Genomic DNA, 57,491 nt, shown 5'->3' on the forward strand with positions numbered 1-57,491 from the left:
AGTGCGGATTGCCCGTGTGAAAGTAGGTAATCGTCAGGCTCCCCCCCAGTCAGAAACCCCACCCGCCGCGGTGGGGTTTTTGCGTTTACGCGGCCCAAATCAACAGCAACATGCTCGACCGGGCACGAACAATAAGCGTGGTCGGACGCCGTTGCCAGCCATTGCCAAAAGTAGCCTGTTGATCGACGCGTTTTTGCACATACTGAAGTTGATCCAGAAAAACGGACATCTATCCTTTGGAGAAGGAGGTGCCGATTATGGGCAAGCATCGTACCCCGTACCCGGCGGAATTTCGGGCGCAAATGGTCGAGCTGGTGAAGGCCGGACGCAGGCCGGAGGAACTGGAAAAGGAGTTCGAGCCGACTGCACAGACCATCTACAACTGGGTGGCGCAGGCTGATCGCGATACAGATGTTCCGGTGCGACGATGGCACGCCGTTGCGCGTAACGTTCGCACTCGACTGCTGCGATCGGAGAGGCGATTGGCCGGGCGGCGGGGACCGGCGGGTATAGCGGTGATGTAGTGCGCGACGCGATGCTGGCCGCCGTCGCGCAGCAATTCGGCACCGGGCAGGTCGCGCCGTCCATCGAATGGTTGACGGACAACGGCTCGGCTTATGTCGACCACCGCACTCGCAGCTTCGCTCGCGAATTGGCCCTGGAGTCATTGACAACGCCGGCACGTTCTCCGCAGAGCAATGGCATGGTCGAATCGTTCGTGAAGATCATGAAGCGACAATTACGTCGCCTGTATGGACGAGCCTGACGCGCCAGCGGCGCTCTCGTGTCTGGCTGTTGCATTTGAACACTACAATGAGCGCCATCCGCACAAAGCCCTGGAATACCGCTCGCCGCGTGAGTTCAGGCGTGCTGCCGCGATTTCATCGACCTAACGGTGTCCGCGTGTCCTGAGTTACAGGGGCAACTCCAACCAGCTGCACTGGGTCATCTCCGCCCCCTAGTTGCCCGACCTCAGCAAGCAATGCTTCGTCGCGCGCAATCACCTTCGGCAGATGCGAGCGCAAGAATTCGACCCACGTGCGCGTCTTTGCATCGATGAATTTGCGCGACGGATAGAGCGCATAAACAGTCGTCTTTTGCAGCGTATATTCCGGCAACACGCGCACCAACGTGCCATCGCGCAACCCGGAAATGGCCGCGTAGAGCGGCACCATGCCGATGCCCATGCCTTCGCGGATCGCCACGATCAATGATTCGGCGATGTTCACATGCACGGGGCCGTCGACTTCCATCAACTCACTGCCGTTCGGGCCGTCGAGCGTCCATTCATGTGGCGGGAACGCCGGCGTATGCAGGATCAGACATTCGTGATGCGCAAGGTCAACCGGTTCTTGCGGCGCGCCGTGCGCCCGCACGTAGGCCGGCGATGCGCACAGGATGCTGAACGTCGTCCCCAGCGGAAACGATACGAGGTCCGAATTCGGCAGCGTCGATGCGCCGATCACGGCCACGTCGGCGCTGCCCTCGAACAGATCGGGCATGCGCTGCGATAGCGTCAACTCGACGGTCACATCAGGATAGAGCTCGCGGTAACGCGAAATGGCCGGCAGGACGTAGTGCTGGCCGATGCTCGCAAAGCTATGCATGCGCAGTGCGCCGGTTGGTCGCTCGTGTGCGCAACTGGCTTCTTCTTCCGCAACATCGACATCCGCGAGGATCTGCTGCGATCGTTTCAGATAGCGCTCGCCGGCGGTGGTCAGCGCAAGCCGACGCGTCGAGCGATTCAGCAGGCGCGTGCGCAGATGTGCTTCAAGCTCCGAGACCGCGCGAGACATCGCGCCGGTCGTTGAATTGAGCGATTGCGCGGCCGCGGTGAAGCTACCGGCTTCAACCACGCGCACAAACACTCGCATATTTTGTAGCGTGTCCATCAAACCTTCTGTTTCATGATCAAGATCATATTTTCCGTCAGTCTCAGAACACTATTGTTGTCCGTTCTGGAACAGATGTTCTGCACCCATCGGCTTAATGTACACATCGCGGACTCCTACAATCGGCGCCTCGCCTGCCGGTGTCGGCCATTCTGTCCGGAGGCTCTCTCAGCGACCACGCAGGGTGCACTGTTTTCAGATGAAACCCGATCATGCGATCGAACCGTCGGCGGATTTCTTCGGTCCGCGCGGCGTCATGCGGCGACGCCTCAGCCGAGCCAAACTCAATCGCGCCCTGCGCGACTGGGCCAGCAGCGACGGTCTGACCTGGCTGCATCTGCTGAAGACGGTCACCGCTGGTCTGCTGGCGTTGGGCATCGCGATGCTGCTCGATCTGCCGCAGCCGCGCATTGCGATGACCACTGTCTTTGTGTTGATGCAACCGTTCAGCGACATGGTGCTCGCGAAGAGCTTCTACCGGATTCTCGGAACGGCAGTAGGGACCGTGGCCGCGCTCGTGCTCGGCGGGCTGTTCGTTCAGCAGCCCGAACTGTACACGCTCGGCATGATCGTGTGGGTGAGCGCCTGTATTGCTGCGGCGGTCCGGTATCGGCATTTCAGATGGTACGGTTTTGTGCTCGCGGGTTACACTGCTGCGCTGATCGGCATTCCAAACGTGACGACGCCTCAGGGACTGTTCCTCGCCGCACTCACGCGTGCGGCGGAAGTGGCGGTCGGCATCGTGTGTTCGAGCGCGGTCAGCGCGTTGCTGCTGCCCCAGCGCTCGATCCTTGCGCTGCGACGTAACCTTCAGATCAGGTACGCGAATTTTACTGCGTTTGCTGTCGACATGCTCGCACGCGGGCTCGAGCGCAATCAGTTCGAACGGCGTTTCGCGGATTTTGTCGACGAAATCGCTGGCTTCGAAGCAACCCGCACGTTCGTCGCATTCGAAGATCCGGCGATGCGCTCGCGCAGTGCGCATCTGGCGCGTCTGAATAGCGAATTCATGGATGCGTGTGCGCGTCTGCATGCGCTGAATCAGTTGCTCAAACGGTTGCGCGCCAGCCGCGCTGTGTCGATACTCGCGGCCATCGGTCCGTACCTCGACGAACTGGGAGCCTTGTTCGAAGCACAAGCTGAAGCCGGCGTCGAAGCATCGCACGCAGCAGCCGATCTGCGCCCCTTTCGAGCGAGCTTGCCACGCCGGGTACGCGAAACCAGGCGGCCACTCGAAGCCGCGTCCGCGGAATCGCTTGCGGACTTCGACACGGCAGCCGAATTGCTGTATCGATTCGTGGGCGAATGGATAAACTATTCGCAAACCTATGCATGCTTGTGGCGCAAAACAGCAAGCCGGCAGTACTGCCTACGATGCAGCTCAAGCCCAACTAAGAGCCACCGCACAAGCAGACCTATAAGCCGCACAAACCACTTCGCCGTATTGTTCACATTCGTGCGCTCGGCTGTCGTCATCGGAATCGCCGGTGCGTTCTGGATCGCGACCAACTGGCCGAGCGGCGGTCTCGCCGTGATTGGCGCAACACTGGTCTGCGCGTTGACGTCCACCGCGCCAGGCGCCACCAGAATGGCCATCCAGATGGCGATCGGCGCGGTGCTCGCGACGCTGGCCGGCTATGTGTTCATGTGCTACGTGTATCCGAACATCGATGGGTTCCCGCTGCTTTGCGCGGTACTCGCGCCGGTGCTCGCGCTCGGCGCATTCATCGCGACGCGTCGCGGCGCGGCAGGGCTTGGCATCGGCTTTTCGGTGTTCTTCTGTCTGCTGGCCGGGCCGGACAACGTCGTCAGCTACGTGCCCGATCTGCTGATCAACAACGGCATCGCGCTCACCGCGTCGATGCTGCTCGCAGCGGTTGTTTTCGCGGTGGTCTTTCCCGCCGATATGCGCTGGCTCATCGACCGGATCATGGGCGACCTGCGAGCGCAAACGGTGTCGGCATGCAAGGACGCGCTGCCGGGTCTGAACCAACGTTTCCAGTCGGGCACGCATGATCTGACTTCGCAACTGCGCGTGCTGTTGACGCACCGTTCACGACGACGGCGCGACGCACTTCGCTGGATGCTCGCAACGATCGAAGTAGGTCACGCCGTCATCGATCTGCGCAACGAAGCCGCACGCGCCGATTATGCCGACATCCTTCAGCCGCGTTGGCGCAGCGTGATCGAACACACGTGCGACGATCTTGCCCGGCTCTTCGAACGCCCAGGTCCACGTTCGCTCGAACGCGCACTCGTCGCCGTGCGCTCGGCCACCTGGCTCGCGCAAGACATGCTGCAGGCAGTGCACGCCGAGCGCGCCCGGCATCACGATCTGCAACGTATCTTGAGCTGTCTGCACTTCATTCGCAGCGCGTTGCTCGACAAGGACGCGCCCTTCAATCGTCGCTGAGCAATGCTGCGTGGATCTTTCTGCCAGATGGAAAGATCCCTTCCGGGCGGCCCCGTTTATTCGCGTAGGTGGCGGTCATATAGTTTCGTCACTGCCTCGCAGTATTCGTCGCAGTAGTCGTAAGTCCTGGAGAACGAGATGAAAGTGTTGAAGATGGTCCTGATTGCCTGTTCTTTGTCCACCGCTGCCGCCGCCTATGCACAGACGGCGCCGGCCGCGCCGGAGCAGCAGGTTGCGCAAGCGGATGGCCAGCGCACCGATAAGGTTGCCCCGCGCAAGCATGTGGAAGCGCCGAAAGCGAAGGCTGATGAATGTGTCGGCCCGATGAGCTTCTGCAACATCTACTTCGGCAGCTAAGTCCGGCTGCCTCACGCGCAACACCTGTCGCGGATCCTATCGCGCGACCCAACACCTGCTCGCGACGCCGTCCGATCGAGACGCCGCGGCGGGTGCGGCAACCGCCTATTGAGCGAAGCACACCGCAGACGTGCGCACCAGTAGACGGAGCTGGCGACTATGGAGAGACTCCCTTTCATGTACGAAGACCGAATTCGCTGCGCCGCGCTGCGCGGAAAAATCACCACGGCCGCCGACGCGGCGCTTCTGATTCACGACGGCATGCGGGTTGGCGCAAGCGGTTTCACGCGCGCGGGCGACGCGAAGGCCGTGCCGGTCGCGCTCGCCGAGCGTGCGCGCCGGCTGGGCGAGCCGCTGCGCATCACGTTGATGACGGGCGCCTCGCTCGGTCATGACGTTGACCGCATGCTGACCGAAGCGCATGTGCTCGCGCGCCGTCTGCCGTTTCAGGTAGACAAGACGCTGCGCGACGCCATCAATCGCGGCGAAGTGATGTTCGTCGATCAGCATCTGTCCGAGACCGTCGAGATGCTGCGCGCGAACCAGCTCGGCAAGCTCGATGTCGCGATCATCGAAGCCGCCGCGATCACGGAGAGCGGCGGTATCGTGCCGACGACGTCGGTCGGCAATTCGGCGAGCTTCGCGATTCTCGCGGACAAGGTCATCGTCGAGATCAATCTTGCGCAGCCGCTCGGGCTCGAAGGCTTGCACGACATCTGGATTCCGGGGCGCCGGCCGCATCGCGAGCCGCTGCCGATCGTGCGCGCGCAGGATCGCGTCGGCACACCCGCTATCGAGATTGCGCCCGAGAAAATCGCGGCGATCGTGATGACGGACATGGCCGACAGCCCGTCCACGGTCTTGCCCGCGGATCGGGAAACCGCGTTGATCGCCGCTCATTTGATCGAATTTTTCCAGCACGAAGTCACGCGTGGCCGCATGCCGAAGCAGTTGCCGCCGCTGCAGGCGGGCATCGGTACGATCGCCAACGCGGTGCTGGCAGGATTCGTCGATTCGCCTTTCGAGGTGTTCGAAATTTATTCGGAAGTCCTTCAGGATTCGACGTTCGATCTGATGGACGCTGGTAAGGTCACGTTCGCGTCCGGCGCGTCGATCACGTTGTCGGCCGCGCGGCAGGCGCAGGTATTTGGCGATATCGAGCGCTATCGCGACCGGCTCGTGCTGCGTCCGCAGGAAGTCAGCAACCATCCCGAGGTGATTCGGCGGCTCGGTCTGATCGCGCTCAATACCGCGCTCGAATTCGATATCTACGGCAACGTCAATTCGACGCATGTCGGCGGCACGCATATGATGAACGGCATCGGCGGCTCGGGCGACTTTGCGCGCAATGCGTCGTGCGCGGTGTTCGCGAGCAAGTCGACCGCGAAGGACGGCCGCATTTCGAGCATCGTGCCGATGGTGCCGCATTGCGATCACAACGAACACGACGTCGACGTCGTCGTCACCGAGCAGGGTCTCGCCGATCTGCGCGGCCTCGCGCCGCGCGAACGTGCGACGCTGATCATCGAGCATTGCGTACATCCGCGGTATCGCGAGCTGTTGCGCGACTACTACCGCGATGCGTTGCTCTGGGGAGGGCAGACGCCGCATTGCCTCGATCAGGCGTTTGCATGGCATACACGGCTGCGCGATACGGGGTCGATGCTGCCGGCCTGATTCTGCGGCGGCGACAACCGCGGCGATAAAAGCAGAAGCAACAGGCCATAAAAAAGCGCCAGCGATTCGAACCCGCTGGCGCTTGATGACGTCGGATGCCGTGCTCAGGACCCTCGTCGCACGAGCCGGATAATAAACAGCAGAATGACCGCGCCGATCAACGCGGTGATGATCGAGCCGATCCAGCCGCCGCCAAGCGAGATATGCAGCACGCCGGCGAGCCACCCGCCGATGAACGCGCCGATGATCCCGACGATGATGTCGACGATCAGGCCGAAGCCGCCGCCCCTGACCAGCACACCCGCGAGCCAGCCCGCGATTGCGCCGATGATGATCCATGCGATGATGCTGTGTTCCATATTCGAGACTCCCTGGTTGAGTGTGAACAAATCACAGTGACAGAGCTTAGTCGAAGGTTATGGGACCGTCCACGTTCACGACGCGGAATTAACATTATCTGAATCTGCTGCCCGCTAAGTGTAGACGATGCGCGCGAACAAAGGAGACTTACGCGCCGCGCTTCACTCGGGCGTCGGCTCCGCTTCCCGCGCGGTCCAACTGACGCTGGACACGCTCTTTTCCATGCTCAGGCGGCTCGCCATCTGTTCGAGCTTCGATTGATCCTTCGGATGCATCGTCAGCGTCGCCGTCACGCGAATGCGCGCCGGTTCGTCCTCGACATCCTCGCTCGTGAGGCTCTGGAACGACAGCGGCGCCGAGTACATCGAGTTGGAAATCGCGGCGCGAATGTTGATCTCGTCGGCTTCGCGGCAGACGATCGTCAGCACGTACTCGCGCACGAGGTCGGCGTTTGAAACCGGCGTCGAGTTGATCATCCGGCTCACTTCACGCAGCGCGGTGTTGGCCAGTAGCACGACCGCGGTGCCCGCGAGCGCCGGTCCGTAATGTCCCGCGCCGCTCAACACGCCGACGGCCGCCGAGCACCACAGCGTCGCCGCGGTGTTGATCCCCTGGATCGAGCCTTTGTCGCGCATGATGACGCCGCCGCCAAGAAAGCCGACGCCGGACACCACATAGGCGGCAATCTGCGTGACGCCGCTGACGCCGTTGCCGGTCAGCACGCCGAGCGTGACGAACAGGCACGCGCCGCTCGCCACGAGCGTGATCGTGCGCAGGCCGGCAGTGCGCTGGCGCATCTGTCGTTCGAGGCCAATCGCGACGCCGCAAGCAAAAGCGGTCAGAAGCCGCAGGAAGAATTCGAGTGTCATCGTTCAGAAAGGTTGGCGTGCGCGCTGCCGCAGGGTGAAGCCTACGCGTGGGAACGTCGGGTCGTCTACCTCGTGCACGCTAAGCGCATGAGGGTGGAACGAAATACGCGCGCACACGCGTGCAGCGGCCGCAAGCGTGCGGCATCGGCATGGCATCGAGCCACGCTGCGCTTCACCGACAGTACGCGAATGACAATGAAATGAGAGCGACGTGCGCCATCGAGCCCGAGGGCAGGACGGCGACAGAGACACCTGACGCGGAAATCCTGCCGCTCAGGCGAGCGGGCAAATCGATACTCGGCTGGTACAGCTGCTACTGTCCAAGATCGTGATTCCGGTTAAAAGAATTGCGCGAATTTTAGAGGGCGGCGCAAAGTTCATTCAAGCCGCGATCGGCGGAGAGTGCGCATGTGGGTTTGCTACAGCCGTATCGTAGACAGGCCGTGATTAATTGCTCCGGACTGCGAATGTTGAGTTCAATCCGGTTCGCCCGGCACGAGTCTCAAGCGCGTGATTTCCGAAGGCGCACCGAGTCGTTTCGGCGGACCCCAATAGCCCGTACCGCGACTCGTATAAACCCAGAGTCCGTTCAGGCGCGCGAGGCCTGCCGTGAACGGCTGTTGCAGGCGCACAAAGAAATTCCACGGAAAGAACTGACCGCCGTGCGTATGACCCGACAACTGCAGCGTAAAGCCGGCCGCCGCGGCCGCTTCGGCCGAACGCGGCTGATGCGCGAGCAGCACCCTGATCAGCACGTCGCCCGGCGCGCCGGCGAGCGCCGCGACCGGGTCGCTGCGATGCGCGGGGTCGTGATGACCCGCCGAGTAATCGGTGACGCCGGCGATGACGGCGCGCGCGCCGTCATGGTCGACGATCACGTGTTCGTTCAGCAGCACCCGCAAGCCGAGCCGGCGGAATTCGGCGATCCACGAGTTCGCTCCGGAGTAGTACTCGTGATTGCCGGTCACGAGAAACGCACCGTGCCGCGCGGCGAGCCGCGACAGCGGCTGCGTATGCCGGCTCAGCTGCGGCACGCTGCCGTCGACGACGTCGCCCGTCACCGCGATCAGATCCGGCTTGAGCCGGTTCACCGCGTCGACGATCGCATCGACATAGCGGCCCTTGATCGTCGGGCCGACGTGGATGTCACTGATCTGCACGATCGTGAAGCCGTCGAGCGCGGCAGGCAGATCGTCGATCGGCACGTCGATCGTGACGACGCGCGCGCGACGGCGCGCGTTGAACAGGCCAATCAGCGTCGACAGCAGCGCGAGCAGCGGCACCGCCGCCGCCGAGCCGGTGCGCCAATGCGCGATCGTGAGCGTGTTCGGCCAGATCGCGTCGATCGTCAGCAGCGACGCCAGCACGAGGTCGCGCGCGAACGTCAGTACCAGCAGCGACGAGAAGAAGCCCATCGCGAGCAGGCCCACCCACGCGAGACGGTCGCCGAGCGGCTGGCGTTTGAAGCCGCGCGCCATCATGCCGACCGGGATCAGGTAGATCGACAGCACGAGCCACAGCACGCACAGCCCGCGGCCGGCCGCGTCGATCGGCATGTCGGGAATCAGGCGCAAGCCGACGTAGATATGCAGCAGGATGCCAATCAGGATGATGCGGACAAGAAACGATGAACGTCGCATAAAGAGGATCAGAGCGGGAAGGGGCCGAAGGGCAGCGATAGCGCGGCGGCGATCGGTTGACGGAACGCGGCGAATCATTCTACCGACATGTTCGGTCCCTTGCCGTAGCCGCAAAATTCGTGCTCCCGCACCGCACGACACGCCGGCCCCGAAGCCGCCGGGACGCGCCACGAAAGGTGTTCGCCGGGGCAGGCGCATTCCGTGCTCAGCACATACTTACAGGGCCGCGCGCCACGCATTCAATGCCTATGCAAGCGAATTAAATGGGCTTTGAATTGTATTCATGCGTGGAGTATGCTTGAAACAAGCCAGCTTGTTGCCGGGGCAGCGTAGGGCGCCTCGGCCATGACTGGTTCTGTCGCCGGGAAAGATCGGGCGGGGGGAGGCACACCATGAAGCTGCTCAAATCGGGCCACCTGTGGCATCACGCGCACGACGTGCATCATGTTCATCATGAGCATCATGTCGGGCACGAGGGCAGCCACGTGATGCTGCCGCTCGTCGGCATCTCGCTGATGGCGATTGCGCTTTACGTCGGCGTACGCAACATCGATTTCTCCGAACTCGGCAAAAGCGCGCTGTTCGACGTCGTGATGGTGTGCGTCGCGCTCGGCATCGCCGGCCTGTTCGGTGCGGTCGGCGCGTGGCTGCGCTCGAATGGCGACGAAGCCGAAGAGGGCTTCTGCTTCATCGGCGCGCTGATCGGCACGGTGGTCTTTTATATCGCGGTGCTGACCTGACGCGATCCGATCCAGCGCGTGGCGCGCACCCGCAGCGCCATCCATCGTCAACGCCCCGTCACACTATGCGCGCCGCTTCGTCGAACGAAAAACGCGGGCTGCGCGCAAACAGCTTTGACGGATCGCCGTGGCCAAGATTGATCAGGAAGTTCGACTTCAGCGTCGTGCCCGCAAAAAACGCTTCGTCGACCTTGGCCTGATCGAAGCCCGACATCGGCCCAGTGTCGAGACCGAGCGCACGCGCCGCGAGAATCAGATACCCGCCTTGCAGCGTCGAATTGCGAAACGCCGTGTCCGCGATCAACCGCTCGTTGCCGACGAACCAGCTGCGCGCATCCGCATGGGGAAACAGTTTCGGCAGATACTCGTAGAAGGCGATGTCCATGGCGACGATCACCGTGACGGGCGCGGCCATCGTTTTCTCGAGATTGCCAGCCGACAACGCCGGGCGCAGTTTCTCCTTGCCCTCCGGCGTCCTGACGAACACGAAGCGGCCCGGACTCGAATTGGCCGAGGTCGGGCCGAGCAGTACGAGCTCCATCAGCTCGCGCAGCACGGCGTCGTCGATCGGCTTGTTCTGCCAGCCATTGTGCGTACGCGCGTCGCGAAAGAGCTGCGCGAGCGCCTGATCCGAAAGTGTCATGGAAGTGGTCCGTGCGAAAGAACAGAGGGCACGCGCAGAGCCGCGTCGAATGAAAGAGCAACGCGCGTGAATCAGCGGGTGAGCCGGTGTCGCCATAATAGTCAGGGTTTTGACTTGTCCGCTTGCATCCAGACATTCCGATGAGCACCGATTTATTCAGCGACCTGCCGACGCCCGACGTCGACTGGTATCCCGACTGGCTCGCAGCGGCCGACGCCGAACGCCTGCTGGCCCGACTGATCGACGAAGTGCAATGGCGCCAGGACATGATGGGCACGCCCGCCGGCCGTGTTGCACTGCCGCGTCTGACCGCCTGGCAGGGCGAGCCGGACGCGGTGTACGTGTACTCGGGCATCCGCAACGTGCCGCAAGCATGGACGCCCGCCGTCGCCGAACTGAAGGCGGCCGTCGAGGCGACCAGCTGCGCGCGTTTTAACAGCGTGCTGCTGAATCGTTACCGCAGTGGCGCCGACAGCATGGGCTGGCACGCGGACCGCGAGCCCGAACTCGGCAAGCGACCGGTGATCGCGTCGGTGAGCCTCGGCGTCGCGCGCAGGTTCGATCTGCAGCACAACCGCAGCGGCGTCGTGCAATCGTTCTCGCTGAAGGGCGGCAGCCTGCTCGTGATGAAAGGCGACACCCAGGCGCAGTGGCGTCATCGGGTGCCGAAGGAGCCGCGCGTGAGCGGCGAGCGCATCAATCTGACGTTTCGCTGGGTCACTCCGAGAATGACGCCGACCTGAGGCAGCGAGCGGCAATGCTCTGACCGACGCGCCATACCAAAATTGATATCGAGGGCGCGAATCATATGATTGGACGGTTAACGCCTCGCACAGTACGCTACATCACGATCCATGTGCCGAGAGGGCCACGAGGGCCGGGCAGACCGCTGGGTCGTCTACACAACAACGATTGGAGACTGTCATGGCGAATACACGACGTGCCGCGTGTCGCGCTCTGGGCGCGCTCGCGCTTTGCGCGAGTCTCGGAGCGCTGACGCTGGCCACGCCCGGCGCGCATGCCGAGGACAAGAAAATTACGCTCGGTTTTGCGCAGGTCGGTGCGGAAAGCGCATGGCGCACAGCGAATACCGAATCGGTGAAGTCGGCGGCGACGGAGGCCGGCATCAACCTCAAATTCTCCGACGCTCAGCAGAAGCAGGAAAACCAGATCAAGGCGATCCGCTCGTATATCGCGCAGAAGGTCGACGTGATCGCGTTCTCGCCGGTCGTCGAATCGGGCTGGGAACCGGTGCTGCTCGAAGCCAAGGCCGCGAAGATTCCGGTGATCCTGACCGACCGCAACATCGACGTGAAGGACACGTCGCTGTACGTGACGATGATCGGCTCGGACTTCCTCGAAGAAGGACGGCGCGGCGGCCACTGGCTCGCGGATCACTACAAGGACGATAAAGGTCCGGTCAACATCGCCGAGCTGCAAGGCACGGTCGGCTCCGCGCCGGCCAACGACCGCCACGCGGGTCTGATCGAAGTGATCAAGAGCGATCCGAAGTTCAAGATCATCGCGTCGCAAAGCGGCGACTTCACGCTCGCCGGCGGCAAGCAGGTGATGGAAGCGTTCATCAAGACCTACGGCAACAAGATCAACGTCGTCTATGCTCATAACGACGACATGGCGCTCGGCGCGATCCAGGCGATGGAAGAAGCCGGCATGCATCCGGGCAAGGACGTCGTCGTAGTTTCGTTCGACGCAACCAAGGGCGGCTTCCAGGCGATGGCCGCCGGCAAGATGAACGTCGACGTCGAGTGCAGCCCGCTGCTCGGACCGCAGTTGATGTCGGCGGTGAAAGACGTCGTGGCAGGCAAGCCGCTGCCGAAGCGCATCCTGACTCAGGAGACTGTCTTCCCGATGAGCGTGGCCGCGCAAACTCTGCCGTCGCGTAAGTACTGACGCGGCGCGCAACGTCGCCGCGGCAGCGCTCGCGCGAGCGCCGCGGCGTGTGCGGTGTTCAGGCGCCGGGGCCAACGGGCTCACGGCGCGAAGGAGATGTGCAGTACGGACGCATCGAACAGGTTTCTCCAGTGGTGCCTGACCGCCCGGGCTGCTTTCTTCTGCAGCGGGCGGTCTCTTTTCAGGAGCATGCGCCCGCGGGAGCATGTCACTGGGGCCTGCCGAACCATGCATAGCCGATCGAGCGAGGTCCATGACCCATTCCGCTACCGAACCGAATCAGCCGGACCAGCCGCGGCGCGGCACGCCGCCGGGCGCGCCAGGCCAACAGAATGACATGAGCGCGCGCGAACCGATTCTGGCGACCTCCGGCGTCAGCAAGACATTTCCGGGCGTCAAGGCGTTGCAACACGTCGACTTCCGCCTGTTTCCCGGCGAGGTCCATACGCTGATGGGCCAGAACGGCGCCGGCAAATCCACGTTGATCAACGTGCTCACAGGCGTGCTCGCACCCGATGCCGGCACGATCCGCCTCGGCGGCGAGTTGGTCGCGTTCGCGTCGCCGCAGGAAGCCGAGGCGGCCGGCGTGCGCACGCTGTACCAGGAAGTGAACCTGTGCCCGAATCTGTCGGTGGCGGAGAACATCTTCGCGGGCCGGCAGCCGCGCCGCTTCGGCGCGATCGACTGGCCCGACATCAAGCGGCGCGCGCAGGAAGCGCTCGCACGCCTCGACGTGTCGCTCGACGTCACGCGCTCGCTCGACGCCTACCCGATCGCCGTGCAGCAGATGGTCGCGATCGCGCGAGCGTTGTCCGTCGATGCGCGCGTACTGATTCTCGACGAACCGACTTCGAGCCTCGACGACAGCGAAGTCGCGCAGCTATTCAAAATACTTCGACATCTTAAGCGATCGGGCATTGCGATCCTGTTCGTCACGCATTTCATCGAGCAGACTTATGCGATCTCCGATCGCATCACGGTGATGCGCAACGGCGAGCGCGAAGGCGAATATCTCGCGCGCGATCTGTCCGCGGATCAACTGGTCGCGAAGATGGTCGGCCACGAGCGCATGAGCGCGCGTCTGCGCGAAGCGGCGCACGAAGGACAGGCCGCCGACGATCAGGAGGTCGCGCAAGACCACACGGAAGCAACGGCCACGCCGCCGTTCATCGAGCTGCGTGGCGTCGGCCGTCGCGGCACCTTGCAGCCGATCGATCTCGAGATGCAGGCCGGCAAGATTCTCGGCCTCGCGGGTCTGCTCGGCTCGGGCCGCACCGAAACCGCGCGGCTTCTGTTCGGCGCGGATCGCGCGGACAGCGGCACGATCCTCGTCGAAGGGCGCGCCGTGCGGCTGCGCACGCCGCACGACGCGGTGCGCCACGGCATCGGCTATTGCGCGGAAGACCGCAAGAAGGAAGGCATCGTCGCCGAACTGTCGATCCGCGAAAACATCATGCTCGCGTTGCAGGCGCGGCGCGGCTGGTGGCGCAAGATCAGCCGGCAACGCGCGCGCGAGCTCGCCGATATGTGGATCGAGCGGCTCGGCATCAAGGCGTCCGACGCCGAGCAGCCGATCGCGCTGCTGTCCGGCGGCAACCAGCAGAAGGCGCTGCTCGCGCGCTGGCTGGCAACCGATCCCAAACTGCTGATCCTCGACGAGCCGACCCGCGGCATCGACGTCGCCGCGAAGTTCGACATCATGGACCGGCTGCTCGCGCTGTGCGCGAACGGCCTGTCCATCCTGTTCATCTCGTCGGAGATCAGCGAGGTGCTGCGCGTGAGCCATCGCGTCGCGGTGCTGCGCGATCGCCGCAAGATCGCCGAGGTGGCCGGTAAGGCATCGAACGAGGACAACATCTACCGACTCATCGCAGGGAGCGGCGAATGAAGCTATCGAACTGGTTCGCGCGCGACGGGGTGGAGCGTCCGCTGCTATGGCCATGCGTGACGCTCGTGTTGCTGTTCGGACTGAACCTGCTGGCCAATCCGCATTTTCTCGCGCTGCGCACGCTCGACGGCCACCTGTTCGGCGCGCCGATCGACATCCTGAATCGCGCGGCGCCGCTCGTGCTGGTCGCGATCGGCATGACGCTCGTGATTGCGACACGCGGCATCGATATTTCGGTCGGCGCGGTGGTCGCGATCGCGGGCGCCGCGGCCGCGACGATACTCGCGACCCAGGCCGTGCCGAGCGGTGCGCTGATCGCGCAGGCGCTGCTGGCCGCGCTCGTCGTCGGCATCTTGAGCGGCATGTGGAACGGGCTGCTCGTCGCGTTCGTCGGCATGCAGCCGATCATCGCGACGCTAATTCTGATGGTCGCGGGCCGTGGCATCGCGCAACTGCTGACCGCCGGGCAGATCATCCCGATCGGCGCGCCCGGCTATCTGTTCGTCGGTGGCGGCTACTGGCTGGGCGTGCCGTGCTCGGTATGGATCGCGACCGTAGCCGTGCTGGCGACCGCCGCCCTGGTGGAGGGCACGGCGCTCGGTCTGTTCATTCGCGCGATCGGCGTGAACCCGGTTGCGACGCGGCTCGTCGGCTTGCGCTCGAAGGCGATCGTATTCGCGGTGTACGGCTTCTCGGGCTTGACCGCGGCGCTGGCCGGCATCCTGATCAGCTCGAACGTGCGTAGCGCGGACGGCAACAACGCGGGCTTGCTGCTCGAACTCGACGCGATTCTCGCCGTGACGCTCGGCGGCACGTCGCTGCTCGGCGGCCGCTTCAGTTTCGCGGGCACGGTGCTCGGCGCGCTGATCATCCAGACGCTCACGTACACCACGTATTCGATCGGCGTGCCGCCGGAAGCGACGCTCGTCGTGAAGGCGGCCGTCGTGCTCGCGGTCAGCGTGATCCAGTCGCCGGTGGCACGCGCGCTCGCGGTGTCGTTCGGCGCGTCGCTCGTCAAATCGCGCGGGGTGGCACGATGACGCGCGTTCTCGAAGCACTCGCCCGCGTGATGGATCCGCGCACGCTGCCGATCGCGGTGACGGTCCTGCTGTTCTGCGCGCTGTTCGGCTTTGGTTCGGTGATGTACACCGGTTTCTTCGCGTGGCAGGTGTTGCTCGATCTGCTCGTCGACAACGCGTTCCTGCTGATCGTCGCGATCGGCATGACGTTCGTGATCGTGTCGGGCGGCATCGATCTGTCGGTGGGCTCGATCGTCGCGCTGACGACGATCGTCGAAGCCGTGCTGTCCGAGCACATGCATGTGTCGGTGTGGCTCATCATTCCGATCGTGCTGTTGATGGGCACGGTGTTCGGCGCGGTGCAGGGCGCGCTGATTCACTACTTCCGCCTGCAGGCGTTCATCGTGACGCTGGCGGGGATGTTCTTCGCGCGTGGCCTGTGCTTTCTGATCACGACGCAGTCGATCACGATCACCGATCCGACGTTCAAGGCGATCTCCGCGTTTCGTCTCAGTGTCGGCGTCGGTTCGGTATCGGCGAACGTGCTGATCGCGGCCGTGACGCTCGCGGCCGCGATCTATGTCGCCCATTTCACGCGCTTCGGACGCAACGTGTATGCGGTCGGCGGCAACCCGCGCTCGGCGCTGCTGATGGGCCTGCCGGTCGCGCGCACGCGGGTCGGCGTGTATGCGCTGAGCGGCTTCTGTTCGGCGCTCGGCGGCGCGGTGTTCACGTTCTACGTGCTGTCGGGCTATGGGCTGCAAGGGCAGGGCATGGAACTCGATGCGATTGCGGCCACGGTGATCGGCGGCACGCTGCTGACGGGCGGCGTCGGTTATGTGGTCGGCTCGCTGTTCGGCGTCGGCATTCTGGGCACGATCCAGACGCTGATTACGTTCGACGGCACGCTCAGTTCGTGGTGGACGCGCATCGTGATCGGCGCGCTGCTGTGCGCGTTCTGTTTGCTGCAGCGATTGATCGAGCGGCACGCGAAGTCGGTGCGTCGGCCCGGCGGCACCAATGCGGTCACGACGACGGGGCATGGGCACGGGCGTGACGAGACGTCGACGACGGCGTCGTCGGATTCGCAGGTGTTGGGGCGGGCGCCGGGCTAGCGCGCGGTCTTCCAGTCGCTTCGAACCACGGCGGCGCGGCGCAAGCCGCGCCGCGTTCACGTTAGTCCGCGCGGCCGCTTCCGAGCGTCCAGCTCATGCCGTTCGCACCGGCATAGACCGCGAACTCGGCGCCTTCGCGGCTTTGCGTGTCGCCAGCAGGTGCATGCAGCGCTTGAGCGCTGCAATCGTCTGCGCACTGAGCAGCAGACCCGCAATCACATCGGCGAGATAGTGACCGCCTTGCGTCGGCGTCGACAGGATCATCGTCACGTTGAGAGGAATCGCAAACAGCAAAAGCCGTGGCGTGCGACGCAGCGCATAGATAAAGACAATAGCGGGTAACGCCCACCACTCCGCTGTTCCCCGTGTTCGTGTTCGTGGCTCGACATTGTGCTCGTCCATTTTTTTGTTGGCGCTGTCTGGTGAAGGATAAGCACAGGTAATGCCTATCGTCTGACGGCCTTGTCGCGACTGGGTCGACGGGGCCGACAGGCGGTGATCGACCGGCATGGCGGTCCGGAACGTGGCAGCGTTCAGACGTGTGTTTCCCGTCGCTACGCGGGTGCGCAGCGTCGTTGCCGATCAGCACGTTTCCGTTTGCGTGACCTATTATCAGAAAGAGTTGTGAACAGTACGACTGCGGTTGCGATGCAATCCGCGAATCGTGCAAGTGAATGCAGATGCCGTGGAGAAAGAGCGATGGTTCGCATGGAAATACTCGACGCGCTGCGGGCATACACCGATCCGTTCCGCGTCACGAGCGGCAAAGATTTCTTCCTGAAGGATTTCGATCCCGGCGAGACGGTGGGACTCAGAATGCATAAGGAAGAGGCGCAGCAACTACTCCAGCGCGGGTCGAAATGGCTCGCGATGGAGCAGGAGATCCTCTACGCGCAGGATTCCTGGTCCGTGCTGCTGGTGTTCCAGGCCATGGACGCCGCGGGAAAGGATGGGACGATCAAGCACGTGATGTCGCGCGTCAATCCGCAGGGGTGCGATGTCATCTCGTTCAAGCAGCCGTCGGATGAGGAGCTCTCCCACGACTTCCTTTGGCGCTATTCGAGGAAAGTGCCCGAGCGCGGGCACATCGGCATTTTCAACCGCTCGTACTATGAAGAGGTGCTGGTGGTGCGCGTGCATCAGCATCTGCTCCATGCGCAGAAGATCCCACCGGCACGGGTCGGCAACAACATATGGGACGAGCGCCTCGCCGACATCGCGCGCTTCGAGGACTATCTGACGCGCCAGGGCGTGGTCATTCTCAAGTTCTATCTGAACCTGTCGTACGGGGAGCAGAAGAGGCGATTCATGGATCGCCTCGACAATCCCGACAAGCACTGGAAGTTTTCCGCAGCCGACGTTCGCGAGCGTCGCTACTGGAACGACTATATGCACGCCTATGAAGAGGCGATCCGCGCGACGGCCTCCGAAGCGGCTCCGTGGTTCGTCGTGCCCGCCGACAACAAACCTTTTACGCGCCTCATCGTCGCGGCCGCGATCGTCGAGGCCGTCGAGAAGCTCGACCTCGAATATCCGAAAGCCACGCAAGAGCAGATGAAGGATCTCGCCGCCGCGAGGGAGGAACTCGACGCTGAAGCGGTGGACGAGACGAGACCCGATCAACCCGGGGACGATCCAGACCATTGAGAGCGGCCCCCTGACCCGAAATCACTGGAACCGGGAGACACGAGGATGAGCTCAGTTGAGAGTGCGACGCCGTGGCATGCGATGCCGGCCGGTGACATCGAACGGCAGTTCAACGTCGATCCCGCGCAGGGCCTGGATGCAACGGAAGCGACCGGGCGGCTGGCCACCTATGGGCCGAACCGCCTCCCGCAGGGCAAGAAGAGGGGGCCGGTCGTACGCTTCCTGATGCAGCTCCACAACGTTCTGATCTACGTGCTGCTCGCGGCTGGTTTCGTCAAGTTGATGCTGGGCCTGTGGCTCGATGGCTCGGTCATTCTGGCCGTCGTCATCCTCAACTCGCTGCTCGGCTTCCTGCAGGAAGGACGCGCCGAGAAGGCGCTCGACTCGATTCGCAACATGCTGTCCGCGGAAGCGCGCGTGATGCGTGGCGGAGCGGTTCGCTTGATCCCCGCCGAGGAACTCGTTCCTGGCGACATCGTGCTACTGGAATCGGGCGACAAAATCCCGGCGGACATGCGTCTCGTCGACGCCAGGAACCTGCGCACGGAAGAAGCGGCTCTTACGGGGGAATCCCTCCCGGCCGAGAAGGGCACCGCGCCGGTACCCGCCAAAGCCACGGTCGGCGACCGCGAGAACATGGCGTTCTGCGGCACGATGGTCTTGTCGGGCCGGGCAACCGGCGTCGTGGTGACGACCGGGAGCCAGACGGAACTCGGCCGGATCAACCAGATGCTCGCCGAGGTCAGCGCGCTCGAGACGCCGCTGCTGCGCCAGATCAAGAAGTTCGGCTACGTCATCACGGCAGTGATCGCCGTTGTCAGCGTGCTGCTCTTCTCCTGGGGGCACTGGCTCGGACACATGACCTTCGTCGAGCTGTTCCAGGCCATCGTGGGGATTGCGGTATCGGTCATCCCGGAAGGCCTGCCGGCGCTCATCACCATCACGCTCGCCATCGGCGTGCAGCGCATGGCCCAGCGCAACGCCATTATTCGCCGCCTGCCGGCGGTCGAAACACTGGGCGCCGTCTCGCGCATCTGCTCGGATAAAACGGGCACGCTGACCCTGATGGAGATGATGGTGACCTCCGTCGTAACGGCCGAAGCGGCCTATGCCGTTACGGGCGACGGCTACGCCAGCGAAGGAGAGGTCAGCGCGGATGGCAAGCCGCTCGGCGCTGCGCCGGACGTGCTCAAGCTGATGGGCCGCGTGTCGCTGTTGTGCAACGACGCCGAGCTCTTCGAGGAAGACGGCAAATGGAAAGTGGAGGGTGACCCGACCGAGGGCGCGCTCTATCCGTTCGCTTCCAAGCTGGGCATGGACCGTGCCGCCGAGACGGCCGCCGCGCCGAGGATCGACGCGATCCCCTTCGAGTCCGAGCACAAGTTCATGGCGACGCTGAACCGTTCGACGGACGGCGAAATGCTGCTCGTCAAGGGCGCGCCAGAGGTGATCCTCGACCACTGCGACCGGCAGCAGACGGCGCAAGGCCCGGCGCCGCTCGATCGCGAGCACTTCGCGAGGGAGGGCGACCGGCTCGCCGCGCAAGGTGAGCGCGTGCTCGGGCTCGCGTGGCTGTCGGACCCGGGCCTGCGTACGGGCGGCCTCGGGCCGCAGGACCTGCCGCGTACCCTCGTACTGCTCGGCCTCGTGGGCCTGATGGACCCGCCGCGCAAAGAGGCGATCGACGCCGTGCGCGAATGCCACGGCGGCGGCATTCGCGTGACGATGATTACGGGCGACCACAAGATCACGGCGGCGGCAATCGCAAGAATGCTGGGCATCGGCGACGGCAAGACCGCCGTGTCCGGCACCGAGATCGAGGCGATGAACGATGCGGCGCTGCAGGAATGCGTGCGCGGCGTCGACGTGTTCGCGCGCGCGAGTCCCGAGCACAAGCTGCGGCTCGTCAAGGCGATCCAGGCGAACCGGCAGATCGTCGCGATGACGGGCGACGGCGTCAACGATGCGCCGGCGCTCAAGAAAGCCGACATCGGTGTCGCGATGGGGATCAAGGGCACCGAGGTGACGAAGGAGGCGGCGGGTATGATCCTCGCCGACGACAATTTCGCGTCGATCTCCGCGGCGGTGAAGGAAGGGCGCACGGTCTACAACAACATCGAGAAAGCGATGCTGTTCATGCTGCCGACCAATGTCGCGCAAGGCGCGGTGATCGCGGTGGCGATCCTGTTCTCCTTCACGCTGCCGATCACGGCGCCGCAGATCCTGTGGGTCAACATGGTTACTTCCGTCGCGCTCGGCCTGACCATTTCGTTCGAGCCGCACGAGGCAGACGTGATGCGCCGCTCGCCACGCGCAATCGACCGGCCGATCGTCACGCGCTTCGGCATCTGGCGCATCCTGTTCGTCGGCGCGGCGCTCGTGATCTATACGCTATCCACCTTCTTCTGGATGAAGTCGCAAGGGGCGTCGGATCAGATGGCGCGCACGGCCGCGGTCAACGCCATTACGCTGGGCCAGGTGTTCTATCTGCTCAACATCCGGTATCTGCTCGATTCGTCGCTGTCCGTGCGCGCCCATACAGGCAATCGCTATCTCTGGTACGGAATAGCCGGCGTCGTGGTCTTGCAGCTTCTGTTCACCTATACGTTCCCGTTCCATGCCGTTTTCCACACCGAGGCTCTGCCCTTGTCGGCGTGGGGGTGGCTCGTCGGTGGTGGCGTCCTGTTTTTCCTCGTGGTGGAGATCGAGAAGCTCGTTTTCCGGCTCACCCCTGCATTGAGAGGATTTGTGACGTCGCAACAGGAGGGCGCGGCCTTGCCCAATGATCCCGCGAGGTAGGCCGCCTGGGCGGCCGCCTGCTACATCTCATGCACGCGGCGGAGGATGAAAAACAGATTAGCCGAGACTGCATTCACGATCGGTATCCGCTCGAAAGGCCGGTTCAGCTTCATGCCGATATTGGCCAGGGCGTTGAGCGCTCCGCCGCCCTTTATGCCTTTTGCGAAGGTGGGAAAGACCTGGTGATAGCCGCATTCTTCCAGTACGAATCCCGATCGGAGAAACAGGCGCTTCGCGTCGCTGAGACTGTACAGCCGATTATGGCCCGTGTACTTCTTCATGACTCTGCACGCGTTTTCGGTCACCGATAAGCGGTTAGGTAAAAATGTGATTATCAGCAAACCGTCGTTTTTCAGCACGCGCCATAGCTCATCGAGGCTCTTTTGCTCGCGGGCCACGTGCTCGAGTACACCGCTTCCGATCACCACATCGAATTGATTGTCTTCGTAGGGCAGCAGAAATTCATGATCGAGCGATGCGAAAGATAACCCGGCGTACTCATGGAATTCCGCGAATTGCCCATCCTTGCAGATGTCGCAGCCATATATATCGATGTCATGGTAGAGCGTGCGAAGCATGCACGAATCCGGCGCGTGCCGGCATCCCCAGTCGAGCACTTTCATGCCACGCTTGATATACGGTGCGTAAATTTCGAACGCGCGCACGTGGCGATCGAGACTCGCGTTGTTGGCAATGACCGATTGCACATAGTCCCGGTATTCACCATCGCTACGATGTGCAATGTAGTCCTCGCAAAGCTTGGCATAAGTCGCCTTGACCTGCTGCAATTCATTGCTCGGGATCGTTTCAGTGTCGATGGGTTTATGCATATCTCCCTCATGGCGGTGCGAACGATACGACGAATTTCAGGCTCTACCGGGCCAGTATGCTGGTAATCCTTGGTCCATGTTGAGGTCTGCGCAATCCGTTTCCGCAGTACCGGCTTTCGCTGCCCGAGTGACATCGGGGTTGAGAGGTTCGCGGGATGTTGACCACTCCGATTTTGAGCGCTGATGGACTGCGTTTGGCGAGACCTGCGGCAGCAACTACCGGGATAAAGCCGCGATAGTGAACGGGTTCAAGTTTTGAAGGATAGCAGTTGAATTTGTCAAAACTGGTCGGGGAACCTCTCCATTTCGCGCCTTATTCTGATGGTTTTGCGCCTTGACGCCTCATCCGTTGTGTTCGAGCGAACATCAGCGCCAACCTCCCGTTGCCCGGCCGTCTTATTCAGCGTTAACTTAACAATGCGGTCGAACAGCGCGATGTGCGTCCTCCAACCGGCCAGTACCTTGTAGCTATCCATGTGCGCATCGACCGGCGATAGCGCTCTATCTAGCCCCCACGACCAGCGATGCGGCGAGCCCAGAAGGCGTCTCGACCCCAAATTTTTATGTTGCGGCGCATCTAAAACCATCCTATAACCATCCACATGGATGGTGCAAGGATGGTGCGATGAAGAAACCCGCGGTATTGGACACCCCCCGCTCGAAAGGCGGCGACTCGGAAAAAATCACGATCAACCTCGGACCGGTCGACCTCGGGCAGATCGACCTGCTGGTTGAAGAAGGCTTCTATGCGAACCGGACCGACCTGATCCGAACGGCGATTCGCAACCAGCTCGCGCTACATGCGCGGGTCGTCCAGGAAACGGTTGCGCGTCGTTCGCTCGTGCTCGGGCTGCAGCATTTTTCCAGGCAGGATCTCGAGGCGATTCGAGCCGCGCGCGAGCGTCTCAACATTCAGGTCCTGGGATTGGCCAGCATTGCCGCCGATGTCTCCCCGGAACTCGCGCTCGCGACTATCGAAAGCGTCGTGGTGCTGGGAGCCTTTCACGCTTCGCCCGCAGTCAAGACGGCGCTTGCCGGCAGAATCCACTAGCCGCGCGAGGCCCACCCCCTCAACACCGGTAATCGGACAAACGTGATGAAACTCAACGAAGGCTTTCTGAACTCAATGCACGAAGCGATGACTTTGCTGCGTACCCGCGGCGTTGCCGAAGCGACAGAAGCGATACAACGCGCACTGCGAGGGGAAAGCGTCGGTGCAGTGAACGAAACTGCGTCGCGGGACAAGACGCCAGAGCCCGTTGTCTTCCCGTTTGCAAAGACCAAGGAAGCGACCGCGCACAAGGCGCGAGAAGACTGCCTGGACGTGGAGGAACGAGGACATTTCATCACGCTTGCGTATGCGAATGCCGCCGGTCGCCGTCAATATCGGCTGTATGTGCCGGCGGGGGGCGCCGGCGAGCCGCTGCCACTGATTGTGATGCTGCACGGCTGCACGCAGGACGCCGACGATTTCGCAGCAGGCACGCAGATGAACGCGCTTGCCGAGCGGCATCGATGTCTTGTAGCTTATCCGGTGCAACCGCGGCAGGCGAATCCGTCGAAGTGCTGGAACTGGTTCAAACCTGACGATCAGCATCGCGAGCGCGGCGAGCCGTCGCTGATCGCAGGCATCACGCGCGAAATCATCTCGGCCCACAACGTCGATCCCGCGCGCGTGTACGTCGCGGGGATGTCCGCGGGGGGCGCAATGGCGACGATCATGATCGCCGAGTATCCCGAACTGTATGCCGCGGTCGGCGTGCATTCCGGTCTTCCGGCACGGTGCGCGCACAATTTACCCTCCGCGCTCGCGGCGATGAAAGGCGGCAAGCACCCCCGAAACGCACGGCGCGTGCAAGGCGATACAGACTTGTCACCGAGACGGCCCATGATCGTCTTTCATGGTGACGCGGATGCCACCGTGCACGTAGCGAATGCCACGCGGCTCGTGCAGAGGTTCGACGCACGGCCGGACGCCGGCAGCGAACGGCGTCGGGTCGACGCGGGCCGACGCGCCTGTACCGTCTCGCGGCTGGTTTCCGGCGACGGTATCGACGCCGAGTTGTGGACCATTCATGGCGCAGGGCACGCTTGGGCAGGCGGCAATGCACGAGGCAGTTATACGGACGCTACTGGTCCGGATGCGAGTGCCGAAATGCTGCGCTTCTTTCTTGATCATCCGCAACGGCAATAGTGCAGGCCTCTCTTATGGTTACTATGATTGCGACGGAGTGGCGTCCGCTGTGCATGTAGAGCAAGTCCGCTTGCTCAACTGCATATAAAGGCTGCCCGATGAATCACTTCCGGGGCGAATCCTCGGCGGGAGGTGGGCGAAGCCGGATTTGCGCCGCAATCAACGTACGGCGGGGGTTCTGTCGCGCTACCGCGGTGCGCTGGAATTCGCATTCCCTCACGAACCACGAACGAGATGGGCAAAACGAAGAATTCATCGGGTGCGACGTTTCCTGCGGGGATCGGCAAGGTTCTCAAGCGCTTGCACTATCCGCTGGACGTGATTCTGCTGTGTGTTCGCTGTTACGTGGCGTACTCGCTGAGCCTGCGCAACCTCGAAGAGATGATGGCCGAGCGGGGAATTGAGGTCGATCACTCAAGTGTGCACCGATGGGTGATCAAACTCGTACCCTTGTTCGAAAAGGCATTTCGGCGAATCAAGCGCCCGGCCGGCAAGAGCTGGCGCATGGACGAGACCTGCGTCAAGGTCAAAGGACAATGGAAATATCTGTACCGGGCCGTCGACAAGGAGGGCAACACGATGGATTTCCTGCTGCGTGCGCATCGCGACAAGGCTGCTGCACGTCGGTATTTCGACAAGGCGATTGCCCAAAATGTTGAGCCCGAGACTATCACTGTGGACAAGAGCGGCGCCCATCTGGCCGCGCTCGAAGCGCTCAACGCTGAGCGGAAAAAGCCAATCAAGATCCGGCAGATCAAGTATCTGAACAACGTCGTCGAGCAGGATCACCGCGCCATCAAACGTGTCATCAAGCCGATGATGGGCTTCAAGAGTTTCCGGTTTGCGCGCATCATTCTGTCCGGCATCGAGGTGATGCACATGATTCGCAAAGGGCAGATGCAGCACGATGGCGACACCAGAACCGCTGCCGAGCAATTCTATTCGCTGGTCATATATGCAGTCCTCTTCATATCAAATCCGCTCGCACTGACTTCCTTATCGCGACAAAACCGCCATGTGTGATTCATAGGTGTTTGATCACACTGCCCGTCAGCTTGCGCAGTTCGTCGAACTGCGTGGCGAGTTCGAGGCACAGAATAAAGGCCAGCATCGCTGACGGTCCCGGGTAACGCTCCATCCATCGCAGCGCCGGAGTGGCGTAGCGCACGCGAATCGCGTCTCGCGTCATTAGATAGGTGATTCCGGCTCCCACGAGCGCGCCCGCCAGCAAGTCGGTCGGGTAGTGAAAGCCTAGATAGGCACGCGGCAGGCAAATGACCAGCACCGCATAGAGAATCGCCAGCACGCCGATGCCCCGCCACACGAGGAAGATGCCAGTGGCGACCGCCATCCATAACATCGCGTGATCGCTTGGGAAGGAACTCCAACTCGACAGCTGTGCGTCCTCGATGACGTGACCCGCAAAGTGCAGATGCAACTCGCTGCTAAAGACAGGGCGCACTCTGAACGGCAACCAGTGAGTCAGCAGTCTTCCGACGAAGAGCGCCAGGAGGCCGCTGAGAAGCGTTGCGAGCACCATTTCTCGCCGCCATTCGCGGCGCTCGTCTCGCTGAAACCACATCCACCACAGCAACGGTATGAGCACGAGCCCTTTGAAGGTGTAGAGGTCGGCAATGACCTCTATGGTTTGGGCCGTGAGATAACCGAAGTGGATGGTGGATAGATATGTCTCGATAGACGAATCGAAGCTATTCATTGTCTTGTAAGAAAATCGGACCATGCCAATTTCCGATGCGACTAGCTCGTATCGGGCTCTATCGTCGGCAACGCCTTGAACCGACGACGTTGCAACGCACGAGGATAAGGAACAACTACAGCCTCCTTGATGCGACCCGTCGACCGATGCCTTGTCGAGACCGTGTAACTCTCATGCGTCGTGGTCGTCTAAGGTCCATATTTGAGCTCAACGGGGACGCAGTTCATAGAGCCGATGTTCAGGTAAAGTCGCAACGAGTTGCCAACCATCAAGCGTCTCGGGTAGGCGCCGGTACGGGTCGAGCACCGCAAGATAGACCGTCGTAAACCGGCTTTGAAGGTCCGGAAAACGATCCAGCAGTTCAGTCGACCACGCGCGCAACATGGCGCCATTTGCTAAGACATTCGGTTTCCGGGTAGAGCTGTCGTCCTGGAACTCCCTCAATGCTACGTTCTCGCTCCGGTAAAGCACGGGTTGCTGGCCCGCTTTGAGATACAAATCCGGCACGAGAACGCCATTCACTGTTGCGAGCGCCACCACCTTGTCCAAATATGGGTTCCAGCGGTGGGGGGCTTTCCATGGAGACCGGTCGGCGGTGTCTTGCTTGTACTGGAACAAGACGGAACCGGCCTTCAGAGACGCGAACGTAGTGCGGTAAGCCTGAATGACAGGACTGTCGCCCCGCCAGTCCTCAGTCACAGTCACGATCCGGAAAACAAAGACAAGCGTGAGAGCGAGTGCGCCGACTCGTTGGAGACGTGGCGCCACCGAATGTCGTATGCCAACCAGCGCAGTCAGCAAAAACGCGAAGCTGATCCCACATCGCTCGATCACACCGTAGGAAGCAAACGCGTCAAACGGTGCGAGCAGGACTACCAGCGGAAGTGAAAACACGGTTATCCGGAACTCTGGCTCGCACGTCCACCATCTCATAACGAGACCGATGACCACGAACAGGCTCAAACCCGCCACGATCGCCACATCGCCTGCACGATTTCCCACTGAGAAGACATCGATGCAGAAAGCGAGCTTCGAAAGTACGTGGATAAGGCCGAAGTGGGTTGACCCATGAAGGCCGCCGGTGCTGCTGTGGATCAACAGTGCAAGGGGGAGCAGCAACGGAACAAAGCTCGCGGCCGCGTGGCGAGCCAGTGAATGAATCGAGACCTTCCCCTCCCGAAGAAGACAGCCAAGTTCCCACGTGCCTGCGACCAGAGCGAAAACGGCGAGCGGAAACAGATGGCAAAAATAGATGACAAGGGCACTACAGCACGAAACCAGGATCCGCGCGAGGGTGGCCCGGCGCAACGCCACGTGCGCGGCGATCGCCCAAAAGGAAATGCCAAGACCAAACAGAAAGTTATCGTAGCCGCGTATCAGTATCCAGTTATAGAGCAGCAGGAAGCTGATAAACGGTAACCATGACCAGCGGCCATTGGCAACACGGCTCAACACCAGGCAGCCCGATGTCAATAGCCCGAGTTCAACGAGGGTAAACAGCCAGGCGGCCCATTCTACCGGTATGAGCTTCGTGAACCACGGGAGGGCCAGATCCATGGCAAGGTCAGGCACGGCATCCCACTGAACGACAAAATTTCTAGCATACGATGCCGGATGAGAAAGGATATCGAGCCGGACGATATTGTAAAAGTGTTGCCCAAGAGGAGGATATGGCGTGACGAGGAATGGCACCGACGCAACCACGGTCGCAATAAGCCATACACCCCACAGACGCACAGGCGAAATGCCAGTGTTCATCAGGCTTCTGATAGTCATCAAAAACCTCGGAAGGTTGATCTGGAACCATCCGCGCAAGGTATTCTCGATTTGTTCAGTTAAACGAAAGATACATTGCTTACGGAAGATGTCGCGCAGCTGAATCCGTGGTCGCTTTCGATCTCATCGTGCTATATGTCACTTTTTTGACGAGTATACGCGCGCCAATGTAACCATTTGTTCGTCACCTCACACAAAGACGAAGACATTCCTTCGGGTCTCGCTCACAAAGGCACTGGGAGGTTCTCGGACAGGCGCAGGTAGAGTCAGGCAATAAAGCAGACGAAATCGATTTATCGGTCACCGGCTCCCCGACGTCGTCGTCAGCTGTGCCGTTCGCTGGTATTACCAGTTCCGCCTCAGCCTGCGCGACATCGTAGAACCAAACGATTATCACCGGGCAAAATACCTTCGCGGGCCTGTCGCACTGAGGCGTTGGCAAAGCGAATTGGCAATTTCGCTTGGCTCTGTTCGGAAGGGTCCGAATTTCCATGCTGTGGGCAAGAGCTGGCGCATGGACGAGACCTACGGTACGCCCAGCCAACGTAGCCTGCCTGCAAGGGGGTGAAGTTGCTTGAGCATGTTTGGAATGCAAAACCCGGAGAAGTTGTCGTTGCAGTACCGGGGTATGCCCTTTCTCTGCTGCGAGAGAAAGTGAGCCGAAGCGGCGGTGACTTGCTGACACTGGCAAGGTGACGAAGTCCGTGGGAAACGGGGCTTGCGGCGAAGCGGTTACCCGACCAGGATCACCGCGCCATCAAACGTGTCATCAAGCCGATGATGGGCTTCAAGAGTTTCCGGTTTGCGCGCATCATTCTGTCCGGCATCGAGGTGATGCACATGATTCGCAAAGGGGCAGATGCAGCACGATGGCGACACCACAACCGCTGCCGAGCAATTCTATTCGCTGGTCATATAAGCAATCCTCTTCATATCAAATCCGATCGCACTGACTTCCTTATCGCGACAAAACCCATCCTGCAACGTCGATAGACTGCGCTGCCCTTCGACTACCGAATCGGTCATTACTTGACGGTGAACGCGTGTGATGGCCCTGTGTGCAGCGCCTACTCGAGGTTTTGCAACCTATCCCGCCTCGTATTTCAGTTATCCATCCGGAGATGCTGTCGCCAATCGCTGGGACGGTGCCCCGCCTCGACGAACGCCGTTGCAACGAACTCTTTGTGCCGATCGTGGAGAGCAGCTCAAGGGACCAACCGGACGATACGGATAGAGCCCGCACGACCGACCGGAGACGGTCGGCGGTGCTTCCCTCACCGAACGCCGTGCGGAAGAAAGGAACGGTCGCGTCTGCGGCGATCCGACGTCAGCGTCTCGAATATACTTCTATGCGCATGGCACCGACACGTGTCGGCGAGATCAAGATAGCAGTGGCAAAAGCCCCTTTTCTCTTTCGACCGGACCGTCCGAATGGACTTTAACATTGGGCTCTTCGAACTGCTGTTGCTCGTTTCGGCACTGGTGGCCATGCTAGTCCGGCGCTTGCATATGCCGTATAGCGTTGGTCTCGTTATGGCTGGAATCAGCTTCTCTTTCCTGGCCTCTTCCAGCTTCCCAGATATTCCCCTCACCAAGGATTTCATCTACGACGTACTGCTGCCGCCGCTCATTTTCGAGGCGGCGTTTCACATGAGGTGGGGCCAGGTACGCCGAGATTTCGTCGTCGTCCAGACATTAGCGGTCCTTGGGGTGCTCCTGTCAGCTGGCGTGACGGCAGCAGGCATGCATTTCCTGTTGCATTGGGAATGGATCAGCGGGCTGCTTTTCGGCACGTTAATAGCCGCTACGGATCCCGTCTCCATCCTTGCCACTTTCAAGGAAGCGGGTGTCACAGGCCGCTTCAGGCATTTGATGGAGGCCGAGAGTCTGTTCAATGACGGGACCGCGGCGGCAGCGTTTCGGGTCACGCTGGCCTTTGTCGCCGGCACGCACGTCGGCCTTGTCGAAGTACTCAAGATCTCGGGCGTGGTGCTTCTCGGTTCGGTGTTTTGCGGTTTGCTGATCGGCAACGCAGTGCTATCGCTGCTGCACCGCACCGACGATCACCTCGTCGAGATCACCTTCGCGATGATCGCGGCCTATGGGTCGTTTCTGCTAGCCGAGAACCTTCACCTGTCCGGCGTATTGGCCACGCTGATAGCGGGCCTCGCGATGGGAAAGCGGAACACGAGCGACGCGATGACGAAGAGAGGCCGGGAAGCCGTCGAGGTCGTGCTTGAGTACACGGTATTTGCGGCGAATTCGTTCATCTTTCTTTTCATTGGAGTTCAGCAGGCGCGCAGGGAATACGACACCGTGTGGCTATCGATCGGGATCGCCATCATGGTCGTGATGCTGGGGCGTGCCGTGGCTGTGTACCCGTGTTGCATGCTCTTCTCGCGCTCGTCGCTGCAGATCGAGGTGCGGCATCAACATATCCTGTTCTGGGGCGGGCTACGCGGTGCCTTGGCCTTGGCGCTCGCGATGGGATTGCCGCCCGGACTACCACGGCGCGAAGAAATCATTACCGTGTGTTTTGCCGTGGTTGCTTTTTCAATCTTCGTTCAGGGCGCCACGATGACGCCGCTACTAAGGCGATTGGGTGTCGTTTAAAGATGCGGGGCCTCAAAAGTTTCATGCACGCCTGCTTTTCATCCTCATCGTTGCGCTCACGCATGCAGTCTAGTGAACCATGGTTACCGGCCTGGTAGTCACGCGCCACAACCCGGCGAGCATGGTCAGTCTGCGAAAGAAACCGAAATGGCTGGCGTCGATCACGACGACATCCGGTTGAGTCTTTGCAGCATAGGCGGCAATGGCTCTTGCGCCGTGCCCGAACACCCGCTTCCATTTGTACGGAACGCCTGCATCCTCAAGGACTGAGCATGTCTGGATCAGCGCGTCGAGCATTATGTGCTTCTCATGGAGACGCAGCGCGCTGCGCGAGTGAAACGCTGCCGCACGCCCTTCGTCAATAGGCTCAAGCACTTCAAGCAGTTCGACTTCGGACACGCAGTGTTCCAGATACAGAAATGCGGCGTGTCGGGCAGCCTGTACGGCACCGCCGCTATCGACTACGGGGATCAGCAACCGTAACATTGAGCACTCCGATTTCGGCCAGCAGACCGACTTTGACACTTCCATTTCAGCACAGAGCGTGTCAATGCGTTGCAAAACTATACGCAGGACATGTAAAAATCCCGTCAACGCGACGTCTCGAACGCGGTGCAAACATGACGGCGGCACTTCTGGGCGCAATTTCCCACTGAATCGACGCTTCAGTGCGGATTGCATGCTACTGCCCCTGATAGTCGTTCGCTCCGACCAGTCTGTAGCCTACGCCAGTCTCCGTGATGATGTACTCTGGTTGCGCCGGATCACGTTCGAGTTTCTGGCGCAGGTGCCCCATGTAGACTCGCAAATAGTGGTCGTTATCAGCGTGCGTTTGGCCCCACACCTCCTGAAGTAGCTGTCGACGCGTCAGCACCCATCCTGCGCGTGACACAAGCGCCGACAGTAGCCGGTATTCGATCGGGGTGAGATGGACGATCTGGCTGTCGCGCGTTACCCTCCGTTCCGCAAGATCGATCGTGACAGCGCCGAAATGCACTTTGGTCGACCCCGTCCTGCCGCCGCAGGTTCGCCGCCGCAGGTGGGCGCGGATTCGCGCAGTCAGTTCCGGCAATCCGAACGGCTTGGTCAGGTAGTCATCGGCCCCAGCGTCGAGCGCCGCGACCTTATGCTCCTCCCGGGTTCGCGCCGTCAGCACGAGCACCGGCACAGTGGACCAGCTACGCAGTTCCCGAATCACGTCAATGCCGTCCATATCCGGCAAACCAAGATCGACGATGACGAGATCAGGCCGCCGTGTTGCGGCTTGCGCCAGCCCTTGCTCCCCCGTTTCGGCATCAAAGACCGTCATGCCATCCGCTTCCAGTGCCGTGTGAACGAAACGACGGATGTGCTTGTCGTCTTCAATCAGAAAGACGGTGACCGTCGGCTCGCTCATGGTTTTGCCGGATCGACGGCCGGTGCCGGGAAGGTGCCCCCTGTTGACGCCGCCTGCTCTCCATCGTCGGGCCATAGCTCTGCGGGTGGCGCTTCGGCCGGCGGGGTCTCATCGGCGGGCAGCATGAACCAGAAGCGCGCGCCAATGATCTTACCCATTGTGCCGGTACGATTCTCGGCCCCGATCCTGCCGCCATGCGCCTCGACAATGGCACGGCAGATCGCGAGGCCAAGACCTATCCCGGCCTTCGCCGATTCTTTCTCGCCGCGCGTGAACTTGTCGAACACGCGCGTCTCCATGCCCGGCGGCAGGCCGGGCCCGCTATCGTCGACGCAGACCTTCACATATTTCCGGCCGCCATCATGGGCCGGCGTGGCATCGATCGTGAGCGGCGTCCCCGGTGGCGTGTACTTCGCCGCGTTCTCGAAGAGATTCACAAAGAGCCGCTCCATCAGCACCGCATCAAGCTGCAGCAGTGGCAGATCAGGCGGTACATGCACCTGGACCGGGCGCCCGGCGAGCGTACGCCGGCAAGCGCCGAGGGCCGCGCCGACGACCTCCTCGAGCATCGACCATTGCCGGTTCAGGCGCACGCCACCCGCTTCGAGGCGTGCCATGTCGAGCAGGTTCGTGACAAGACCATTCATCCTGAGCGCCTCCTCGTGGATTGCGTCGACGACTTCGCTGGTCGTTCTCGCAGGCACACCGCTTTTGTCCTGTTCGGCAAGCATCGACGCGAATCCGACGATTGCGGTCAGTGGCGTGCGCAGGTCGTGTGAGATCGCCGACAGCAGGGAGTTGCGCAGTCGCTCGGACTCCATGTTGATGAGCGCGTCCTGCGCGATTTCCACGTAGTGAACGCGTTCGAGCGCCAGCGCAATCTGGGCGGCGAACGCATCGAGCATCCGCTGCTGCTCTGGACTCGCCAGATCCGAAGTCTGCTCCGATACCATCGCGAGCACGCCGCGCGTACGCATCGGTGCCTTTAGCGGCAGGTACAGCGCGTCCGTGGCGGGCAGCGTATCCGTGCCACGTCCGGCAGGTTTTTGCTGGTCATACACCCATTGACCGATATCGAGGTCGAGCGCTTGTGCGTCCAGCATGACAGCAGGGTTAGGCTCTTCGACTTTCTGCCAGATCTTCTCTGCGCTGTCCGGCAGCAGGATCGCGACGCGCGCGTGAAACACTTCGCCGACGTGCCGCGTACCGATCTCGATGATCTGCCCGGTCGTCAGCGCCGCGCCCAGTTCACGTGACATGGCGTACATCGCACTGGTGCGCCGTTCGCGCATGGTCGCGATGTGCGCCTGACGGCGCAGGCTCGACGTCAGATGACTGATTGTCAAGGAAGTCAGCAGCATCACGAAGAAGGTCAGCACGTATTGCGTGTCCGAAACCGCGAATGTCATCTGCGGCGGTACGAAGAAGAAATCGAACGCCGCCACGCTGAGGAACGACAGCAGCACGCCCGGCCCGCGGCCGAGTCGCGCGGCCGCGAAGATCACGCCGAGCAGATACAGCATCACCAGGTTCGCCAGAGCGATATGGTGGAGAAAGGCTGACGCAACGACTGTGATTCCTCCGCAGATTGCCAGGGCGTAAAAATAGCTTTGCGGCTTCAAGCGCCCGCCGCCTCCGGGCGCCACAGCAAAGCTCGGAGCACCGGCTCGCATATTCCGGCCCTCACGCTCCGGGGCCGCGCTCATCAGCGTGACGTCGATGTCGCGCGCGTTCTGCACGAGTTGCTCGCCGACCGGCGGCACGATCAGCCGCCGCCAGCGTCCCCGCGCTGACGCGCCGGCAACCAGCCTGGACACATTGCGCATGCGGGCGTAAGCAACGAGCGTTTGTGCGGCGTCAGTCCCGTCGAGCGTGGCAGTTTCGGCCCCGAGTTCGGCGGCGAGCTTCAGCGCATCGAGCGTTCGTTTGCGCAAGTCGTCCGGCATGCGCTGCAGTTTCGGCGTCTCGACATACACGGCTATCCAGTCGGCCTTGATGCTCGTGGCGAGCCGCGAAGCGGCGCGCACCAGCACTGGCGCTTCCGGCCCCGGTCCGACGCACACAATGAGCCGCTCGCGTGCCTGCCAGATACGCTCAATAGACTGGTCGGCGCGATACTCACGCATCTGCGCATCGACGCGATCCGCGGTACGGCGCAGCGCCAGTTCGCGCAGCGCAATCAGGTTGCCCTTGCGAAAGAAGTTACGCACGGCATGCTCGGCCTGCTGGGGCAGGTAGACCTTGCCGTCTCGCATCCGGTCGAGCAGCTCTTCGGCGGGCAAGTCGACTAGTGTGACCTCGTCGGCGCCATCGAACACCCGGTCGGGGACAGTTTCCCAGACCCGGATACCCGTGATCTGACCGACAATATCATTGAGACTTTCGAGATGCTGGACGTTGACCGTCGTGTAGACGTCGATGCCCGCGTCGAGGAGTTCGTGGACGTCTTGCCAGCGCTTCAGGTGCCGCGCGCCCTGCACGTTCGAGTGCGCGAGCTCGTCGACGAGGATGAGTTTTGGCCTGCGGGCGAGCGCGGCGTCGATGTCGAACTCGGAGAGCTGGTGGCCGCGATATTCGTGGCGCGCGAGCGGCAGTATCTCGAGACCATCCAGCAGCGCGATGGTTTCCTTGCGGCCATGGGTCTCGATGATCCCGACAACCACATCGGCGCCTTCTTCCTGCTGCCGCCGGGCGGCCTGCAGCATCGCAAACGTCTTCCCCACGCCCGCTGACGCGCCAAAGAAGACCTTCAGGCGGCCACGCTGCTGTTTCTCTTTATCCCGCTGGATCCTATCCAGAAGTTCGTCTGGGTCGGGGCGGTCCATCGAGTGTCTCCCATAAACGGCCGGCGGCAGACGTCAGACCCGCCCACCTTCCCGCCAGACGCACGTTGGCAGCACATCATCCGTGCATGGGTTTGAGGTCGTCGAGCGCGAGGTTGAGCTTGAGCACATTGACGCGCGCTTCGCCAAAAATGCCGAACTGCCGCCCGGACGTAGAGCGGGCAACCAGCTCGGTGACCTGGTCGGTCGTCAGCCCGCGGGCCTTGGCAACGCGTGCGGTCTGATAGGCCGCCGCAGCGGGACTGATCTCGGGATCGAGACCGCTGGCTGAGGACGTCACAAGATCCACCGGTACCGGTTGCGACATGTCGGTGCCCGCTGTCTTCAAGGCATCGATGCGACCTTTGATTTCGTCAGCGAGTGCGGGGTTGGTCGGACCAAGGTTCGAGCCGCCCGAGTTTTGCGCGTTGTAAGGGTTCGGTGTGGTCGCCGACAGGCGTCCCCAGAAATAGTACGGTGCGTCGAACTGCTGGCCGATCACGGCGGAGCCCACGGCCTTGCCGTTGTGCTCAATCAGGCTGCCGCTCGCCTGGTGTGGAAACGCCATACGTCCGATGGCCGTCACAACAATCGGATAAATGCCCCCCGCGATCACGGTCAGTACGACGAACAGCACAAGTACGGGGCGAATCAGGTTTTTCATGATGTTTGCGCTCTTTGTGTCAAACCCAGCCAAACGCGGACATGATCATGTCGATCAGCTTGATGAACGGAAACGGGAGCAGAATTCCGCCGAGCCCATAGACCAGCAGGTTGCGGCGCAACAGTGCGGCAGCCCCCAGCGGTCGGTACTTCACACCCTTGAGCGCAAGCGGGATCAGCGCCACGATGATCAGCGCATTGAAGATCACTGCCGACAGGATTGCCGAAGCCGGCGAACTCAGATGCATCACGTCGAGCACCCGCAACTGCGGATAGGTCGTCGCGAACGCCGCCGGGATGATCGCGAAATACTTCGCGACGTCGTTGGCAATCGAGAATGTCGTGAGCGACCCGCGTGTCATCAGCATCTGCTTGCCGATCTCGACAATCTCGATCAGTTTCGTCGGGTTGGAGTCGAGGTCGACCATGTTGCCGGCTTCCTTGGCCGCCTGCGTGCCCGTATTCATGGCCACCGCGACGTCGGCCTGCGCGAGTGCGGGGGCATCATTGGTACCGTCGCCGGTCATCGCGACGAGGCGTCCTTCACCCTGATGCGTGCGGATGATCGTGAGCTTCGCCTCCGGCGTGGCTTCGGCGAGGAAATCGTCGACGCCCGCTTCGGCCGCGATCGCCGCGGCGGTCAGCCGGTTGTCGCCGGTGATCATGATGGTCTTGATGCCCATCTGGCGCAGTTCGGCGAAACGTTCCTTGATACCGCCCTTGACGATGTCCTTCAGTTCGATCACACCCAGCACGCGCGCTACGTCGCCGAGTTTTTCCGCCACCACGAGCGGTGTGCTGCCACGTCGCGCGACATCCGTCACGGCGCTCTCGACCTCGGATGCAAACTGCCCGCCGTGCATTTCGACATAGTGCTTGATCGCTTCTGCCGCGCCTTTGCGGATCTCGCGGCCCGGCGCCCCGGAGGAAGTCCCCTTGGGGGACAGGTCGACGCCGCTCATCCGCGACTGCGCGCTGAACGCGAGGAAGGTCGCGTGCAACGAGTTCATATCGCGCTCGCGGATGTTGAAACGCTGCTTCGCGAGCACAGTGATGCTGCGGCCTTCCGGCGTCTCGTCGGCAAGCGACGACAGCTGTGCGCCATCGGCGAGCGCTTCCTCCGTGACGCCCGGTGCCGGTATGAAGGCCGAGGCCTGACGGTTGCCGAGCGTAATCGTGCCGGTCTTGTCGAGCAGCAGCACGTCTACGTCGCCGGCGGCTTCAACAGCACGGCCCGAGGTCGCGATCACGTTCGCCTGCATCATGCGGCTCATGCCCGCAACACCGATCGCCGACAGCAGGCCGCCGATCGTCGTTGGAATCAGGCACACGAGCAGGGCAACGAGCGCGGTGATCGTCACGACGTGGCCGGCTTTTGCCACTTCGACGGAGAACATCGAGAACGGCAGCAGCGTGGCGGTAGCGAACAGCAGAACCAGCGTCAGCGCGACCAACAGGATCGTCAGTGCAATTTCGTTCGGCGTCTTCTGACGCTTCGCGCCTTCGACCATCGCGATCATACGGTCAAGGAACGCTTCACCCGGGTTCACACTGACGCGTACGACGATCCAGTCCGACAGCACGCGCGTGCCACCCGTCACCGATGAAAAGTCGCCGCCCGACTCGCGGATCACCGGTGCGGATTCGCCGGTGATCGCCGATTCGTCGACCGACGCCACCCCTTCGATCACTTCGCCGTCGGCCGGGATCACGTCACCTGTCTCGACCAGAACGACGTCGCCGCGGCGCAGATCGTTCGCGGCCATGATGCGGATCGGCGCTTTCGGATGCGGCTCCTGCAGCTTTTTTGCCACCACATTGTGTTTGGCGCTGCGCAGCGACGCGGCCTGGGCCTTCGAACGGCCTTCGGCCAGCGCTTCGGCAAAGTTCGCAAAGAGCACCGTGAACCACAGCCACAGCGCGATCGCGAGGATGAACCCCGCAGGCGCCTCGGCCTGGCCGGCGAGCGCAGCAAACCACAGGATCGTCGTCAGGATGCTGCCGACATAGACGCAGAACATCACCGGGTTGCGCAGCTGGGTACGCGGCGCAAGCTTTCTGAATGAATCGACGAGCGCCGGCCTGACAATCGCCGGATCGAACATCGACCGGGCCGCAGTGCGTGCCTGACCGATATTGCCCGGCTGATGGACAGGCGGTTGGGTACGGGTAGTCATGCTTTCCTCGCAATCAGTGACCCGAGATCATGATCAGGTGCTCGACGACCGGGCCGAGGGCAAGCGCCGGCACATAAGTCAGTGCACCAACGAGCACCACGGTGCCAAGCAGCAGCACAACGAACAGCGGACCGTGAGTCGGCAAGGTACCGGCGGTAACGGCAATGCGCTTCTTGTCAGCGAGCGAACCGGCGATGGCCAGCACAGGGATGATCGATCCGAAGCGGCCGAACCACATGGCGATCGCGAGCGTTACGTTGTAGAACGGCGTGTTGACCGAAAGACCGGCGAATGCGCTGCCGTTGTTGTTCGCGGCGGAGCTGTAGGCATACAGGATTTCGGAGAAGCCGTGTGGACCGGGGTTGGCGATTCCGGCCACGCCAGCAGCCGTCAGGACGCCGGCCGACGCACCGACCAGTACGAGCAATGGCGTGAGCAGCACAGCGATGGAGACCATCTTCATCTCATACGACTCGATCTTCTTGCCGACATACTCTGGCGTGCGGCCGATCATCAGGCCGGCGACGAATACCGCAAGCAGCGCGAACACGAGCATGCCGTACAGACCGGAACCAACCCCGCCGAAGATCACTTCGCCGAGCTGGATCAACAATAGCGGGACCAGCCCGCCGATCGGCGTGAGCGAATCGTGCATGTTGTTGACCGCACCGCATGACGCTGAAGTCGTCGCGACCGTGAAGATCCCCGACTGCGCGATACCGAAGCGCGTCTCCTTGCCTTCCATGTTGCCGCCCGGCTGCAAGGCGGACGCGGTTTGATCCACATGCAGCGAGGCAAGCAGCGGATTGCCGCCCTGCTCGGAGGAAATCTCCACCCAGCAGGCGGCCGCGAAGGCGATCGTCATCGCGGCGAGGATGGCGTATCCCTGGCGCTGGTCGCCTACCATCCGGCCGAACACAAGGCACAACGCCGCAGGAATGACGAGCATCGCGATCATCTGCACGAAGTTCGCGAACGGCGTCGGGTTTTCATACGGGTGCGCGGAGTTGGCGTTAAAGAAGCCGCCCCCATTGGTGCCGAGCATCTTGATCGCTTCCTGTGACGCGGTCGGTCCCATCGCGATGGTCTGCCTGTCGGCCTTGTTGTCGACCATGACCGGATTGCCCTTCGCATCCTTCACCGGGTTGCCCTGGGCATCGGTCCTGGGCGTCTGGTAGGTCGTGACCTGCAGCGTGGCGACGTCCTTGTATGACTCGAAATTCTGGATCGCACCCTGGCTGATGAATACGAGCGCGATGACCGTCGCGAGCGGCGCGAGGATGTAAAGCGTGATGCGCGTGAGGTCGACCCAGAAGTTGCCGATGGTTTTCGTCGTATGGCGTGCAAAGCCGCGGATCAGCGCTACGACGACGGCAATACCGGTGGCGGCCGAAAAAAAGTTCTGAACGGCTAACGCGGCCATCTGCGTCAGGTAGCTGACGGTCGACTCCGGCGTGTAATTCTGCCAGTTCGTATTGGTCACAAAGCTGATGGCCGTATTGAATGCAGCGTCGGGGGTCATCGGACCGAAACCCTGCGGGTTTGCCGGCAGCCATTGCTGGAGGCGCAGGAATCCGTACACGACCAGCGCGCCGAGCGCATTGAAAACGATCACGGCGAGGGCATAGTGCGTCCATGCCATTTCGGCTTCGGGATTGACGCCAGCGAGCTTGTATAACACCCCCTCCAGCGGCCTTCCGATACGCCGCACGACCACGGACGAGCCGTCAAGCACGCTGGTCATGTAGCGGCCAAGCGGAATCGCGAGCGCGATCAGCACGACGATATAAAGTCCTGTCTGGAACAGGTTATTGGCGTTCATTCGAGGGCCTCCGCTCGCAGCAGGGCGTACACGAGGTAGACAAACAGTATGAGCGTCGACACTGCGGCGAGCCACGTCATCCAGGAAGTCACGGACGGCCTCCGGGGGCGCGGCGGAGCTTGTCGCAGCCGACCGCAAGCGCTGCGACCAGCCCCCCGAATGCGGCGATGGCGATGAGGTAAACCAGATCCATGACGATGCCCTCCCATGACGGATCTTTCCAGGATCAAGCCTAGGAAAAAGGGCGTAAACGCCGTGGTAAGACCACGTGCTGGGGTATAAAAAACATGTAAACGGGACCCGGTTCTCGCCTCGAAGGAACACCAGTCAAGGCGATCTGCGCGATGCGCGTCCTCCCCGGGTTCGGCGTCAGCCGTTTGTGCAGATCCGGACTGCGTCAGGCGCATGCAGCTCTTTTCTCCGGGCGCGCCGAAGCAGCATGGACCAGACGCGACCTTTATCTGTCTGAGGCTGTCGGAATGATTCTTCTGAGCGGAGTTCGCACACCGCAAAGCACACCCCGTCAGCCACGCTCCAACCGCCTGCGTACCGTCCCCACCAACCTGTCAAACGGCAATGTACTCGCAGCCAACGCACTGACCTCAGAAAAATTCTCCTTCACGATATCTGTCAACACCTGCCCCGGCGGCGCCTCGACCAGCACCTGCGCGCCCATTTCCTGCATCACGGTCAGCGCATCGAACCAGCGCACGGTGTAACGCATATTTGTCGCAAGATCCTCGCGAATCGCATCGGCCGTATATAACGGGCGTCCACCGCGATTGCCGATATAAACACCGCGCGGTCTTTCAACATGCAACGTGCGCGAGTACGCCAGCAGTTCGTCGCTCGCACGCGCGAGCAATTCGCAATGCGAGGGCACGCTGACCGCGAGCCGCGTGGCCTTGCGCGCGCCGGCCGCGAGCGCGCGTTCGATGAACCCGTCGAGCGCATCGTCCGCGCCGGCCATCACGATCTGGCGCGGTGCATTGACGTTGCCGATATACACGCGTTGCCGGTGCTCCGCGGCCTGCTGTGCAACGAGCGTTTCCGCCTGCTGCTCGCTCAAGCCGGAGACGGCCGCGAGACCATAGCCCGCCGGATAAGCGGTTTCCATCAGCTCGGCGCGTCGCTGCACCATCTTCAGCGCGTCGCGGAACGCCACCGCGCCACAACTGACCGCCGCCGCATACGCGCCGATCGACAGTCCCGCGCTGATCTCCGCCGCCAATCCTTCATCGGCGAGCGCGCGCATGATCGCGACGCCCGCGACGGTCAAGCCCAGTTGCACCGCGACCGTCGAATCGAAAGCGTCGGCTGAGTCGAGCGTCAGCACGTCGATGCCAAGTGTGTCGGAGGCTTCAGCGAGCGTGTCCTGTACCGCGCGATGCTGCGGCAGTCGATGCAGAAAGCCTTCGCTCTGCGCACCCTGGCCGGGGAACAGAAGCGCGAGCATCAGGCAATGCCATTGTGAGCAACCGCCGCCCACGGATCGGCGATCAAGCGGGGGCCGCTCGCATCGCGGGCAAGCACGCGCGCCTTACCCGCGGCCCATTCCGCGAGCGCCACGCCACCCGCGGGCGTTTCGAGTTGCGCATCGATGCGGATACCGATATGCGCCGCGAGCGTTTGCAGTTGCTCCAGCAAAGCACTCGCGACATTCAGCGCCAGCGGTTGCGGCACGCGGATCAACAGATCGAGGTCGCTCGTTTCGTTGACAGTCGGCACGTGCGTCGCCAGTTCAAAGCCGGTGCTGCCAATAGGTCCCCAAGCGAATCCAGCAAGCGGACCGCCCGAATCACGTTGCAACGAAAGCAGTGCAACGAACGAGGGCAATGCATCACGCCCAGCATCGGCTTGCGTCTGCGCGAGCGATTCCGACGGCACGGCACCGACGATATCGTCCGCATGCACCCATGTGCCGTAGCGTTGCGCTCGCTTCGCACCGCGTACGCCGATCGCGACGAAACCATCAGCGGCGAGCGCGCGTCGGACGACCGCATACGGCGCGCGTTCGAACGCGTCGCGAACCCACGCTGGTTCGTCATCGGGCGAGTCCAGCCGCCGCAAGCGCAGCAGATCATGCGGCCGCCACCGCGCGTCGCACGACGTGGCGTGCACGGTGGAGAAGGGCGCAGCCGCACACACGCGCATCACACGGCATCCCATTGTTCGGCAAGACGCCGCCGCACCTCGATCGACGCCGCGCGAGTCTGCCGCGCCGCCGCCGATTCCAGCCGACGCGCGAGCGTACGATCCCCCTCGCGCGCGCTGCGAATCTGCTCGACCAGCACCTTGCGCACGCGCTCGATCTGTGCCGCGTCGGGCGCGTCCGCGTCGATGCCTTCGATCAACTGATCGAGCAGCCCCAACTTCGCGAACGACGCCATCGAATACGACATCGGCACGATCGTGTCGCCGAGTTCGTCGAGTTCTTCGACCGTGCGGCGCGTGACGCGCGCGGCCGCTTCCTTGCCCATCGCGTGGACCATCGTGCCGGGCGCGTCGAGCGCGACGATGCGGTTCGCCTGATAGCCATGCGCGAGGAACGCGCCGGACATCGCCGGACCGACGATCAGCGCGATCACCGGATGGCCGGCGTCGCGCGCGCTCGCATAGGCGTCGACGGCGGCCGCGCAGGCGAGGTGGATGCCGAGCATTTCCTCGCGATAGCCGTACGCCTGGCTCTTCACGTCGACGATCGCGACGATCGGGCGGCGCGTGCCGTCCACACCCGCATCCGCTTCGATCGCTTCACGCACCGCGCGCGCGAGTTGCCAGCCTTGTTCGAGCCCGACCACGTTGGTGGTCGCGCGCGGAAAACGGTTCGCGGGATCGGGCACGACCGTGATGAAGCGCGCGGTGTCGCGGCCGAGCGGCGCATCGCCGCTCCAGACGGGCGCCGCGCTCGACGATTCGCCGGCAAGTGCATTGAACCAGCGCGCGCCGCGCGTGAGTGTCGTGTCGTTCATGCCTGCTCCTTGTTCGACGCATCGCGCCCTTGCGGGTTGTACACATCACGCAGCGTCTCGGGCGTGACGCTGGCCGGATCGATCCGCGCGAGCCGCTGCAAGAACGTGTCGACCTGCTCGCTGCGATGCGTGGCCGGCACGCCTTGCGCGAACGCGGCGCGTACGGCGGCGCGCACGGCCTCGGCATCGTCGTCGACGAGCGTGTCGGCGAGCGCGCTCGCGACGCGCTGCTCGCCGCCGATCAGTTGCCATACGCGGCGGCGATCGCTCGCATCGAGTTCTTCGATACCGGCTTCCTGCTCGATCACTTCAGGTCCGTTCATGCCGAGCCGTCCCTGCTTCGTCACGATCAGATACGAGCACAGCGCGGCCGCGAGCGACATGCCGCCAAAGCAGCCGACCATGCCCGCGATCACGCCGACCACCGGCACGCGCCGGCGCAGCGCGACGATCGCCGCCTGAATCTCGGCGATGACCGCAAGCCCAAGGTTCGCTTCCTGCAACCGCACGCCGCCGGTCTCGAACAGCACGACCGGGCGCACGAGCTTGCCACGCTCGCAGTCGCGTAGCGCCATCTCGAGCGCCGCGGCGATCTTGCTGCCCGACACTTCGCCGATGCTGCCGCCCTGGAACGCCGATTCGATCGCGGCGACTACGGCAGGTTCGCCGTCGATCGTGCCGCGCGCGATCACGCAGCCGTCGTCGGCCTGGCAGACGATGCCCTGCAAGGGCAGCCACGGCGACCCGATGCGATCGAACGGTCCGAGCAGTTCGCGGAAGCTGCCCGCGTCGAGCAGCGAGCGGGCGCGCTCGCGCGCGGGCAGTTCGATGAAGCTTTCGCGCAGCAGCGGCGCGCTATGTACGCTGGCGCTCGTGCTCATACGCTGTCTCCTTCCTCGGCCGCTTCGACCGCCTCGGCGAGCCGCAACGCGACCACGCCCGGCGTCGCGCCGAAGTCGTTGATCTCGATGTGCGCGGCGCCGTCGTAGCGCGTGAAGAAGCGGTCGAGCACGCTCTTCCAGATGTGGCTATAGCCGTCGACGCTGGTGCGCACCACCACGTGCGCGGCGAGCGCCGAACCGCCTGGATCGGCGGCGGCAGGCGACAGCAGCACTTCCAGATCGCCCGAGCCGACCACGCCGACGTGCGCGCGGGTCGTGACGGCGCGTTGCGCCGGATAGTCGAAGGTCAAATGTTCCATGAGGCTCAGCTCCGGCTGGCGGTGCGATGCGCCAGCATGTCGAGAAAGAGGGTGGCGGCGAGCAGATCGGCCGCGCCGCCCGGCGATGCGTTCAGCGACAGCAGTTCGCGTTCGAGCGCGTCGAGCGCGACGCGGCCCGCGGCTGTCGAATTGCCGCCCGCGTCGAGCACGCGCCGCGCGCCGCGCTGCCCCGCATGCAAGCCGGCGAGTCCCGCGCGATGCAGCAGGCAGGTATCGTCGAGCGTGCTCATGATCGCGAGCAACGCATCGATGCGCGCGGCGTTTTCGTCGAGACCGCGCGCGCGGGCGGCGTGCAATGCCGGCAGACCGACATCGAGCGCGTGCGGAAAGCCGTCCTGCGCTTCGCGCCGCGCGCCGCCGACCTGATAGCGTCGACGCGCGCGTTCGCCGTGGCTATCGGACGAAGCGGCGAAGCGATCCGGGAAGCAGGCGATCTGCGCGGCCAGCGTGCAGATGCGCGAGGTATCGACACGGTTGGGATCGCCAGGTCTGTGCGCACGCACGGAGGAACTCGAAGCCGTTTCGAGCGCCACGCCCGCAACCAGCAAGCCGATGATCCAGATCGCGCCGCGATGCGCATTGCTCCCTCCCGTCGCCTGCATCATCTCCTGTTCGCCCGCGCGGCCGATCTGCGCGAGCTCGGCGCGCAGCAGCGCCGAGGGTTCGCCGCGGCGGCGCGCCGTGCGCGCCAGCGCCGCGAAGGTCGGTTCGAGCGCGTGCGCGGAGCGCCGCATGATCGCGAGATCGAGGTCGCGATGCGCGCCGCTGCCGCGCCGGTCGACGAGCGCGGGCTTCGGCGTGAGCTCCGCCTCGTCGATCAGCGCGGTGATCGCGTCGCGCGCGAGTTGGGCGTCGGAAAACGGCGCGACCGGCGACCTGCCACATGCATCGTGTAGGACCGAAGCATGCGGCGCGTCCAACCGTTCAGGAAGAACAGCAGCGGACGCCATCGTCACCAGCTCCGGAAGCGCGCGGGCGGCGCGTAAAGTCCGCCCGACCACGTGACCAGATCGTCGATGCTGCGCGCCGCGAGCAGCGAACGCTTCGCGTCGCCGCGCCGGATGCCGAGATCTTCCGGATACGCGACGATGCCGCGCCGGCGCAATTCCGCGGTTTTCTCGGGCTTCGCGCGCAGACCGATCGGGGTGACACCGGCCACCGCCGCGACCGCCGCGCGCCGCTCGTCGATGCCTTCGGCCTTGTGCAGATGCGCGATGCCTTCCTCGGTGACCACATGGCTCACGTCGTCGCCGTAGATCATCACCGGCGCGATCGGCATGCCGTTTTTCGCGCCGACCGCGACCGCGTCGAGTTCATCGACGAAGGTCGGCTCGCCGCCTTTCTTGTACGTTTCCGCGAGTTGCACGACGAGCTTCTGGCCACGCGACACCGCGCCGTCGCCCTTCAACAGCTTCAGCCACGCCTCGCTCGAATGACGTCGGCCGCGCGGATCGTGGCCCATGTTCGGCGCGCCGCCAAAACCGGCGAGGCGTCCGCGCGTGACCGTCGACGAATTCGCGTCCGCATCGATCTGCAGCGTCGAGCCGATGAACAGGTCGACGCCGTATTGCCCGGCCAACTGACACAGCACGCGGTTCGAGCGCAGGCTGCCGTCGTTGCCGGTGAAGAACACATCGGCGCGCGCCTCGATATACGCCTCCATGCCGACCTCGCTGCCGAAGCAATGGATGCTGTCGATCCAGCCCGATTCGATCGCGGGGATCATCGTCGGGTGCGGATTGAGTGTCCAGTTGCGGCAGATCCTGCCCTTGAGACCGAGCGATTCACCGTAGGTGGGCAGCAGCAGTTCGATCGCCGCGGTATCGAAGCCGATGCCGTGATTCAGCGACGTGACGCCATACGGCTCGTAGATGCCGCGTATCACCATCATCGCGGTCAGCACCTGCAAGTCGCCGATATGGCGCGGATCGCGCGTGAACAGCGGCTCGACCGCGAACGGCCGGTCCGCCTGCACGACCACGTCGACCCACGAGCCCGGAATGTCGACGCGCGGCAATTCGTCGACGATCTCGTTGACCTGCACGATCACGATGCCGTGACGGAACGCGGCGGCCTCGGCGATCGTCGGCGTGTCCTCGGTATTCGGGCCGGTGTACAGATTGCCGTGACGGTCGGCCTTGTCCGCGCACAGCAGTGCAACGTGCGGCGTCAGGTCGACGAACATGCGCGCATACAGCTCGACATACGTATAGATCGCGCCGATTTCGAGCTGGCCGTCTTCGAGCAGTTGCGCGACGCGCAGACTCTGCGGCCCCGCGAACGAGAAATCGACCTTGTGCGCGATGCCGCGCTCGAACAGCGTCAAGTGCTCAGGACGACTGATGCTCGAAATCAGCAGATGCACGTCGTGCAGCTTGTGAGGATCGACCGTGGCGAGCGAGCGCGACAGGAAGTCGGCCTGCTTCTGGTTGTCGCCTTCGAGCGCGACGCGCTCGCCGGGCTGGATCAGCGTTTCGAGCGCATCGACGATGCGGTGCGTGGGCAGCACGCCGTCTTCGAGCCACGGCGCGATGGCCGCGAGGCGGCGGTTCTTTTCGTCGCGCCGGGTCGTCCACGAGCGGACAGTGGACCGCGATGCGGCGGCTTCGGCGGGGTGGTTCATCGGCTCGGTCATCGGTTCGATCAGCTCCCGGTGGTGACGCGCGGGCGTCGGCCGCGCGGCTTCGGTTGATGCGCAAGCGCTTCTTCGCGCGCGCGCTCGGTCAGGAAACGATGCAGAAGCTCGCCGGTGCCGAGCAGATGCGCGACCACCAGCGACTGCGCGGTCGCGATATCGCGGCGCTCGACGGCATCGAGCAGCGCGGCGTGCTCACTGTCGGACTCGCCCTTGTATGACGGCAAGCCGAACTTCAGGCGCAGATAGCGTTCGCCGCGCCGGTGCAGCAAGCCGATCATGTCCTCGAGCTGCGGCCGGCCGGCGGGCGCGTAGAGACACATATGAAACGCGGCATTGCGCGTGACGTATAGCGACGGATCCTCTTCGCGCTCGGCGGCGCGGCACAAGTCCCTGGCTTCGCGCAGCGTCGCGGCGGTGTGATGCGGAATCGCAAGGCCGAGCGCAAGACTTTCGAGCGCCGAGCGGATCTCGTAGATCTCGCGCGCTTCGTTGGCGGACAGCGGCGCGACGCTCGCGCCTTTATGGACCGCCGCGCGTGCCCAGCCCTCGCTTTCGAGCTGGCGCAGCGCCTCACGCACGGGAATCGCACTGACCGAGAAATGCCGGGCAATCGCGTCCTGGCGCAGCGGGGCGCCAGGCGCGAGCGTGCCGTCGACGATCGCCGCGCGCAGCGCCTCAGCAATCATGTGCGAGGTACTTTCGCGCGGCGCGGCGGCCGGAAGAAACGAACCGGACATGGCGGCGTCCAGGGGAAAACCTTCAGTTGCGTCGGTCATGGTATCAAATATTATATATGAAAAGACGCGCATTTCGGCGCGGGCAAACCCGGAAGTCTTGAACCACATTCCAGGCAGGTGCTCGCGCCGTCCTCTGAATGAGTTGTACGAGGACATCGCCGATCAATCAACGTCGTCGAGCCATCTCCAAGCGCGCCCGTCCCTTTCTTCGTTACGTTCAACTATCGTAGGCCGGAGGAGCATGATGAATACAGTAACCGACCGACGAGCGGTCGCGCGTCAGCGCACACCGCTCAATCGTTCGCAGATCGCAGGGTTCTGGGGAGCGTGGGCCGGCTGGACGCTCGACGGCATGGACTCGTTCATTTACGCGCTGGTGCTCACGCCCGCGCTGACCGAGCTGTTGCCGCGTTCGGGCTTCGCGGCGACGCCGTCGAATGTCGGCCTCGCGGGATCGATCCTGTTCGCGCTGTTTCTGGTCGGTTGGGGACTGTCGTTCATCTGGGGACCGCTCGCCGATCGCTTCGGCCGCACCAAGGTGCTCGCCGCCACCATCTTCACGTTCGCGATTTTCACCGGGCTCGCCGCGACCTCGACCAATGTGTGGCAGCTCGGTATTTTTCGCTTCATCGCGGGCGTCGGGATCGGCGGGGAATGGGCGCTGGCGGGCACCTACGTTGCCGAGGCGTGGCCGGAGGATCGTCGCAAAATGGGCGCCGGTTATCTGCAGACCGGCTACTACGCGGGCTTCTTTCTCGCGGCTGCGCTCAATTACACGGTCGGCGTGCATTTCGGCTGGCGCGCGATGTTCCTGACCGGCGCGGTACCGGTCGTCGTCGCGATTCTGATTCTGCTGCGCGTGAAAGAGCCGGAGAAGTGGCAGAAAGCCGACGCAAAGACGGTGCGCGTGAAGCCGTTGCGCGAGATCCTGGGGCCGGCTTACCGGCGTCGCACATGGGTCGCGTGCATTCTGCTGACGATCGCGATCATCGGGCTGTGGGCGGGCGCCGTCTACGAGCCGTCCGCGGTGATCCAACTGGCGGCGCGCGCCGGCATGTCCAAGGGCGATTCGATTCGCACCGCGTCGCTCGCGACCGGCTTGCTGTCGATCGGCACGATCCTCGGTTGTCTCGCGCTGCCGCCACTGGCCGAGCGCATCGGCCGCAAGATGACGCTCGCGGTGTACTTCGCGGGGATGGCGGTGTCGATCGCGGCGAGCTTCGGTTGGGCGTTCTATCTGCCGAACGGGCTCGCGCCGTTCATCGCGTGGCTGTTCGTGCTGGGCTTTTTCGGCGGCAACTTCGCGTTGTTCAGCCTGTGGCTGCCCGAGCAGTTCGAAACCCGCGTACGCGCGACGGCGTTTGCGTTCTGCACGTCGTTTGGACGCTTCGTCGGCGCCGGCGTCAACTTTCTGCTCGGCGCGGCGGTGCTGCATATGCAGACGCTCGGCGTGCCGATCGCGTTGACCGCGCTCGTGTTCGTGCTCGGCCTGTTCGTGATTCCGTTCGCGCCGGAGACGAAGGGCGAGACGCTGCCGCAGTAAGAACCGGGCGGGCGGCGCGCTTTATTTCGCGTGACTGCGTGCCCGCCCACCCGGATGGAGCAGCGTCAGCAACGGCCAGCCGAGATTGACGCCGAGACTCGCGGCGACGATCAGCGCCATGCCCGCCAGTTGCGAGAGCGACAGCGCACGGCCATACACGAGCGCATCCACGACGATCGCGGTCAGCGGATAAACGAACAACAGCACCGCGATCACTGGCGTGCTGAGCTTGGGCAGCGCGCCGTAAATCAGCACATACGACAATCCCGTGTGCAGCACGCCCATGCCGATCAGCCAGAACCACTGCATCGGACCGATATGCGTGAGCGTCAAAGGCGCGATGAGCGGCGCGATCAGCGGCAGGCAGATCACGCCGACCGCGCATTGCGTGAGCGTCAGCAAATGCGGGCGCATTTCGCCGAGGCTCTTCGCGATCAGCGTGACGCTCGCATACAGCAGCGAGCCGAGCAGCGCTTCGCTCAAGCCGATCAGATAGCTGCTGTGGCCTTGCAGGTTTCCGGCCGCGATCACGCCCGACGCGAGCATGAGCCCGACGAACGCCGTCGCGATCCAGCCGAGCCGGTCCGCGCCGAGCCGCTCGTTAAAGAGCGCCGCGCCGATCAGCACGACCCAGAACGGCTGCACGTGAAACACGACGGTCGCGACCGCGATGCTGGTGCGATGAATCGCATCGAAAAAGCCGACCCATTGCGTGACCATCAGCACGCCGGAAATCAGCGCGAGCGCGACCGTGCGGCGCGTGAACTGCGCGCGCGTGAAAAAGCCCTTCCATGCGCAATAGGCGGCGAGCGAGAGAAAGCCGAACAGGCAGCGGAAGAACACGAGCGTCAGCGCATCGAGCCGCGCCTCCTCGACGAAAACGCCGATCGTGCCCATCAGCAGGCCGCCGCTCGCCAGCGTGATCGCGCCTTGTTGACGTGAGGTGAGGGACATGCGCAACGACTCCGAAACATGATGCTTGCGAGTATTGCGCCGCTTGTGGCCTGTTCACAAACGAATTAAATTGAGCAATTCCATAAGCCCGGTTGATAAATCGTGAACCCTGAATTCGACGTCGATCTGTTGCGCAGCTTTGTCGCGGTCGTGGAGGCGGGCAGCTTCACGAAGGCGGCGGCGAGCGTGCATCGCTCGCAGGCGGCGGTCAGCATGCAGATCAAGCGGCTCGAAACGATGCTCGGCACGACGCTGTTCGCACGCAACACGCGCAACCTGTCGCTGACGCGGCCCGGCAGTACGCTGCTCGAATACGCGCGGCGCGCGCTTGCGTTGCAGGAGGAGGCGTGGTCGGCGATCGTGCGGCCCGAGGTGACCGGGCGGGTGGTGCTCGGCGCGCCGGACGACTATGTGTCGTCGCTGCTATCGCCGGTGTTGCGGCGTTTCGCGACGCTGTATCCGCGCGTCGAGATCGAGATCGTCTGCGCGCAGAGCACGGCACTCGCGCCGATGCTCGCGGACAACAAGATCGACCTCGCATTCGTCACGCGCGACCGCAGGATGCGCGGCGAATTCGTGCGCAGCGAACCGATGGTGTGGGTGGGGGCGTCGGTCGATACCCCGGTGCTGAAGGCCTCGCCGTTGCCGGTGGGGTTGTACGAGCCGGGCTGCGTCGCGCGCCAGCACACGCTGGCTGCGCTGGATGGCGCGCGCATCCGTTATCGCGCGGCGTTCAGCAGCGCGAGCCTGATGGGGCTCGTCGCGACCGTGGATGCCGGTTTGTCGGTGATTGCGCTGACGCGGTGCAGCGTGCCGCCGCGGCTCGCGATACTCGGCGACGCGCAAGGCCTGCCGAGAATCGCGCCGCTCGAAATCGTGGTCGCGCGCAGCGCGAAATCGGATCGGCCGACCTGCGATTATCTGGCGCAGCAGATGGTGCAGGATCTGTCGCTGCGGTAGCCGAGCGTGCCAGCCTTAGCCGTTCAGGCACGCGAATAGGCGGTCACTTCACCCTCGACCGCGAGCCGCACGCGCTCACCCGGACGCGGGCACAGATAACCGGGCACGCGCGCGCGCACCATCGCCCGCGTCGCGGACTGCAATTGCAGCGCGACGCTTGCGTCCTGCCCCTGGAAGATCACGTCAGTGACGAGCGCGTCGTGCGCGGCGCCTGTGCGCGCGGTTTCATCGGCGCGCAGCAGGCGGATCTGCTCGGGACGCACCATCACGTCGACCGCACCGTGGCCGACGGGCGCGACCAGTGGGAGTTCGCCGAGCTCGCAACTCGCGCGATCCTGTTGCGCGATGCCCGGCAACAACACCGCCTCGCCAATGAACGACGCAAGCTCGCGCGTCACCGGCCGGCGGTATAGCACTTCGGGCGTCGCGGTCTGGATTAGCCTCCCATTCCACAGCACCGCGACCTCATGCCCGAGCGACAACGCCTCGGACTGATCGTGCGTGACCAGCACGGCAGTCGCGCCGGCCGCGGCCAGCGCACTTGCGACCGCCTGGCGCGTTTCGACGCGCAGCGCGGCGTCGAGCGAGGAGAACGGCTCGTCGAGCATGATCAGCGTCGGCGCGGGTGCGAGCGCACGGGCGAGCGCGACACGTTGCTGTTGACCGCCCGACAGTTGCTGCGGCGCGCGCTCGCCAAAATGCGCGGGCAGGCCGACCAGCTCCAGCAACTCAGCGACGCGATGGCGCGCGCGGCGCTGCGTGCGTGGCAGACCGAACACGATGTTGTCCGCGACCGACAGATGCGGAAACAGCGCGCCTTCCTGCGGCACGTAGCCGATGCGGCGTTGCTCCGACCGTACGTGCAGGTTGTCGCCGACGACGCGCCGGCCATCGATCTCGACGCTGCCGCCGTCCGCGCGCTCGAAGCCGCACAACAGCCGCAGCAGCGTGGTCTTGCCGCTGCCCGAGGGCCCAAGCAGCGCGAGCAGCGTGCCGCGCTCGACCGAGAGATCGAGGCCGTGCAGCACCGGGTGACCGTCGAACGATTTCTGCAGTCCGCGGATACGAAGTTCGCTCATGAAAATCCGAAGTAGTCGAACAAAAGCAGCGATGAAAAAGCCGGCGTGTGTCAGCCGCGCTCGCCGAGCAGCGCCGAGCGGCCGAGCAGCGCGAACAGCAGCCCCGACGCGCACAGCGAGATGCCGGTCAGCAGCGCCGCATACGGCGCGGCCGCGGCGAACGCCATCGTCGACGTGTCGGCCCACACCTGGGTCGCCAGCGTTTGCGTGTCGAGCGGCGACAGCAGCAGCGTCGCGTTCAGTTCGGTGACGACCGAGATGAACACCATCGCCGCGGCAGCGCCGAGCCCGGGGCCCGCGAGCGGCAGCACGACGCGCACGAGCGTCTGCGTCCAGTCAAGGCCGAGCGCGCGCGCGGTTTCCTCGAGGCGCGGCTGCGCCTGCATGAATGCCGCGCGCACGCTGACGAGCGCGACCGGCATGAACAGGATCGCGTAGGCGACGATCAGCAGCGTCGCGCTTTGATAGAGCGGCTGCAGCGCATGCACGGCGAGCGAGACGATCGCGAGCGCAATCACGAGCCCCGGCACGCCCTGCGCGAGAAACACGGTGCGCTCGAACAGCGTCGCGAAACGCGTCGGATAACGCACCAGCAGAAACGCGAGCGGCACCACGAGCAACGTGGTCAGCGCGGCGGCCGCGAGGCCGAAACCCAGCGACGAACACGTCGCGTTCCACAGCAGTTCGGGCGATACGTCGGCCGGCGTCACGGCGGCCGCGCCCGGCTGCGTGAGCCAGAAGCCGATCATGCCGAGCGGTACGCCGAGCGTCGCAAGCGTGAGCAGCGCAAAGCCCGCGACGACGAGCCAGCGCCACCCGCCGAGCTCGTAGCGCAACACCGCGCGGCGCGTGCCGCGGTCGACGCGCTCGTAGCGCGCTGCACCGCGCACGCGAAACTCGAACGCAAGCACGACGAGGCAGATCACGATCAGCAGACACGCGAGCAGCGATGCACCGCCGCCGTCGAAGCTGGTGCGATATTCCGCGTAGATCTGCGTGGTGAACGTATGAAAGCGCAGCAGCGTGAACGCGCCGAATTCCGATAGCACGCCGAGCGCGACGAGCAGCATGCCGCCGAGCAGCGCCGGCCGCAGTTGCGGCAGCACGACGCGCGCGAAACTCGTCCAGCGGTTGCAGCCGAGTGCGCGCGCGCTTTCTTCGAGTGCCGGGTCCATGCCGCGCAGCGCGGCGGCGACCGGCAGATAGACGAGCGGAAAATACGCGCAGGTCAAGACCAGCAGCGCGCCGTTGAAGTCCTGCAAGTCCTCGCTCAAGGACACCCACGCATAGCTCGAAATGAAGGCCGGCATCGCGAGCGGCGCGGCGCACAGCACGGCCCACGCGCGCCGTCCGGGAAGATGCGTGCGCTCGACGAACCACGCGGCGGCCGTGCCGATCACCGCGCAAACGAGGGTAGTCGTGACGGTGATCAACACCGTATTGACGAGCAGCTCGCCGACGAGCGGCCGCCAGATCAGATCGAGCGCGTCGCCGATCCCGAAGCTCGCCGCGCGCCAGAACGTAAACGCAATCGGCAGCAGCACCAGCAAAGCGCTGAGTGCTGCCGCCGCAAAAAGGCTGCGCGGCGCGCGCGTCCGGCCGCGCGCCGGGGCTGGGGGGACAGCCGGCGGACCGGCTGACAGTGCTTCGCTCATTTACAGCAGGCCTGCCTGACGTAGCAGCTTGCCGGCCTGGCTATCGTCGCCGAGCTGCTGGATCGTCAGCGTGGGCGGAGTCAGTTCGGCGAACGGCTTGAGGATCGGGTCCGGCGCGACACCCGCGTGCAGCGGATATTCGAACATCACGTGGCTGTTGGCCATCAGCTGCTGTGCGCGTTCGCTGACCAGATAGGCGAGAAACTTCTGCGCGCCGTCCGCGTTGTGCGCGGACTTCAGCACGCCCGCGCCCGATACGTTGACGAGTGCGCCGGCGTCGCCGTGGCCGAAGTGATAGATCGCGCTGCGGGTTTTCGCATCGCCGATTTCCGCATGCAGACGCGCCCAGTAGTAGTTGTTGATCAGACCGGCCGCGACCCCGCCGCGATTGACCGCGGCGACCACGCCTTCGTCATCGTCGAAGATCTGCGAGTTGGCTTTGAGACCCTTCAGCCACGCGAGCGTCTGCTCTTCACCCTTCAGGGCCAGCACCGCGCTCACGAGAGGCAGGAAGTCGGCGTCGCTCGGCGCGATGCCGACCTTGCCTTTCCATTCAGGCTTCGCGAGGTCGAACACCGATTGCGGCAGTTGCGATGGCTGCAGCTTCGTCGTGTTGTATGCGAGCACGCTCTCGCGCGCGGTCACGGCGACCCATACACCGCTCGGCGAATTGAAACGTGCCGGCACCGCGCGAAGCGTTGCTTCGTCGACCTTCGCGAGCAGACCCTTTTCCTCGAGCAGCATCAGCTCCGGCGAGTTCTCCGTGAAGTACACGTCGGCGGGCGAGGCCGCGCCTTCCGCGACGATCTGCGCGGCGAGCGCCGGGCCTTCGCCGTTGCGCACTTTCACCGAGATGCCCGACTGCTTTTCGAAGTCCTTCGCGAGCAGATTGACGACCTGCTCGTGCTGCGCGTTGTACAGCGTGATCGACGCCGAGTGAGCCGCCGACGGCATCGTCGCGAGCGCGGTGAGCGACAGCGCGGCCATGCTGCCGAGCGCGCGCAGACGGGTGGCAAACCAGGAATGAGCCATGTTGCAGAAGTCCGTTTTGATTGTGTTGAGTGAGCCAGGCGCTGCACGCCCGGCGTGCTTCATTTGCTGCATCACGTCTCGAACAGCCCCGCGCCGACATACGAACCCGGCTTCGCGCCCGGCGGCACGACGAAAATCGCGCTGCCGACGTGGGTCGTGAACTGGTTCATCATGTCGAACTTCGCGAGCCGGTCGTTGATCGGGATGAAGCCGGTGCGCGGGTCGCTCTGGTGCGCGATGAAAATCAGCCCCGCGTCGTACTCGGTTTCCTGGCGCCACGGCGGCCAGCGCTCGATATAGAAGTTCGTGCCTTCGTTGTACGAATACGAGCGGCGCAGAATCTGCGCGCCGTTGTTGCTCGCCGGATTCGACAGACGCACGTGCGAGTTCTCGGGGATCACCGGGTTGCCGTCCTTGTCCTCGGCCTTCAGATCCACCGCGTCGAATTCATGCTTGCTGCCGATCGGCGCACCGCTGTACTTGTGGCGGCCGAACACCTGTTCCTGGAAACCGAGCTCGGTGTTGTCCCAGTGTTCGAGCGTGATGCGGATGCGGCGCACGACCGTGTAGGTGCCGCCTTCCATCCACGGCGCGTCGTCGGTGGCGCGAGCCCACACGAACTGGTTCATCAGCTCAGGCTTCGCGGTCGACGGATTGTTGGTGCCGTCCTTGAAGCCCATCAGGTTGCGCGGCGTCTGAGCGCGCGGACCGGACAGAAAACCGGCCTGGCCCCAGCGCATCGCGGCGACGCCGTAGGCACGGCGCGTCAGTTGGCGTACCGCGTGAAACGCAACCTGCGCGTCGTTCGCGCACGCCTGGATGAACAGGTCGCCGCCGGTCTTCTCCTTGATCAGTTGATCGCCGTTGAAGCGCGGCAAATCGACGAGCGCGGCGGGGCGGCGCGACGCGAGCCCGTAGCGGTCCTTGCCGTCCTTCGTGAAGAGGCCGGGGCCGAAGCCGAACGTGACGGTCAGACCGTTCGGGCCGAGGCCCAGCACGTCGCCGGAATCGGGGGCGGCCTGGTCGCCGCCGTCGTCGCCGGCGGCCAGCGCGAAGGCCGTGCCGCCTTGCGTCAGGCGCGCGGCTGCTTCGGTCCACGTGCGCAGCAGGGCGATCACGTCGTCGCGCTTGTCGGTGGTCAGATCGAGCGCGGCGACGTAGGTGTGGCTCTGCTGCGGCGTGACGATGCCGCCTTGATGCGGACCGTAGAACGGCTCGGCCGCGAACTGCGGATCGGCGTTCTGTGCGCTATGCGCGGGCGCCTTCGCGAGCGCGGGCGGCGAGGTCGCGAGGCCTGCGCCGAGACTCGCGCCGGCGGCGACCGCCGCGCCCCCCGCTTTCAGGAAGCCGCGTCGTGACGGCCGTGGGGGGTGATCGTTTGTCATGGTTAGTTCACCTTCTTGAAACCTGCGTGGGTGCCGCCTACTTCGCGAGCACCAGTGTGTTCACGTCGTCTTCGACGTAGTAGAAGCCGTCGCCTTCCGGCGTCATCGCGATACCGAACAGGTCGCCGTTGCCGGGGGGCGATTGCGCCTTGTCGGTATCGATCCAGCGTGCGTACAGCTGCTTGCCGGTCGCCGGATCGATCTCGACGACCTGGCCGTTCAACGCGTTGGTCACCAGCAGGTGGCCATTGGGCGCGGTGACCATCGCGAGCGGACGATGCAGCAGGCCGTCGGCGGTCAACTGGCGGCCGACGCCCGCGCTGCTGTCGCGCGTGAGCGGATCGTCGATCTCGGTGATGCGGTTGCCGATCGCGTCGGACACGTACAGCAGTTTCTGATCGGCCGACAGCGCGAGGCCGGTCGGCCCGACGAGGAACACGCCCTTGTCGGCCTGCGCGCCGAAGCCGCTGCCGATCACGGTTTCCTGCTTCACGACGGGCGGCTTGCCTGCCGGCACGTCGAGGTCGAGGCGCAGCACGGTGGCCTGCTTGAACACGGGCGGATTGCCTTGCGCGTCGCCGACGCCGAAGCCCGCGTTGCTGACGAACAGCGTTGCGCTCGTGCCGTTGTCGACGACCGCCATGTTGCCCCACGGATCGTTGATGTTCGGCGTCGAGATCGTCGACGCGATCTTGCCTTGCGGGTCGATCACGATCAGGCAGCCAGCGCCCTTGGTGCCGGTCGTGCCGTCGTTGCTCGGCGTGCTGCCGACGATCACCCAGCCCGACTTCAGCATCGTCATCGCGGTCGACAGGCCGATGCCGCCCGGGCATTCCTTCAGATCGCGCGGCACGGTCGCGAACACCGTCATCTGTCTGGTGTCCGGGTGATAGTTGATGATCGTGCTGCCGGTGCCCTGCAGGTTCGTCGAGTTGTTGAAGTTGCCGACCAGCACGTCGCCTTTCTTCACGGTGCCCGCGCTGACCGGCGCGACCACGAGCGCGTACGGATTCTGGTCGCCGTTATCCGGCACGGTGTTGATCAGCGTCGTGTGATGCTTGATCGTTTCAAGGAAGCCTTGCGGCTCAGCCTGCGCGCTGGCGGCCATCGTGAGAGCGGCGGCGCCGGCCATCGCGGCGAGCAGGGCTCGCGCGGCGCGCGCCGCAAGCTTGCGCGTGAGTTGATTCACGATTGGGCCTCCGTGCGGGTGCACAAAGCGGGAGTGGCGGTGACGATAGAAAGCATGGGAAGTGCTGGTCCGGTTGCGTGGGGTGGCATGTGCTTGCGAGGATGAAAGCGCGCGGCGGGCGGCGTCAGAAGTTGATATTGGTCCGCATACCGACGACGAAGGTGTTGCGCAGCGGCTGCGTCGGGTCGTTCGGGTTCTGGCCCGCACCGGCGTTGAACGTGTATTGCGCGTCGGCCTGCAACTGCCACCACGGATTGACCTGGTACTGGTAGGTCGCCTCGAGCGTGGTTTCGCTGGTGCGCACGCCGTAGGGGCTGCCGTTGAATGCCAGGAAGTCCTTGTCGAGTCCGTTCACGTGACTGCCGACCTTGATGTAGGTCAGCGCGAGACCGGCGCTGTCGTTGTCACGGCCCTTGAACGGCGCCTTCAGCACGACGCCGAGGTTGGCCGCGACTTGCACGAGGTTGCGGTCGCCCGGCGCGCCCATCACGCGCGCGAACACGCCGAGACTGCGTGGTTCGTCGGAGTCGGGGCGCCACACCATCTGATCGGCGACCGCATAGAAGCTGTAGTTGCCGCTGTGATTCGCGGGAATGCCGGTCGACGCCGGATTCGCGAGCGACAGCCCCATGTTGTCGTAGCGCTGATCGGCGAACTTGTTGGTGTTGTACCAGACGCCGAGCTTGTAGGTGCCCGGCAGACCGCCGCCGCCCATGCCGACCATTTCGCCTTCGGCCGGCTGGTTGATCGAGTACTGCAACTCGCCGATCCACAACGCGCCGTTATGCAGGTTGAAGTTCGTGCCGCTCATGTTGTCCGGGTCATTGCCGAGCGGGTCGCCCGAATACACGCCGGCAAGCGCGGTCAACGAAGGGGTGATCTGGCCGCGCACGCGCACGCCGAGACCCGCGAGCGGATAGGCGGGACCGCCCGACGGCATGTCGTACGAGGGCAGCGCGGGCCAGCCGAACATCGTGTTGAGGAACAGGGCCGCATACGTGCTCGTGATGAATTCCTGGTCGAGACTCTGCTGACCGATCTTCACGTCCACGCGTTTGTTCAGGAACGATTGCTGATACCAGAGCTCCCACAGACGCGTCGCGTCGTCGGCCTCGATGCCGCTCGCGGTATTCAACGTGCCGAGC

Annotated in this window: 49 protein-coding genes and 3 pseudogenes (1 of these 52 running past the window's edge); 20 read left to right on the plus strand and 32 right to left on the minus strand. The window is 63.5% G+C overall.

What is annotated here, in order from left to right:
* Nucleotides 1-302 precede the first annotated feature (302 nt).
* Nucleotides 303-395: pseudogene (locus HDG34_RS36465) on the plus strand (hypothetical protein); the annotation flags it as partial.
* A gap of 19 nt (nt 396-414) precedes the next feature.
* Nucleotides 415-893: pseudogene (locus HDG34_RS36470) on the plus strand (integrase core domain-containing protein); the annotation flags it as partial.
* Here the strand turns inward: HDG34_RS36470 and HDG34_RS36475 are convergent.
* Complete coding sequence (locus HDG34_RS36475) at nt 882-1,892, minus strand: LysR family transcriptional regulator (protein ID WP_184068287.1); 1,011 nt, start codon at nt 1,890-1,892, stop codon at nt 882-884. The pseudogene HDG34_RS36470 and the gene HDG34_RS36475 sit on opposite strands and share 12 nt — an antisense overlap.
* Before the next feature lie 199 nt (nt 1,893-2,091).
* Here HDG34_RS36475 and HDG34_RS36480 point away from each other — a divergent pair, with 199 nt between their 5' ends.
* The 3 genes from HDG34_RS36480 (at nt 2,092) to HDG34_RS36490 (ending at nt 6,339) form a co-directional block, all read left to right on the plus strand.
* A complete protein-coding gene (locus HDG34_RS36480; RefSeq protein WP_184068290.1) occupies nt 2,092-4,305 on the plus strand; it encodes an FUSC family protein in 2,214 nt (737 codons plus the stop codon).
* 138 nt (nt 4,306-4,443) lie between these two features.
* The gene (locus tag HDG34_RS36485) at nt 4,444-4,662 is read left to right on the plus strand and encodes a hypothetical protein (RefSeq protein ID WP_090806192.1); all 219 of its coding nucleotides are present in this window, start codon (nt 4,444-4,446) and stop codon (nt 4,660-4,662) included.
* A 177-nt stretch (nt 4,663-4,839) separates the two neighbouring features.
* Nucleotides 4,840-6,339: an acetyl-CoA hydrolase/transferase family protein gene (locus HDG34_RS36490; protein ID WP_184068409.1), complete on the plus strand. Its 1,500-nt coding sequence runs from the start codon at nt 4,840-4,842 to the stop codon at nt 6,337-6,339.
* 104 nt (nt 6,340-6,443) lie between these two features.
* Here the strand turns inward: HDG34_RS36490 and HDG34_RS36495 are convergent, their stop codons facing one another.
* The 3 genes from HDG34_RS36495 to HDG34_RS36505 form a co-directional block, all read right to left on the minus strand.
* On the minus strand, nt 6,444-6,698 hold the full coding sequence (locus HDG34_RS36495; protein WP_184068294.1) for a GlsB/YeaQ/YmgE family stress response membrane protein: 255 nt from the start codon (nt 6,696-6,698) through the stop codon (nt 6,444-6,446).
* Between the two features lie 162 nt (nt 6,699-6,860).
* Nucleotides 6,861-7,568, minus strand: a complete 708-nt coding sequence (locus tag HDG34_RS36500) for an MgtC/SapB family protein (protein ID WP_090806188.1) — start codon at nt 7,566-7,568, stop codon at nt 6,861-6,863.
* Between the two features lie 476 nt (nt 7,569-8,044).
* Complete coding sequence (locus HDG34_RS36505) at nt 8,045-9,208, minus strand: metallophosphoesterase (RefSeq protein ID WP_184038688.1); 1,164 nt, start codon at nt 9,206-9,208, stop codon at nt 8,045-8,047.
* A 392-nt stretch (nt 9,209-9,600) separates the two neighbouring features.
* Here HDG34_RS36505 and HDG34_RS36510 point away from each other — a divergent pair, with 392 nt between their 5' ends.
* Nucleotides 9,601-9,948: a hypothetical protein gene (locus tag HDG34_RS36510; protein WP_090806184.1), complete on the plus strand. Its 348-nt coding sequence runs from the start codon at nt 9,601-9,603 to the stop codon at nt 9,946-9,948.
* Between the two features lie 58 nt (nt 9,949-10,006).
* Here the strand turns inward: HDG34_RS36510 and HDG34_RS36515 are convergent, their stop codons facing one another.
* A complete protein-coding gene (locus tag HDG34_RS36515) occupies nt 10,007-10,591 on the minus strand; it encodes a malonic semialdehyde reductase (protein ID WP_184068297.1) in 585 nt (194 codons plus the stop codon).
* A 140-nt stretch (nt 10,592-10,731) separates the two neighbouring features.
* Between HDG34_RS36515 and HDG34_RS36520 the strand changes: the two genes are divergently transcribed.
* From HDG34_RS36520 to yjfF, 5 genes are all read left to right on the plus strand, one after another.
* Complete coding sequence (locus tag HDG34_RS36520) at nt 10,732-11,334, plus strand: alpha-ketoglutarate-dependent dioxygenase AlkB (protein ID WP_184068300.1); 603 nt, start codon at nt 10,732-10,734, stop codon at nt 11,332-11,334.
* A gap of 181 nt (nt 11,335-11,515) precedes the next feature.
* Nucleotides 11,516-12,502 carry an ABC transporter substrate-binding protein gene (locus HDG34_RS36525; protein WP_090806177.1) on the plus strand — a complete coding sequence of 329 codons (987 nt, stop codon included), beginning with the start codon at nt 11,516-11,518 and terminating at the stop codon, nt 12,500-12,502.
* A 253-nt stretch (nt 12,503-12,755) separates the two neighbouring features.
* Entirely contained in the window at nt 12,756-14,390 is a 1,635-nt protein-coding gene (locus HDG34_RS36530) for a sugar ABC transporter ATP-binding protein (RefSeq protein WP_184068303.1), read from the plus strand.
* Nucleotides 14,387-15,430, plus strand: coding sequence for an ABC transporter permease (locus HDG34_RS36535; RefSeq protein ID WP_184068306.1), 1,044 nt, complete (start codon nt 14,387-14,389; stop codon nt 15,428-15,430). Before HDG34_RS36530 ends, HDG34_RS36535 begins: the two co-directional genes overlap by 4 nt.
* Nucleotides 15,427-16,524, plus strand: a complete 1,098-nt coding sequence (yjfF, locus tag HDG34_RS36540; RefSeq protein ID WP_184068309.1) for a galactofuranose ABC transporter, permease protein YjfF — start codon at nt 15,427-15,429, stop codon at nt 16,522-16,524. Before HDG34_RS36535 ends, yjfF begins: the two co-directional genes overlap by 4 nt.
* Nucleotides 16,525-16,617: 93 nt before the next feature.
* Here yjfF and HDG34_RS36545 read toward each other — a convergent pair whose 3' ends face one another.
* The gene (locus tag HDG34_RS36545) at nt 16,618-17,034 is read right to left on the minus strand and encodes a phosphatase PAP2 family protein (RefSeq protein WP_184068312.1); all 417 of its coding nucleotides are present in this window, start codon (nt 17,032-17,034) and stop codon (nt 16,618-16,620) included.
* Between the two features lie 189 nt (nt 17,035-17,223).
* Here HDG34_RS36545 and HDG34_RS36550 point away from each other — a divergent pair, with 189 nt between their 5' ends.
* A complete protein-coding gene (locus HDG34_RS36550; protein ID WP_184068315.1) occupies nt 17,224-18,171 on the plus strand; it encodes a polyphosphate kinase 2 family protein in 948 nt (315 codons plus the stop codon).
* Between the two features lie 45 nt (nt 18,172-18,216).
* Nucleotides 18,217-20,970: an HAD-IC family P-type ATPase gene (locus HDG34_RS36555; protein WP_184068318.1), complete on the plus strand. Its 2,754-nt coding sequence runs from the start codon at nt 18,217-18,219 to the stop codon at nt 20,968-20,970.
* A 20-nt stretch (nt 20,971-20,990) separates the two neighbouring features.
* Here HDG34_RS36555 and HDG34_RS36560 read toward each other — a convergent pair whose 3' ends face one another.
* Nucleotides 20,991-21,800 (minus strand): bifunctional 2-polyprenyl-6-hydroxyphenol methylase/3-demethylubiquinol 3-O-methyltransferase UbiG, encoded by an 810-nt coding sequence (locus HDG34_RS36560; protein WP_090806167.1) that lies wholly within the window; start codon nt 21,798-21,800, stop codon nt 20,991-20,993.
* A 278-nt stretch (nt 21,801-22,078) separates the two neighbouring features.
* Nucleotides 22,079-22,276 (minus strand): hypothetical protein, encoded by a 198-nt coding sequence (locus HDG34_RS36565; RefSeq protein WP_184068321.1) that lies wholly within the window; start codon nt 22,274-22,276, stop codon nt 22,079-22,081.
* A 149-nt stretch (nt 22,277-22,425) separates the two neighbouring features.
* Here HDG34_RS36565 and HDG34_RS36570 point away from each other — a divergent pair, with 149 nt between their 5' ends.
* The 3 genes from HDG34_RS36570 (at nt 22,426) to HDG34_RS36580 (ending at nt 25,017) form a co-directional block, all read left to right on the plus strand.
* Nucleotides 22,426-22,851 carry a CopG family transcriptional regulator gene (locus tag HDG34_RS36570; protein ID WP_018420777.1) on the plus strand — a complete coding sequence of 142 codons (426 nt, stop codon included), beginning with the start codon at nt 22,426-22,428 and terminating at the stop codon, nt 22,849-22,851.
* Between the two features lie 45 nt (nt 22,852-22,896).
* Nucleotides 22,897-23,994: a PHB depolymerase family esterase gene (locus HDG34_RS36575; protein WP_184068324.1), complete on the plus strand. Its 1,098-nt coding sequence runs from the start codon at nt 22,897-22,899 to the stop codon at nt 23,992-23,994.
* Between the two features lie 234 nt (nt 23,995-24,228).
* A complete protein-coding gene (locus tag HDG34_RS36580) occupies nt 24,229-25,017 on the plus strand; it encodes an IS6 family transposase (RefSeq protein WP_260321455.1) in 789 nt (262 codons plus the stop codon).
* A 1-nt stretch (nt 25,018) separates the two neighbouring features.
* Here the strand turns inward: HDG34_RS36580 and HDG34_RS36585 are convergent, their stop codons facing one another.
* Together HDG34_RS36585 and HDG34_RS36590 are read right to left on the minus strand one after the other, a co-directional pair.
* Entirely contained in the window at nt 25,019-25,711 is a 693-nt protein-coding gene (locus tag HDG34_RS36585) for a phosphatase PAP2 family protein (protein WP_184068412.1), read from the minus strand.
* A 207-nt stretch (nt 25,712-25,918) separates the two neighbouring features.
* The gene (locus HDG34_RS36590; protein ID WP_184068327.1) at nt 25,919-27,487 is read right to left on the minus strand and encodes a hypothetical protein; all 1,569 of its coding nucleotides are present in this window, start codon (nt 27,485-27,487) and stop codon (nt 25,919-25,921) included.
* Between the two features lie 738 nt (nt 27,488-28,225).
* Between HDG34_RS36590 and HDG34_RS36595 the strand changes: the two are divergent.
* Together HDG34_RS36595 and HDG34_RS36600 are read left to right on the plus strand one after the other, a co-directional pair.
* Nucleotides 28,226-28,406 (plus strand): annotated as a pseudogene (locus HDG34_RS36595) (DDE-type integrase/transposase/recombinase); the annotation flags it as partial.
* Nucleotides 28,407-28,918: 512 nt separating this feature from the next.
* Entirely contained in the window at nt 28,919-30,100 is a 1,182-nt protein-coding gene (locus HDG34_RS36600) for a sodium:proton antiporter (RefSeq protein ID WP_184068330.1), read from the plus strand.
* 69 nt (nt 30,101-30,169) lie between these two features.
* On the opposite strand, the gene HDG34_RS36605 is transcribed toward HDG34_RS36600, so the two are convergent.
* From HDG34_RS36605 to HDG34_RS36675, 15 genes are all read right to left on the minus strand, one after another.
* Nucleotides 30,170-30,586 (minus strand): universal stress protein, encoded by a 417-nt coding sequence (locus HDG34_RS36605; protein ID WP_184068333.1) that lies wholly within the window; start codon nt 30,584-30,586, stop codon nt 30,170-30,172.
* A gap of 196 nt (nt 30,587-30,782) precedes the next feature.
* Nucleotides 30,783-31,496, minus strand: coding sequence for a response regulator (locus tag HDG34_RS36610; protein WP_184068337.1), 714 nt, complete (start codon nt 31,494-31,496; stop codon nt 30,783-30,785).
* A complete protein-coding gene (locus HDG34_RS36615) occupies nt 31,493-34,321 on the minus strand; it encodes a sensor histidine kinase KdpD (protein ID WP_184068339.1) in 2,829 nt (942 codons plus the stop codon). The genes HDG34_RS36610 and HDG34_RS36615 overlap by 4 nt, the downstream gene beginning before the upstream one ends.
* 76 nt (nt 34,322-34,397) lie before the next feature.
* Complete coding sequence (kdpC, locus tag HDG34_RS36620; RefSeq protein ID WP_184068342.1) at nt 34,398-34,982, minus strand: potassium-transporting ATPase subunit KdpC; 585 nt, start codon at nt 34,980-34,982, stop codon at nt 34,398-34,400.
* 19 nt (nt 34,983-35,001) lie between these two features.
* Complete coding sequence (gene kdpB, locus HDG34_RS36625; RefSeq protein ID WP_184068346.1) at nt 35,002-37,158, minus strand: potassium-transporting ATPase subunit KdpB; 2,157 nt, start codon at nt 37,156-37,158, stop codon at nt 35,002-35,004.
* 13 nt (nt 37,159-37,171) lie between these two features.
* Complete coding sequence (kdpA, locus tag HDG34_RS36630) at nt 37,172-38,980, minus strand: potassium-transporting ATPase subunit KdpA (protein ID WP_184068349.1); 1,809 nt, start codon at nt 38,978-38,980, stop codon at nt 37,172-37,174.
* Nucleotides 38,977-39,072: a K(+)-transporting ATPase subunit F gene (gene kdpF, locus HDG34_RS36635; RefSeq protein WP_311734925.1), complete on the minus strand. Its 96-nt coding sequence runs from the start codon at nt 39,070-39,072 to the stop codon at nt 38,977-38,979. Before kdpF ends, kdpA begins: the two co-directional genes overlap by 4 nt.
* A 431-nt stretch (nt 39,073-39,503) precedes the next feature.
* On the minus strand, nt 39,504-40,436 hold the full coding sequence (mdcH, locus tag HDG34_RS36640) for a malonate decarboxylase subunit epsilon (RefSeq protein WP_184068352.1): 933 nt from the start codon (nt 40,434-40,436) through the stop codon (nt 39,504-39,506).
* Nucleotides 40,436-41,134, minus strand: coding sequence for a malonate decarboxylase holo-ACP synthase (locus tag HDG34_RS36645; RefSeq protein WP_184068418.1), 699 nt, complete (start codon nt 41,132-41,134; stop codon nt 40,436-40,438). The genes mdcH and HDG34_RS36645 overlap by 1 nt, the downstream gene beginning before the upstream one ends.
* Nucleotides 41,134-41,952 carry a biotin-independent malonate decarboxylase subunit gamma gene (gene mdcE, locus HDG34_RS36650; RefSeq protein ID WP_184068356.1) on the minus strand — a complete coding sequence of 273 codons (819 nt, stop codon included), beginning with the start codon at nt 41,950-41,952 and terminating at the stop codon, nt 41,134-41,136. Before mdcE ends, HDG34_RS36645 begins: the two co-directional genes overlap by 1 nt.
* Nucleotides 41,949-42,833 (minus strand): biotin-independent malonate decarboxylase subunit beta, encoded by an 885-nt coding sequence (locus HDG34_RS36655; protein ID WP_184068359.1) that lies wholly within the window; start codon nt 42,831-42,833, stop codon nt 41,949-41,951. Before HDG34_RS36655 ends, mdcE begins: the two co-directional genes overlap by 4 nt.
* The gene (locus HDG34_RS36660) at nt 42,830-43,153 is read right to left on the minus strand and encodes a malonate decarboxylase subunit delta (RefSeq protein ID WP_184038621.1); all 324 of its coding nucleotides are present in this window, start codon (nt 43,151-43,153) and stop codon (nt 42,830-42,832) included. Before HDG34_RS36660 ends, HDG34_RS36655 begins: the two co-directional genes overlap by 4 nt.
* Before the next feature lie 5 nt (nt 43,154-43,158).
* Nucleotides 43,159-44,124, minus strand: coding sequence for a triphosphoribosyl-dephospho-CoA synthase (locus HDG34_RS36665; protein WP_184068362.1), 966 nt, complete (start codon nt 44,122-44,124; stop codon nt 43,159-43,161).
* 2 nt (nt 44,125-44,126) lie between these two features.
* On the minus strand, nt 44,127-45,797 hold the full coding sequence (gene mdcA / locus HDG34_RS36670; protein ID WP_184068421.1) for a malonate decarboxylase subunit alpha: 1,671 nt from the start codon (nt 45,795-45,797) through the stop codon (nt 44,127-44,129).
* A 20-nt stretch (nt 45,798-45,817) separates the two neighbouring features.
* Complete coding sequence (locus HDG34_RS36675; protein ID WP_184068364.1) at nt 45,818-46,588, minus strand: GntR family transcriptional regulator; 771 nt, start codon at nt 46,586-46,588, stop codon at nt 45,818-45,820.
* A 205-nt stretch (nt 46,589-46,793) separates the two neighbouring features.
* On the opposite strand from HDG34_RS36675, the gene HDG34_RS36680 reads away from it, so the two are divergent.
* Nucleotides 46,794-48,092 (plus strand): MFS transporter, encoded by a 1,299-nt coding sequence (locus HDG34_RS36680; protein WP_184068424.1) that lies wholly within the window; start codon nt 46,794-46,796, stop codon nt 48,090-48,092.
* Nucleotides 48,093-48,113: 21 nt separating this feature from the next.
* Here the strand turns inward: HDG34_RS36680 and HDG34_RS36685 are convergent, their stop codons facing one another.
* On the minus strand, nt 48,114-49,046 hold the full coding sequence (locus tag HDG34_RS36685; protein ID WP_184068367.1) for a DMT family transporter: 933 nt from the start codon (nt 49,044-49,046) through the stop codon (nt 48,114-48,116).
* Nucleotides 49,047-49,148: 102 nt separating this feature from the next.
* On the opposite strand from HDG34_RS36685, the gene HDG34_RS36690 reads away from it, so the two are divergent.
* Nucleotides 49,149-50,006, plus strand: coding sequence for a LysR family transcriptional regulator (locus HDG34_RS36690; protein WP_090806141.1), 858 nt, complete (start codon nt 49,149-49,151; stop codon nt 50,004-50,006).
* 23 nt (nt 50,007-50,029) lie between these two features.
* On the opposite strand, the gene HDG34_RS36695 is transcribed toward HDG34_RS36690, so the two are convergent.
* The 6 genes from HDG34_RS36695 to HDG34_RS36720 form a co-directional block, all read right to left on the minus strand.
* Nucleotides 50,030-51,085, minus strand: a complete 1,056-nt coding sequence (locus tag HDG34_RS36695) for an ABC transporter ATP-binding protein (protein ID WP_184068371.1) — start codon at nt 51,083-51,085, stop codon at nt 50,030-50,032.
* 50 nt (nt 51,086-51,135) lie between these two features.
* Nucleotides 51,136-52,740 carry an iron ABC transporter permease gene (locus HDG34_RS36700; RefSeq protein WP_184068374.1) on the minus strand — a complete coding sequence of 535 codons (1,605 nt, stop codon included), beginning with the start codon at nt 52,738-52,740 and terminating at the stop codon, nt 51,136-51,138.
* On the minus strand, nt 52,741-53,772 hold the full coding sequence (locus HDG34_RS36705) for an iron ABC transporter substrate-binding protein (protein WP_184068377.1): 1,032 nt from the start codon (nt 53,770-53,772) through the stop codon (nt 52,741-52,743).
* Between the two features lie 71 nt (nt 53,773-53,843).
* Nucleotides 53,844-55,157 (minus strand): iron uptake transporter deferrochelatase/peroxidase subunit, encoded by a 1,314-nt coding sequence (efeB, locus tag HDG34_RS36710; protein WP_184068380.1) that lies wholly within the window; start codon nt 55,155-55,157, stop codon nt 53,844-53,846.
* Nucleotides 55,158-55,194: 37 nt separating this feature from the next.
* Nucleotides 55,195-56,289: a hypothetical protein gene (locus tag HDG34_RS36715; RefSeq protein ID WP_221307775.1), complete on the minus strand. Its 1,095-nt coding sequence runs from the start codon at nt 56,287-56,289 to the stop codon at nt 55,195-55,197.
* 181 nt (nt 56,290-56,470) lie between these two features.
* Nucleotides 56,471-57,491, minus strand: partial view of a carbohydrate porin gene (locus HDG34_RS36720; protein ID WP_184068383.1) — the 3' portion only. It continues 503 nt past the right edge of the window; only the last 1,021 of its 1,524 coding nucleotides appear in the window; its start codon lies beyond the right edge, outside the window; its stop codon occupies nt 56,471-56,473.

Source organism: Paraburkholderia sp. HC6.4b (assembly GCF_014200875.1).
Taxonomy (GTDB): domain Bacteria; phylum Pseudomonadota; class Gammaproteobacteria; order Burkholderiales; family Burkholderiaceae; genus Paraburkholderia; species Paraburkholderia tuberum.

Coding starts and splice junctions, on each gene's coding strand:
- HDG34_RS36475 (WP_184068287.1), bottom strand. CDS start 1,892: ATGGACACGCTACAAAATATGCGAGTGTTTGTGCGCGTGGTTGAAGCC.
- HDG34_RS36480 (WP_184068290.1), top strand. CDS start 2,092: ATGAAACCCGATCATGCGATCGAACCGTCGGCGGATTTCTTCGGTCCG.
- HDG34_RS36485 (WP_090806192.1), top strand. CDS start 4,444: ATGAAAGTGTTGAAGATGGTCCTGATTGCCTGTTCTTTGTCCACCGCT.
- HDG34_RS36490 (WP_184068409.1), top strand. CDS start 4,840: ATGTACGAAGACCGAATTCGCTGCGCCGCGCTGCGCGGAAAAATCACC.
- HDG34_RS36495 (WP_184068294.1), bottom strand. CDS start 6,698: ATGGAACACAGCATCATCGCATGGATCATCATCGGCGCAATCGCGGGC.
- HDG34_RS36500 (WP_090806188.1), bottom strand. CDS start 7,568: ATGACACTCGAATTCTTCCTGCGGCTTCTGACCGCTTTTGCTTGCGGC.
- HDG34_RS36505 (WP_184038688.1), bottom strand. CDS start 9,208: ATGCGACGTTCATCGTTTCTTGTCCGCATCATCCTGATTGGCATCCTG.
- HDG34_RS36510 (WP_090806184.1), top strand. CDS start 9,601: ATGAAGCTGCTCAAATCGGGCCACCTGTGGCATCACGCGCACGACGTG.
- HDG34_RS36515 (WP_184068297.1), bottom strand. CDS start 10,591: ATGACACTTTCGGATCAGGCGCTCGCGCAGCTCTTTCGCGACGCGCGT.
- HDG34_RS36520 (WP_184068300.1), top strand. CDS start 10,732: ATGAGCACCGATTTATTCAGCGACCTGCCGACGCCCGACGTCGACTGG.
- HDG34_RS36525 (WP_090806177.1), top strand. CDS start 11,516: ATGGCGAATACACGACGTGCCGCGTGTCGCGCTCTGGGCGCGCTCGCG.
- HDG34_RS36530 (WP_184068303.1), top strand. CDS start 12,756: ATGACCCATTCCGCTACCGAACCGAATCAGCCGGACCAGCCGCGGCGC.
- HDG34_RS36535 (WP_184068306.1), top strand. CDS start 14,387: ATGAAGCTATCGAACTGGTTCGCGCGCGACGGGGTGGAGCGTCCGCTG.
- yjfF (WP_184068309.1), top strand. CDS start 15,427: ATGACGCGCGTTCTCGAAGCACTCGCCCGCGTGATGGATCCGCGCACG.
- HDG34_RS36545 (WP_184068312.1), bottom strand. CDS start 17,034: ATGCCGGTCGATCACCGCCTGTCGGCCCCGTCGACCCAGTCGCGACAA.
- HDG34_RS36550 (WP_184068315.1), top strand. CDS start 17,224: ATGGTTCGCATGGAAATACTCGACGCGCTGCGGGCATACACCGATCCG.
- HDG34_RS36555 (WP_184068318.1), top strand. CDS start 18,217: ATGAGCTCAGTTGAGAGTGCGACGCCGTGGCATGCGATGCCGGCCGGT.
- HDG34_RS36560 (WP_090806167.1), bottom strand. CDS start 21,800: ATGCATAAACCCATCGACACTGAAACGATCCCGAGCAATGAATTGCAG.
- HDG34_RS36565 (WP_184068321.1), bottom strand. CDS start 22,276: ATGGATAGCTACAAGGTACTGGCCGGTTGGAGGACGCACATCGCGCTG.
- HDG34_RS36570 (WP_018420777.1), top strand. CDS start 22,426: ATGAAGAAACCCGCGGTATTGGACACCCCCCGCTCGAAAGGCGGCGAC.
- HDG34_RS36575 (WP_184068324.1), top strand. CDS start 22,897: ATGAAACTCAACGAAGGCTTTCTGAACTCAATGCACGAAGCGATGACT.
- HDG34_RS36580 (WP_260321455.1), top strand. CDS start 24,229: ATGGGCAAAACGAAGAATTCATCGGGTGCGACGTTTCCTGCGGGGATC.
- HDG34_RS36585 (WP_184068412.1), bottom strand. CDS start 25,711: ATGAATAGCTTCGATTCGTCTATCGAGACATATCTATCCACCATCCAC.
- HDG34_RS36590 (WP_184068327.1), bottom strand. CDS start 27,487: ATGACTATCAGAAGCCTGATGAACACTGGCATTTCGCCTGTGCGTCTG.
- HDG34_RS36600 (WP_184068330.1), top strand. CDS start 28,919: ATGGACTTTAACATTGGGCTCTTCGAACTGCTGTTGCTCGTTTCGGCA.
- HDG34_RS36605 (WP_184068333.1), bottom strand. CDS start 30,586: ATGTTACGGTTGCTGATCCCCGTAGTCGATAGCGGCGGTGCCGTACAG.
- HDG34_RS36610 (WP_184068337.1), bottom strand. CDS start 31,496: ATGAGCGAGCCGACGGTCACCGTCTTTCTGATTGAAGACGACAAGCAC.
- HDG34_RS36615 (WP_184068339.1), bottom strand. CDS start 34,321: ATGGACCGCCCCGACCCAGACGAACTTCTGGATAGGATCCAGCGGGAT.
- kdpC (WP_184068342.1), bottom strand. CDS start 34,982: ATGAAAAACCTGATTCGCCCCGTACTTGTGCTGTTCGTCGTACTGACC.
- kdpB (WP_184068346.1), bottom strand. CDS start 37,158: ATGACTACCCGTACCCAACCGCCTGTCCATCAGCCGGGCAATATCGGT.
- kdpA (WP_184068349.1), bottom strand. CDS start 38,980: ATGAACGCCAATAACCTGTTCCAGACAGGACTTTATATCGTCGTGCTG.
- mdcH (WP_184068352.1), bottom strand. CDS start 40,436: ATGCTCGCGCTTCTGTTCCCCGGCCAGGGTGCGCAGAGCGAAGGCTTT.
- HDG34_RS36645 (WP_184068418.1), bottom strand. CDS start 41,134: ATGCGCGTGTGTGCGGCTGCGCCCTTCTCCACCGTGCACGCCACGTCG.
- mdcE (WP_184068356.1), bottom strand. CDS start 41,952: ATGAACGACACGACACTCACGCGCGGCGCGCGCTGGTTCAATGCACTT.
- HDG34_RS36655 (WP_184068359.1), bottom strand. CDS start 42,833: ATGAGCACGAGCGCCAGCGTACATAGCGCGCCGCTGCTGCGCGAAAGC.
- HDG34_RS36660 (WP_184038621.1), bottom strand. CDS start 43,153: ATGGAACATTTGACCTTCGACTATCCGGCGCAACGCGCCGTCACGACC.
- HDG34_RS36665 (WP_184068362.1), bottom strand. CDS start 44,124: ATGGCGTCCGCTGCTGTTCTTCCTGAACGGTTGGACGCGCCGCATGCT.
- mdcA (WP_184068421.1), bottom strand. CDS start 45,797: ATGAACCACCCCGCCGAAGCCGCCGCATCGCGGTCCACTGTCCGCTCG.
- HDG34_RS36675 (WP_184068364.1), bottom strand. CDS start 46,588: ATGACCGACGCAACTGAAGGTTTTCCCCTGGACGCCGCCATGTCCGGT.
- HDG34_RS36680 (WP_184068424.1), top strand. CDS start 46,794: ATGAATACAGTAACCGACCGACGAGCGGTCGCGCGTCAGCGCACACCG.
- HDG34_RS36685 (WP_184068367.1), bottom strand. CDS start 49,046: ATGTCCCTCACCTCACGTCAACAAGGCGCGATCACGCTGGCGAGCGGC.
- HDG34_RS36695 (WP_184068371.1), bottom strand. CDS start 51,085: ATGAGCGAACTTCGTATCCGCGGACTGCAGAAATCGTTCGACGGTCAC.
- HDG34_RS36700 (WP_184068374.1), bottom strand. CDS start 52,740: ATGAGCGAAGCACTGTCAGCCGGTCCGCCGGCTGTCCCCCCAGCCCCG.
- HDG34_RS36705 (WP_184068377.1), bottom strand. CDS start 53,772: ATGGCTCATTCCTGGTTTGCCACCCGTCTGCGCGCGCTCGGCAGCATG.
- efeB (WP_184068380.1), bottom strand. CDS start 55,157: ATGACAAACGATCACCCCCCACGGCCGTCACGACGCGGCTTCCTGAAA.
- HDG34_RS36715 (WP_221307775.1), bottom strand. CDS start 56,289: ATGGCCGGCGCCGCCGCTCTCACGATGGCCGCCAGCGCGCAGGCTGAG.